50 protein-coding genes, 5 tRNA genes and 1 riboswitch (1 of these 56 running past the window's edge) are annotated in these 57,671 nt (G+C 44.7%); of the genes, 6 read left to right on the plus strand and 49 right to left on the minus strand.

What is annotated here, in order from left to right:
- Positions 1–125: 125 nt before the first annotated feature.
- The 3 genes from ACKVDP_RS04205 to ACKVDP_RS04215 form a co-directional block, all read right to left on the minus strand.
- Positions 126–1,091: an anti-sigma factor domain-containing protein gene (locus ACKVDP_RS04205; RefSeq protein WP_409227560.1), complete on the minus strand. Its 966-nt coding sequence runs from the start codon at positions 1,089–1,091 to the stop codon at positions 126–128.
- A 2-nt stretch (positions 1,092–1,093) separates the two neighbouring features.
- On the minus strand, positions 1,094–1,750 hold the full coding sequence (sigI, locus tag ACKVDP_RS04210; RefSeq protein ID WP_409227561.1) for an RNA polymerase sigma-I factor: 657 nt from the start codon (positions 1,748–1,750) through the stop codon (positions 1,094–1,096).
- Between the two features lie 195 nt (positions 1,751–1,945).
- On the minus strand, positions 1,946–3,091 hold the full coding sequence (locus tag ACKVDP_RS04215; RefSeq protein WP_409227562.1) for a copper amine oxidase N-terminal domain-containing protein: 1,146 nt from the start codon (positions 3,089–3,091) through the stop codon (positions 1,946–1,948).
- Between the two features lie 305 nt (positions 3,092–3,396).
- Between ACKVDP_RS04215 and ACKVDP_RS04220 the strand changes: the two genes are divergently transcribed.
- On the plus strand, positions 3,397–5,796 hold the full coding sequence (locus ACKVDP_RS04220) for a hypothetical protein (protein WP_409227563.1): 2,400 nt from the start codon (positions 3,397–3,399) through the stop codon (positions 5,794–5,796).
- A gap of 106 nt (positions 5,797–5,902) precedes the next feature.
- On the opposite strand, the gene ACKVDP_RS04225 is transcribed toward ACKVDP_RS04220, so the two are convergent.
- From ACKVDP_RS04225 to ACKVDP_RS04305, 17 genes are all read right to left on the minus strand, one after another.
- Complete coding sequence (locus ACKVDP_RS04225) at positions 5,903–6,988, minus strand: Ldh family oxidoreductase (protein ID WP_409227564.1); 1,086 nt, start codon at positions 6,986–6,988, stop codon at positions 5,903–5,905.
- A 54-nt stretch (positions 6,989–7,042) separates the two neighbouring features.
- Positions 7,043–7,834, minus strand: coding sequence for an ABC transporter ATP-binding protein (locus tag ACKVDP_RS04230; RefSeq protein WP_409227565.1), 792 nt, complete (start codon positions 7,832–7,834; stop codon positions 7,043–7,045).
- Positions 7,835–7,845: 11 nt separating this feature from the next.
- Complete coding sequence (locus tag ACKVDP_RS04235) at positions 7,846–8,766, minus strand: ABC transporter permease (RefSeq protein WP_409227566.1); 921 nt, start codon at positions 8,764–8,766, stop codon at positions 7,846–7,848.
- A gap of 21 nt (positions 8,767–8,787) precedes the next feature.
- On the minus strand, positions 8,788–9,765 hold the full coding sequence (locus tag ACKVDP_RS04240) for an ABC transporter substrate-binding protein (protein WP_409227567.1): 978 nt from the start codon (positions 9,763–9,765) through the stop codon (positions 8,788–8,790).
- Positions 9,766–10,112: 347 nt separating this feature from the next.
- Positions 10,113–11,087, minus strand: a complete 975-nt coding sequence (locus ACKVDP_RS04245; protein ID WP_409227568.1) for an ABC transporter substrate-binding protein — start codon at positions 11,085–11,087, stop codon at positions 10,113–10,115.
- Between the two features lie 385 nt (positions 11,088–11,472).
- Positions 11,473–13,752: an RNA polymerase recycling motor HelD gene (gene helD / locus ACKVDP_RS04250; RefSeq protein WP_409227569.1), complete on the minus strand. Its 2,280-nt coding sequence runs from the start codon at positions 13,750–13,752 to the stop codon at positions 11,473–11,475.
- Positions 13,749–15,047, minus strand: coding sequence for an MFS transporter (locus ACKVDP_RS04255; protein WP_409227570.1), 1,299 nt, complete (start codon positions 15,045–15,047; stop codon positions 13,749–13,751). Before ACKVDP_RS04255 ends, helD begins: the two co-directional genes overlap by 4 nt.
- Before the next feature lie 111 nt (positions 15,048–15,158).
- Positions 15,159–16,208, minus strand: a complete 1,050-nt coding sequence (arsB, locus tag ACKVDP_RS04260; RefSeq protein ID WP_409227571.1) for an ACR3 family arsenite efflux transporter — start codon at positions 16,206–16,208, stop codon at positions 15,159–15,161.
- Positions 16,209–16,235: 27 nt separating this feature from the next.
- The gene (locus tag ACKVDP_RS04265; RefSeq protein ID WP_458306236.1) at positions 16,236–16,616 is read right to left on the minus strand and encodes an ArsR/SmtB family transcription factor; all 381 of its coding nucleotides are present in this window, start codon (positions 16,614–16,616) and stop codon (positions 16,236–16,238) included.
- 117 nt (positions 16,617–16,733) lie between these two features.
- The gene (locus ACKVDP_RS04270; protein WP_409227573.1) at positions 16,734–16,961 is read right to left on the minus strand and encodes a thioredoxin family protein; all 228 of its coding nucleotides are present in this window, start codon (positions 16,959–16,961) and stop codon (positions 16,734–16,736) included.
- Between the two features lie 42 nt (positions 16,962–17,003).
- Positions 17,004–17,846 (minus strand): universal stress protein, encoded by an 843-nt coding sequence (locus ACKVDP_RS04275; protein ID WP_409227574.1) that lies wholly within the window; start codon positions 17,844–17,846, stop codon positions 17,004–17,006.
- 124 nt (positions 17,847–17,970) lie between these two features.
- On the minus strand, positions 17,971–18,975 hold the full coding sequence (locus ACKVDP_RS04280; RefSeq protein ID WP_409227575.1) for a permease: 1,005 nt from the start codon (positions 18,973–18,975) through the stop codon (positions 17,971–17,973).
- Between the two features lie 16 nt (positions 18,976–18,991).
- Positions 18,992–19,348, minus strand: coding sequence for an ArsR/SmtB family transcription factor (locus tag ACKVDP_RS04285; RefSeq protein ID WP_409227576.1), 357 nt, complete (start codon positions 19,346–19,348; stop codon positions 18,992–18,994).
- A 149-nt stretch (positions 19,349–19,497) separates the two neighbouring features.
- Entirely contained in the window at positions 19,498–20,418 is a 921-nt protein-coding gene (locus ACKVDP_RS04290; RefSeq protein ID WP_409227577.1) for a ketopantoate reductase family protein, read from the minus strand.
- A gap of 140 nt (positions 20,419–20,558) precedes the next feature.
- On the minus strand, positions 20,559–21,485 hold the full coding sequence (locus tag ACKVDP_RS04295) for a GDSL-type esterase/lipase family protein (RefSeq protein WP_409227578.1): 927 nt from the start codon (positions 21,483–21,485) through the stop codon (positions 20,559–20,561).
- 234 nt (positions 21,486–21,719) lie between these two features.
- Positions 21,720–24,974: an S-layer homology domain-containing protein gene (locus ACKVDP_RS04300; protein ID WP_409227579.1), complete on the minus strand. Its 3,255-nt coding sequence runs from the start codon at positions 24,972–24,974 to the stop codon at positions 21,720–21,722.
- Positions 24,975–25,159: 185 nt separating this feature from the next.
- Positions 25,160–28,153: an HD domain-containing phosphohydrolase gene (locus ACKVDP_RS04305; RefSeq protein WP_409227580.1), complete on the minus strand. Its 2,994-nt coding sequence runs from the start codon at positions 28,151–28,153 to the stop codon at positions 25,160–25,162.
- A gap of 251 nt (positions 28,154–28,404) precedes the next feature.
- Positions 28,405–28,532: riboswitch (molybdenum cofactor riboswitch) on the plus strand.
- A gap of 46 nt (positions 28,533–28,578) precedes the next feature.
- Here ACKVDP_RS04305 and ACKVDP_RS04310 point away from each other — a divergent pair.
- The gene (locus tag ACKVDP_RS04310; RefSeq protein WP_409227581.1) at positions 28,579–30,426 is read left to right on the plus strand and encodes an aldehyde ferredoxin oxidoreductase family protein; all 1,848 of its coding nucleotides are present in this window, start codon (positions 28,579–28,581) and stop codon (positions 30,424–30,426) included.
- A 20-nt stretch (positions 30,427–30,446) separates the two neighbouring features.
- Here ACKVDP_RS04310 and ACKVDP_RS04315 read toward each other — a convergent pair whose 3' ends face one another.
- The 3 genes from ACKVDP_RS04315 to ACKVDP_RS04325 all read right to left on the minus strand — a co-directional run bounded on the left by ACKVDP_RS04315 (position 30,447) and on the right by ACKVDP_RS04325 (position 32,584).
- Entirely contained in the window at positions 30,447–31,349 is a 903-nt protein-coding gene (locus ACKVDP_RS04315; RefSeq protein WP_409227582.1) for a DMT family transporter, read from the minus strand.
- 201 nt (positions 31,350–31,550) lie between these two features.
- Positions 31,551–32,432, minus strand: coding sequence for a DMT family transporter (locus ACKVDP_RS04320; RefSeq protein ID WP_409227583.1), 882 nt, complete (start codon positions 32,430–32,432; stop codon positions 31,551–31,553).
- 75 nt (positions 32,433–32,507) lie between these two features.
- A tRNA-Arg gene (locus tag ACKVDP_RS04325) sits at positions 32,508–32,584 on the minus strand.
- Between the two features lie 155 nt (positions 32,585–32,739).
- On the opposite strand from ACKVDP_RS04325, the gene sdaAB reads away from it, so the two are divergent.
- A complete protein-coding gene (gene sdaAB, locus ACKVDP_RS04330) occupies positions 32,740–33,402 on the plus strand; it encodes an L-serine ammonia-lyase, iron-sulfur-dependent subunit beta (protein WP_409227584.1) in 663 nt (220 codons plus the stop codon).
- A gap of 13 nt (positions 33,403–33,415) precedes the next feature.
- A complete protein-coding gene (gene sdaAA, locus ACKVDP_RS04335) occupies positions 33,416–34,279 on the plus strand; it encodes an L-serine ammonia-lyase, iron-sulfur-dependent, subunit alpha (protein WP_409227585.1) in 864 nt (287 codons plus the stop codon).
- A 72-nt stretch (positions 34,280–34,351) separates the two neighbouring features.
- On the opposite strand, the gene ACKVDP_RS04340 is transcribed toward sdaAA, so the two are convergent.
- From ACKVDP_RS04340 to ACKVDP_RS04410, 15 genes are all read right to left on the minus strand, one after another.
- On the minus strand, positions 34,352–35,323 hold the full coding sequence (locus ACKVDP_RS04340) for a TAXI family TRAP transporter solute-binding subunit (protein WP_409227586.1): 972 nt from the start codon (positions 35,321–35,323) through the stop codon (positions 34,352–34,354).
- A 26-nt stretch (positions 35,324–35,349) separates the two neighbouring features.
- Positions 35,350–37,356: a TRAP transporter permease gene (locus tag ACKVDP_RS04345; protein ID WP_409227587.1), complete on the minus strand. Its 2,007-nt coding sequence runs from the start codon at positions 37,354–37,356 to the stop codon at positions 35,350–35,352.
- 127 nt (positions 37,357–37,483) lie between these two features.
- The gene (locus ACKVDP_RS04350) at positions 37,484–37,669 is read right to left on the minus strand and encodes a 4-oxalocrotonate tautomerase (protein ID WP_409227588.1); all 186 of its coding nucleotides are present in this window, start codon (positions 37,667–37,669) and stop codon (positions 37,484–37,486) included.
- 32 nt (positions 37,670–37,701) lie between these two features.
- Entirely contained in the window at positions 37,702–38,976 is a 1,275-nt protein-coding gene (locus tag ACKVDP_RS04355; RefSeq protein ID WP_409227589.1) for a radical SAM protein, read from the minus strand.
- 28 nt (positions 38,977–39,004) lie between these two features.
- Positions 39,005–39,931, minus strand: coding sequence for an AEC family transporter (locus tag ACKVDP_RS04360; protein WP_409227590.1), 927 nt, complete (start codon positions 39,929–39,931; stop codon positions 39,005–39,007).
- A gap of 55 nt (positions 39,932–39,986) precedes the next feature.
- Positions 39,987–41,009, minus strand: coding sequence for an alpha-hydroxy-acid oxidizing protein (locus ACKVDP_RS04365; RefSeq protein ID WP_409227591.1), 1,023 nt, complete (start codon positions 41,007–41,009; stop codon positions 39,987–39,989).
- A 150-nt stretch (positions 41,010–41,159) separates the two neighbouring features.
- Positions 41,160–42,011 carry a 3-methyl-2-oxobutanoate hydroxymethyltransferase gene (panB, locus tag ACKVDP_RS04370; protein ID WP_409227592.1) on the minus strand — a complete coding sequence of 284 codons (852 nt, stop codon included), beginning with the start codon at positions 42,009–42,011 and terminating at the stop codon, positions 41,160–41,162.
- Between the two features lie 161 nt (positions 42,012–42,172).
- Entirely contained in the window at positions 42,173–43,093 is a 921-nt protein-coding gene (locus tag ACKVDP_RS04375) for a ketopantoate reductase family protein (RefSeq protein ID WP_409227593.1), read from the minus strand.
- A 35-nt stretch (positions 43,094–43,128) separates the two neighbouring features.
- Positions 43,129–43,980, minus strand: a complete 852-nt coding sequence (gene panB / locus ACKVDP_RS04380; RefSeq protein ID WP_409227594.1) for a 3-methyl-2-oxobutanoate hydroxymethyltransferase — start codon at positions 43,978–43,980, stop codon at positions 43,129–43,131.
- 45 nt (positions 43,981–44,025) lie between these two features.
- A complete protein-coding gene (gene panB / locus ACKVDP_RS04385; protein WP_409227595.1) occupies positions 44,026–44,859 on the minus strand; it encodes a 3-methyl-2-oxobutanoate hydroxymethyltransferase in 834 nt (277 codons plus the stop codon).
- A 22-nt stretch (positions 44,860–44,881) separates the two neighbouring features.
- Entirely contained in the window at positions 44,882–46,537 is a 1,656-nt protein-coding gene (gene ilvD, locus ACKVDP_RS04390) for a dihydroxy-acid dehydratase (RefSeq protein WP_409227596.1), read from the minus strand.
- A 44-nt stretch (positions 46,538–46,581) separates the two neighbouring features.
- Entirely contained in the window at positions 46,582–47,859 is a 1,278-nt protein-coding gene (locus tag ACKVDP_RS04395) for a TRAP transporter large permease (RefSeq protein ID WP_409227597.1), read from the minus strand.
- Between the two features lie 12 nt (positions 47,860–47,871).
- Positions 47,872–48,366, minus strand: coding sequence for a TRAP transporter small permease (locus ACKVDP_RS04400; RefSeq protein ID WP_409227598.1), 495 nt, complete (start codon positions 48,364–48,366; stop codon positions 47,872–47,874).
- Positions 48,367–48,439: 73 nt separating this feature from the next.
- Positions 48,440–49,462, minus strand: coding sequence for a TRAP transporter substrate-binding protein (locus ACKVDP_RS04405; protein ID WP_409227599.1), 1,023 nt, complete (start codon positions 49,460–49,462; stop codon positions 48,440–48,442).
- A gap of 102 nt (positions 49,463–49,564) precedes the next feature.
- A complete protein-coding gene (locus tag ACKVDP_RS04410) occupies positions 49,565–50,308 on the minus strand; it encodes a FadR/GntR family transcriptional regulator (protein WP_409227600.1) in 744 nt (247 codons plus the stop codon).
- A gap of 224 nt (positions 50,309–50,532) precedes the next feature.
- Here ACKVDP_RS04410 and ACKVDP_RS04415 point away from each other — a divergent pair, with 224 nt between their 5' ends.
- Entirely contained in the window at positions 50,533–50,874 is a 342-nt protein-coding gene (locus tag ACKVDP_RS04415) for a hypothetical protein (protein ID WP_409227601.1), read from the plus strand.
- A 148-nt stretch (positions 50,875–51,022) separates the two neighbouring features.
- Positions 51,023–52,450 carry a hypothetical protein gene (locus tag ACKVDP_RS04420; protein ID WP_409227602.1) on the plus strand — a complete coding sequence of 476 codons (1,428 nt, stop codon included), beginning with the start codon at positions 51,023–51,025 and terminating at the stop codon, positions 52,448–52,450.
- Positions 52,451–52,515: 65 nt separating this feature from the next.
- Here ACKVDP_RS04420 and ACKVDP_RS04425 read toward each other — a convergent pair whose 3' ends face one another.
- The 11 genes from ACKVDP_RS04425 to ACKVDP_RS04475 all read right to left on the minus strand — a co-directional run.
- Positions 52,516–53,319 carry a metallophosphoesterase gene (locus ACKVDP_RS04425; RefSeq protein WP_409227603.1) on the minus strand — a complete coding sequence of 268 codons (804 nt, stop codon included), beginning with the start codon at positions 53,317–53,319 and terminating at the stop codon, positions 52,516–52,518.
- 39 nt (positions 53,320–53,358) lie between these two features.
- Entirely contained in the window at positions 53,359–53,835 is a 477-nt protein-coding gene (locus tag ACKVDP_RS04430; protein ID WP_409227604.1) for an HAD family hydrolase, read from the minus strand.
- A gap of 124 nt (positions 53,836–53,959) precedes the next feature.
- A tRNA-Leu gene (locus tag ACKVDP_RS04435) sits at positions 53,960–54,043 on the minus strand.
- A gap of 3 nt (positions 54,044–54,046) precedes the next feature.
- Positions 54,047–54,122, minus strand: a tRNA-Lys gene (locus ACKVDP_RS04440).
- Positions 54,123–54,131: 9 nt separating this feature from the next.
- Positions 54,132–54,208 (minus strand) — tRNA-His (locus ACKVDP_RS04445).
- A 12-nt stretch (positions 54,209–54,220) separates the two neighbouring features.
- Positions 54,221–54,294, minus strand: a tRNA-Gly gene (locus tag ACKVDP_RS04450).
- Positions 54,295–54,415: 121 nt separating this feature from the next.
- A complete protein-coding gene (locus tag ACKVDP_RS04455; RefSeq protein WP_409227605.1) occupies positions 54,416–55,480 on the minus strand; it encodes a DNA polymerase IV in 1,065 nt (354 codons plus the stop codon).
- Positions 55,481–55,491: 11 nt separating this feature from the next.
- Complete coding sequence (locus ACKVDP_RS04460) at positions 55,492–55,977, minus strand: YfcE family phosphodiesterase (RefSeq protein WP_409227606.1); 486 nt, start codon at positions 55,975–55,977, stop codon at positions 55,492–55,494.
- Positions 55,970–56,563, minus strand: a complete 594-nt coding sequence (gene rdgB / locus ACKVDP_RS04465; RefSeq protein WP_409227607.1) for an RdgB/HAM1 family non-canonical purine NTP pyrophosphatase — start codon at positions 56,561–56,563, stop codon at positions 55,970–55,972. The genes ACKVDP_RS04460 and rdgB overlap by 8 nt, the downstream gene beginning before the upstream one ends.
- Before the next feature lie 12 nt (positions 56,564–56,575).
- Positions 56,576–57,307, minus strand: coding sequence for a ribonuclease PH (gene rph / locus ACKVDP_RS04470; protein ID WP_409227608.1), 732 nt, complete (start codon positions 57,305–57,307; stop codon positions 56,576–56,578).
- A 99-nt stretch (positions 57,308–57,406) separates the two neighbouring features.
- A protein-coding gene (locus ACKVDP_RS04475) for a DUF2179 domain-containing protein (protein WP_409227609.1) crosses the window boundary here: on the minus strand, positions 57,407–57,671 show its 3' portion. Its footprint extends 257 nt past the window's final position; 265 of the gene's 522 nt are visible here — the last part of the coding sequence; the start codon falls outside the window, past its right edge — the gene reads right to left on this strand; it ends in the stop codon at positions 57,407–57,409.

Consider the following 57,671-nt stretch of genomic DNA (forward strand, 5'->3'; position numbering starts at 1 on the left):
CGGTTCTTTTTGTGTTACTTTTTGCTTTAAAAAACAAGGCCCGCCATTTAGACGGGACCTTGTTTTATTTTGGGTGTGGGGTGGCACACCTTTTGGGTTTTATCGATAATAACCGTTATTTGCTTTTAGTTTCCAGAGTTTCCTTTGGAATTTCCTACTCCATCAGGTTTTCCAACTCCGTCTGGTTTTCCTGCTTCATCAGGTTTTCCTGATCCTTCTTCAAGTTCTTCCATATCTTCAGGATTTCCTACTCCTTCTGGTCTACCTACATTTTCAGGTTTCCCAACATTCTCTGGTTTACCTTTATCTTCAGATCTTCCTTTTTCTTCTAATATATTAGATTCGTCCTCCTGGAACTTGACTCCATTCTTTTCTCCTCTGGATTTGGAGAATTCTTCCATGATAATCTTGGACAATATCTTGTTATCATCTTCATCCTCATCATCCAGATCATACTCGTATCTTAAATCATATAGATAATCTTCTACATCCTCTTCCATAAGGTTCTTAACTATATTGTATCTACCTGGTGTAATCCCAAGGTCTTTGGCTTCTTCAACATCTGCTGTTGTAAGGCCGTTCACTTTTACTTCTTCATTCGCGGCAATTCTAGTTCTTACATTGTTGGTAAGCTCTTCTGTACTATCATCATCCTTGGCTGTTGTGGTAGTAATTATATACCCTGCTTCCCAGTCAATATTATAGTGATCTTTCAGATACTCAAGAACAGACTCTAAATCCATTTTTCCCAAGTCCTTATCAATTGAGACTTCTTCTCTGTTTTCATCTCTAATGAGAACATCAAGAACCTTATCGTACTTATTAACCCTTATAAGGATCTCGTGACCTTCTTCTTCAATCATGCTTATTTCATATTCCGGTGTTGCATATACCCATGTGCCAGTTCCAATCATTGCAAATATCAATAATGCTGCAACAATCGGTGCCCATTTTCTGTGTGAAAAAATACCTTCCTTCATGTAAATCTCATCTCCTACCGAATAGTTTTTATTGCGGATTTTGGATACGGATCCATCCGCCTTCATAACAACCGCTCTTCCTTTTATTATTTCAAGTATTACCGCCTTCATAGCTATTCCTCCTTGACGTATCTCAGGTACTCTGAGAGATAGGGGTAATCCCCTGTCAGTATTTCCATTGCAGCTATTATATATTTACGGTGTCTCTCTATTGTTTTTCGGGGTAGGTTGAGATTTTTTTCAATGTTTTTTATGGGAATTGTTCCCGTACGCTTAATTTCAGACACCATTTCAGTGTTTTCCAGCATATGCCTTAGTATCCTCTTGCAGGCATCTCTCGTCTTTCCAGCCTTGGGTGAGTTCTTTGCTATGTCGGAAAAGTCTATACCGTATTCCTTGAGGGTTTCTCCAAGGGCATGTATCTCCAGTCTAAGGTTATCGTTATATCCCGTGTCTTCCACTTCACCGTACATGTCTTCCGTATGAAGTTCTGCGGCTTGCCTACCGTTGGTTCTGAACCAGTCGATGAGCCTGCTTCTAATGATCATATCTGAGAAGGTCAGGAAGCTTCCCTTGATGGGATCATACTTTTCAATAGCCTCTGAAAAGGCAGACAGGGCCACAGACCATTCATCATCGCTCTTGGTGACAAAGCGTCTTGAAGCCTTGGAGGCTGACTTGAGAATAAAAGCCTCGTGGAGCTTGATGAAATCCTCCAGTGCTCTTTCATTCCCTCTTATTTCTGATACATTTCCCCTATACTCTGCCATTCATGATCCCATCCTCATTTAATGTCCTACTCTTATATTACCACCGAAACGATATTGTAATATTAATTTTGGATTACAAGAGGATTTTAAACAAGAAAAACGGCACCTTTATCTTAACAAGGCGGTGCCGGATCCTTATGTGGCAAAATATTCTTATTCCTGTTTGAGATAGGTGAAAGGTCACCCTGTCTTTTTCTATCTCGTGGTTATAATTACTGATCTCGTGGTTCCATCCCAATCAACCTGCTCACCCAAAGCCTCACCTACAAATCTAAGAGGTATATATGTGCGGTTGTTGATTATGCGGGCAGGTACCTGGATGACAACAACACTGCCATTTACTGTCGGCTGGTTGCTGCCAATAGGGATTCTTACAACAGTTCCTCCCCTTATTCCAGTTGCAGTTTTTGTGGAAGCATCCCAGGATACATCTGCTCCCAATGCTTCGAAGAAGCCGCGCATGGGAACCAAGGTTCGACCATTTTCAATGGTAGGCAAATCCTCCAGTTGAAGAAGCTGGCCATCCAGAAAGATGGTGATCCCACTATCTCCAGCAGGTGGCTCCACAGGAGGCTGCTGGGTTGTCCCTTCGCCATTGGAAGGTCTCAGAGTCACCAGCTGGCTAACCCATTGGGATTCCAGGGACTCTCTTGGGTCATCATACTCCCATGAGTAAGCGATTCGAGAACCGGTTGCCCCTGCAGCCAATCCGACTTCCTCTACAGCTAGGATAGAGTAGTCATTATCTCTATCCCATTGCTGGTATACTCTGTTCATTCCATTGGGTGTCTCTAGGTTTGCCAGCTCCTTTATACCGTAGAAGCCAACAATCATTGCTCCTTCTTCAGCAGTTATACCATTTGCTACCATCTGGTTCTGTCCTGTGGACTCACCATAGCCTCCTTGTCCGCTGGAAGCTATAATGGGACTTTCGGCAACCCCTGAGTAACGTATTATGCCGCCAAGTGCTTCAACGCTTTGTGAAAATCTCCAGGTGTAGCTTGCCGGCTCGTTGCTGTCTGCGGTTTTCCAATAGAGTACCTGCCCGATATCCGTGTAGCCGCCACCTTGGTAGGCATCAGTTGTAACAATATGGTTCCAGCCACCAGGATGTGTAATGGGCCAGGCGTCACGTCCCTTTTCATAGGTTATCTGCGCTATTAGCAGATCTCCAGATTTAACTCCGGAGGGTATGTTGATAGTTAGGGTTTCCCTATCCCCATTAACCGCTGTAGTGTGACTTTCAGCTTTAATTGATGTGTTTTGGGCAATAGCTGCATTAAGTTGTGAAATGGTAAATACCATGACCAAGGCCATTAACAGTGCGATTGATTTTTTCATTTCCTATTCCTCCCTTTGTCCTTTGTAATAGGTTAACTCCTGGTGCCATGTTTTTATTGCATGGATAATATGATTATTTTTGTTTCCCATTGATACCCTTTGGTAGGGATAATCATCCTTGAATAATGGTTTCTTTTAGTGTGAGGCTGGACATAACCGGCACAAATCCCCTTGTTTCAAGGACTCCAGACTTGACATTATTTGTGACAACTCCAATATTTGATAATGATTTTATCTCTTTGCAGGAGTATAATGAAGTTAATATATGCTTGATGGTCGCATCGAAAACCTAAGGAGGTCTTATTATGAAAAACAGGGTAATTGCATCAATACTTGCATTTTCAATGCTCCTTCCCCTTGCAGGATGCGGCGGCGGACAAAAGCAACAATCATTGTCCGAAAAGCTTCTTGCCGAAGCTGTACTTAATGAAGAAAATCTTTTTCTGGAAATCCAGGGGGTTGAGCTTAAACTTCACCCTGCCATTTTGACCAATGATGTAAATGCAAGCATCTACAAGGTTTCAAATGCACCTTACCTGGATCAAGAGGGAGATATTGAACTGGATGTATATGATTTCAGGCTTGATGGAATGAACAAGGTCGAAGGAGTGATCCAGCTTACCGTTCCAATGAGTCTTCCAGAGGGAAACATCCCAGGAGCTGCATACCTTGACGAAGCCACGGGACAGTGGGAACCAGTAGCGTTCCACTATGATAAGGCTACCTCCTCTGTGATCATCAAGACCGATCACCTCTCAAAGTACGGTGTGTTCTCAGTTGCCAACGAAGGGAGCAGACGGGCCAGAATAGAATTCCTCGGCCTATTCGGCGACGACAAGGATGAAGAGTTTGCAGCTGCCATTGAGGAATACTCCATTGGGGGAGTTCCTGGCTCCCAGTGCCTTGAAATTGGTGTCGGTGCCGCTGGAGACGCTCTTCAGATCGGAGGGGACATCCTGGGAGGTATGGTTCAAGGCGCAGGCTATCTTGCCTACGGTGAGGATGTTCTTTCCACTGTAGGTGACCACCTTGGAAGTATCGGGCTCTTGCTCTCAGTGGTTCAGATTGGAAACAGCATATACAACGGAAACATCAATGAAGCTGTTGTAGGGTCCCTTAAGACATCCTTTTCATACGTTTTGGGAAAGGTCACCTCAAAGCTTAGCAGCTCGGTTATGTCAGCCAGCATGGCTTCAGTGGCAATAATTGACTATTCAATCAACAAGTTCGGCACTACAGCCATTGAAGGGCGGGCCGACATATACAGGGAAGCATACTCAATCTACTACCAGAAAGGTCGCCCTGGCTATAAGGGCTCAAACTATTGGTTTGATACCTTCTACCCCATGTTCAACGATCCAGGTATGACCGAGGAAGAGCTAAAGGCCAAGATTGATGAGATTGTAACCTCCCACTGCAATGAGTTTTGGGTCCCGGGAATAAACAAGGATGGTGTTGAGGCCTATATGTCTGAGGCAAGGGAAAACCTCAAGTTCACAGGTGGTGCTGGCTTGAACCAGGGCCTTCAGGATACCATCAGCCAGGAAAGACGGGCCATCCTCTATAATGATGTGCTGCCTGGGGTTTTCAGCTTCATTGCCCAAACCATAAACATGAACAACGAGAACAGGTTGAGGGCTCAATACAAGGAGCTTGCAGACTACCTCAATACGTCGGTCTCCTTTAGCGCCAAGGATCCGAAAAAAACCTACGCCAAACACCTGGTCAGGTTCTCACCCCTTAACGATAAGGCCCTTGTGGATAATTGGACTGGCAAAATCAGGGATGATGGTAGTTTGAATACTTCCTTTACATTGTATGGACACATGTATGCAGGTGCACCAAATGGTATTGATATCTACAAGCCAGAAGCTGACCTGGATAAGGACGCTCCAATCAAGACGGTGAAGTTCATGGTTTCTCCACCTGAGGTTGAGGTTGTACTTAGTGAGGATACTGACAAATTTGCAAGCCTTGTAATTGATCGAACTGCTGAGGAGCTTACATCAACCCTGCTTCAGGTTGATGAGTACAAGTCCGCCTACTACGACGATGTATATCCTGTACCCCTGCAGCATATGTTAACTCAGCAGCCAATCCCAATTTCAGAGGAAGATGGGGTCCAGGCATTTCTCCAGGGAAGCTGGGCAGCTGAAACAGTAAGTGGAGATAGTGATGCTGGTGAATGGAGTACATCATACCGTTATGATATTGAAAAATTTGAACTGGACATAACCAATAATCAGTTTTTGGAACTACCGATTGCTGGAACTGACAGGAAGGCCCTTCTACTGGATGGAATCGGTACCTACAGCTATCAGGTTACGGTAACTACTGTAATTGAAGGGAAACAGGAGGCTCTTGCCTTATTCGAGAAGGCGTGGGTAAGCGCCAGAAAGACAAACACAACCACCTTCACGTCCTCAGGAGAAGTATTGCTGTACTCACTCAGCAATGCAATTGACGGCTCCAAGCCAGTAAACCTTACGGATACAAGTATTGAAAACCTAGAGACCACAAAGATTGTGCTGGAATTTCTGAATCCAACCAGCCAGATACATGGAACGGTGGATCACTACAGTAAAACCGTGTGGGAGGACGAGCAGGAGAAAGAGGAAACCGAGACCTACGATATCCCAAATCTCTATGCAAGTAATATAATCAAAAGCGGGGATAAGATCTATTTCAGATATCCTGCCCAGTAGGAGAACGTACACCTGAACCCTTAGAACCCCGCCCTTTGAATGTAAAAACACCGTCATCTGGTTGCTCAGTTGACGGTGTTTTCTTCTAAATCCTTGATTCCGGACTTCAGCCTTTCAGCGGTAATTTAAAATCAATATCCAGCTCCTTGCAGATATCCCTTATCTCCTCCAGGGTTCCTCCGTTTAGAAGGATCCCCTTCTCCATTCTGTCCTTCAATGCCTCAGCTTCCTTTTCTCCGTGGGTGTAGATCCTCTCTGCTCCCTCTGCCTTTTCACTGCCTCTGATTTCCTCAAGATATGCTGACAGATGCTTTTTTATCTCTTCCCTGTCTCCGAAGATCCCGGGATCAATTGCAAGGAAGCCGTGACTGCAGCCGTCCACACCATCCCTCAGGCAATAGTTGCTGGTCAGTCCCATGGACATGATTGATGAGAAGATTTCCGCCATCATACCGTAGCCATAGCCCTTGTGTCCCCCGCTTGTTTCCTGGGAGCCTCCAATCGGAAGGATTCCTCCTCCCTTTCTTCCTGCTATGTTATCTATGACCTTTGCAGCTTCCACAGTTCCCTCTCCGTTCTCATCGATTGTCCAGCCTTCTGGCATGGGCTTGTCCAGTTTCTTGTATACCTCAAGCTTACCATGGGTCACAACCGTGGTGGATGCATCAAAGAGGAAATCATAGGGGTCTGCAGGCATGGCAAGGGCGATGGGGTTGCTTCCGATCATGGGCATCCTCCCGTAGGTTGGAACCATTATGGCACCGCTGTTGGTGAATGCCAGTCCAAGAAGTCCCTTGTCACTGGCCATCTTGGCATAGTAGCCTGCAATTCCAAAATGGTTTGAGTTCCTTACAACCACCATTCCCATCCCTGACTTCTGGGCCTTCTCAATTGCCAGCTCCATACCCTTGTGGGCAGCAAGCTGACCCATTGCGGACTTTGCATCGATTGTTGCGGATACCGGAGTCTCAAAGACAACCTCAGGCTGGTTCTCCACCTTCATCATGCCGCTTTTTATGCCTCTGTGATACATTGCCATCCTTTGCACACCGTGGCTTTCAATTCCGTAAAGGTCTGAAAGCAATATGACATCAGTGATTATCTCACTTTCCTCCCTTGTGAATCCCGTCCTTAGAAAAGATTCCCGGCAGAGACCCCTTATTTCTTCATAACCGATTCTGTAATAGCTCATATGTTTCCTCCCAAGTTCTATTGTTTTGTCTAATACCATTTGTTAATTGTCAAATCAGGAAAGCAGCATCCTGTCATCAATAAGCATCTTCTTGCTCTTGTCCCTGTAGCTCTCCATCAAGGACTCCAGGGTCATATTCTCCCTTTCCTGACCCTGAATGTCAAGGATCACCCTGCCGTCATCCATCATGATTGTCCTGTTTCCAACTGACAGGGCCATCTTTATGTCATGGGTTATCATCATGGTTGTAATCTTCTTCTCCCTTACTATCCTTTCGGTGATGCCAACAATCTTCTGGGCATTTACGGGATCCAGGGCTGCAGTATGCTCATCCAGGAGCAGGAGCTTTGGTAATCCTATTGTGCACATTAGAAGGGTTACTGCCTGTCTCTGACCTCCCGAGAGATTCCCAACCGGTGTCTTCATCCTGTCCTCCAGGCCCAGGTCAAGGGTTGAAAGCAGGTCTCTGAAATGATCAACATCCCTCTTGTTGGTGGCAAAGATTCCTCCCCTTGATTTTTTCCCATATGCCAGGGCCAGGTTCTCCTGAATGGTAAGTGAAGGTGCCGTTCCCTTTAGGGGGTCCTGCATCAGCCTCCCTATCCCTTGCGCCCTTATATGTTCAGGCAGGTGGGTTATGTCTTCTCCATCAAGCTTTACTGAACCCTCATCCACAGGAAATTTTCCTCCTATGGTGTTGAAGAGGGTGGATTTTCCCGCTCCATTGGAGCCTACGATGGTTACAAAATCCCCTTCCTTCAGGTGCAGGTCAAGTCCCCTTAGGGCCTTCTTTTCACCTATGGTTCCCTTTTCAAAGGTTTTGTGTATATTATCAAGCCTCAACATATCCTTCGGGCCTAGCCCTTGCCCCCTTCCGGTTCAATCCTAAGTCTTCCCTTGCCTCCCGCTTCCGTTCTCCTTTTGTCCCTTCTGGACCTGCCCCCGTAGGTCTTCTTCAGGTAAGGACCGGAAAGGGCAGCCATTACAACAATTGCCGATATTAGCTTAAGGGCGTATGGGGGGAACAGGTCAACCTTAAGTGCAAATGCAATTATGACCCTGTATATTATGGAGCCTCCGATTGCTGTGAAAAGGCCGAAGGTTACTCCTCTTTTACCAAGAAGCACTTCTCCTATTATCACTGATGCCAGGCCTATCACCACGATCCCCGTACCTGAGCCCACATCTGAGAAGAGCTGGTACTGGGTGATCAGTCCTCCAGACAGGGCAACAAGGGCGTTTCCCATTGCAAGGGCAATGCACTTCATCCTGTCTGCATCAAAAGCCGAGGCCCGGATCATTTCCTCATTGTCCCCGGTTCCCCTTATGGCAAGGCCTGTCCTTGTCTTGAAGAAGATGCCTGCAACAAGGGCCATTGAAACGGCGATTGCAAGGGCCAGAAGGGTTCTGTTTCCAAGGATGGAAAAGATGGTTTCATTGCCAAGGATTGAAAGGTTCGCCTTCCCTCCCATAACGCCAAGGTTTACTGTATACAGGCCGGTCATTACGATGATTCCCGAAAGTATGGGATTTATCATAAGCTTCGTCTGCAAGAGTCCAGTGCATATGCCTGCAGCCGCTCCTGCTACCAGGGCTGCCACAAGGCCCAGGACCGGGCTTCCTCCTTGTGTAAACAGGGCGGTGGTTGCCATTCCAAGAACAAAGCTTCCCTCCACCGTCAAATCAGGTATGTTTAATATCCTAAAGGTTATATATACTCCAAGAGCCAGTATTCCGTACAGAAGCCCAAGCTCTATGGATCCTATCAAAAGGGTCATTGCAATCTTCCTTTCTCTTGATTATTTGCCCACTGTCACAAAGTCCTCCTGGAGCTCCTCTGGTATCCTTACTCCAAGCTTGTCTGCAATGCCTACGTTGATTACATTTGCATATTCCGAAACGGTCTCCACAGGATTTTCCCCAATGGACTCACCGTCGATTATCCTAGCTATCATCCTTCCTGTCTGTTCCCCCAGAAGGTTGTAGTCGATTCCCACTGTTGCAAGACCACCATCAGCCACCATGGAGTCCGCTCCCACATAGATGGGGATTCCTGCCTCCGTTGCCACCTGTGAGTATGTAGCCATGGCCGAGGCCACCATATTGTCATTTGGTGTGAACAGTGCGTCCACCTGACCTACAAGGGATGATACAGCCTGCTGGATATCTGCTGTGGAGGTTATTGAAACCTCCCTGTATGGGATTCCTTCCCTGTCGCAGTATTCCTTTGTGTTGTCAATGCTTGCGGCTGAGTTGATCTCACTGCTGTTGTAGAGGAATCCGTAGGTTTTGACATCCGGGGTGAGGACCTTTGAAAGCTCTATTATATCTTCAACGGGTATTGAATTTGAAACCCCGGTCACATTCCCCTCAGGCTTTGAAGGGTCCTTCACAAGGCCCGCCTCCACAGGGTTGCTTACGGCTGCAAAGACTATTGGGATATCGCTTGTTGAGGATAGTGCAGCCTGGGCTGCCGGAGTTGCTATTGCGACTATCATGTCCACCCTTTCACCAATCAGGTTCTGCATGATTGACTGGAGAAGGCTCATGTCTCCATTTGCATTTTGCATGGTTATCTCAACCCTGTCACCCATACCCAGCCTCTCAAGCTCCTCCACCATGGAATCCCTTGACCTGTTCAGTGAGGGATGGTCCACAGGCTGGACTATTCCTATCCTGTACCTTTCATTTTCCTTTGCCTCTCCAGGTGCTGTACATCCTGTAAGTACCACCATTGCCACTACTCCTGCCATGATTGCTGCCAACATCTTTTTCATTTTGACATCTCTCCCTTTATGTTTTTTGTATTGGCATCAGGCAGGTATATATACAAAAAAATCTGCCCTTAAAATAAGGACAGATTATAATCTGCTATACCACCTTATGTTTATGTTAATGCTAGAATGCCAACACATTCCTTGCCGTTAATGCCGGCTTACAGCTTGGATACTCGAACCTGTCTACACAGGTCTTTCGCCTCGCCCTCAGTGGGGAATTTACCGATCAGCATCTCCGCAGGATTTCCACCATCACCTGCTCTCTATTGGCGCTTGTTTCGATTTGACTTCCACTTCATCGGTTTGTTGTATTAGATTATATGGGCTGAAAAATTAAATGTCAACAGCTAATTTGAAATTAAAATAAAATCATCTTTCATTTCCTCAGGAATCACAATGCCAAGTGCAGCTGCAGCATCCATGTTTATCATATTTGCATATTCAGCTATCTGTTCAACGGGATTGTCGGATATTTCCCCGCCATCAGCTATTCTCTTTATCATCCTCCCGGTCTGTTTCCCAAGAAGGGTGTAGTCTATTCCAACAGTTGCAAATCCCCCGTCCTTTACCATGGAATCCGCACCCACATAGATGGGGATTCCCGCCTCCGTTGCAAGCTGAACATAGGTGGGCATGGCTGAGGCCACTGTGTTGTCGTTGGGTGTAAAGAAGGCGTCCACCTCTTCCACAAGGGACGATACAGCCTGGTGAAGGTCCGCGGTTCCTGTGATTGTCACTTCCCTGTAGACAAGGCCCTCCATCTCAAGGTAGTCCTTGGCCCTTTCGATACCAGTTGATGAGTTGATCTCGCTGCTGTTGTAGACCAGTCCGTAGGTCTTGACACCAGGGGTCAGGACCCTTGAAAGGTCCAGTATGTCCTGGACAGGGATGGAGTTTGACACTCCCGTGATGTTTTTGTCCGTCTCTGAAAAGCTCCTTACAAGCCCTGCCTCCACGGGATTGCTGACGGCTGAAAAAACAATCGGAATATCTTTTGTTGAAGCCATTGCCGCCTGGGCCGTAGGTGTTGCGATGGGCACGATCATATCCACCTCATCCCCAACAAGATTTTGCATTATCGTCTGAAGGAGGTTCATGTCCCCGTTTGCGTTGTGGAAGGATATTTCAACCTCATCTCCCATACCAAGCTCATTGAGTTCACCTTCTATTGCATCCCTGATCTGGTTCAGGGATGGGTGGTCCACGTGCTGAACGATTGCTATCTTGTAATTCTCACTTGTTGCAGCTGACCCTCTTGCACACCCTCCCAAAAGTCCAACAACAAGTGTTCCTGCCATAAGTAATGCCAACATCTTTTTCATCCTACATCTCTCCTTTTGTTTTGTTAGATTTTTGTATTGGCACTCAGGCAGGCAACTGCAAAAAACAAAAAATCTGTCCTCAAAAATAAGGACAGAAAAAATCTGCTATGCCACCTTAAGTATTAAAAATCAATCACTCCATTTGTTTGTGGAGAGATTATCATCCTGGAATGCCAACACATCCCTTGCCGTTAATGCCGGCCTACAGCTTGGATACTCGAATTACTCTTTCACCTCGCCCTCAGTGGGCCATTTGCCGAACAGCATTTCCGCAGGATTTCCACCATCACCTGCTCTCTTTTGGCGCTTACTCGGTTTGATTTCCACTTCATCGGTTTGTTGTATTAGATTATATGGCTTGGATATTTTGTTGTCAAGGGCAATTCTAAATGTTTTTTTCAGGAAGGAATTTGATGTTCCCTTCCATCCTGTAAATGTGCAGCCTGTGGAGGGCCCTGGTCATGGCAACATACAGGAGCTTTATGTCCAGGTCATCATCCCCAAAATCCTCCTCCATACTGGCCAGTACCACAACGTCAAACTCAAGACCCTTGGCCAGGTAGGAGGGGACAATCATTATCCCTGCATGGTAATCCTCCTGCTTCTCATCAAGCAGCATCACATCACCCAGGCCGCTTTTATCAAGATGCTTCTTGAAGGCCTTTGCTTCATCCATTGTCTTGCAAACAAGGGCTATGGATTTGAAGCCCTCCTCTTTTGATCTTCGAAGCCTTTTCACAACCTTTTGAACAAGGTCCTTCTTATCCTTGAAGCTTATTATTTCCGGCTCTTCACCATGCCTGATCACCGGCTTTGCAAGAACTGTCATGGTGTCCTTCCTCATGTCAATGACCCTGTTGGCCAGGTCCATAATTTCTATGGTGGTCCTGTAGCTTTGCTCAAGGTGCATAAAGGAAATGTCATCATCAAAGGCATGGTAGATCACCTCTTCCCAGCTGTCAATCCCCCTGTAGGAATGGATTCCTTGTGAAATGTCCCCAAGGAGGGTGAACATCTTGGTGTTTACGACGGATCTCAATGCCAAAAGCTGGAATACGCTGAAGTCCTGAGCCTCGTCAATTACAACGGATTTGATTCCCAGATCCTCCTCAAATCCAAGGAGCCTTTTCTTCATATAAACAAGTGGTGCAAGGTCCTCAAGCTCGATCCTCTTCTTTGCCAGAAGGTCACCTGTTGTATCACAGAGATGTTCAAGACTCTCTGAATCAAGCTCCCTCTTGCTGTACCTTTCCATCACCCTGGGGTCTGTCACCAGGTCTGTGTACAGCTGGAAGAGGTCAAGCTTTGGGAATTTTGACATGTAGGACTTGACCAGGTTTTTTGACTCCTTAGCTAGCTCCTCAAGCCTTTGGTCCCTGATGTCAATGAGCTTTACAACCTTGAGTCTCGACTCCTCAGAGCCGTCGGAGGAATGTCTCATATCCTCGATCCTGTCGTTATAATGGTTCTCAACATCCTCTATGATATTCTTCCTGGACTTCTTGAACCTGGTGCTCAACAGCTTCTTAAGGTGGTCACTTCTCTTCTTCAATGGAAGGTAGTAGAGCTCATCCTCCATAAGGCCTCTGATTTCATCCCTGGACATGATTACATGGTCCGCAAGCACAAAATCCTCATCAGGGGTGTAGCTCCTTTCAACATCCGACAGATAGGCATCCACAATTTCCTTGAAATGGATGCTTCCCTTGAATTTTGAAGCCCATCCCAACAGGTTCCCGCCCTCGTCTTTGGACCTTATTATTTCCTGAATCTTGTTCCCGGAATCAGCAAGCCTATGGCTCTTTCCCAGAATTTGATGCATAAAGTCAATATAGGTGGTCTGCTTGACCCTCTCAACCCCAAGCTCTGGAAGCACCTCAGAAATATAGTTTATGAAAAGCTTGTTGGGAGCTAGTATCATCAGCTCCTCAGGGAAAAATTTATCCTCCAGCCTGTAGAGAAAGTATGCTATCCTGTGCAATGCAATTGTCGTCTTTCCACTTCCGGCAACCCCCTGAACCAAAAGGGGTTTTCCTATGTCCGCCCTGATTACACGGTTTTGCTCAGCCTGTATGGTTGAGGCAATATCTTTAAGCCTATCCTCGGCATTTTCCTCCAAAGCAGCCTGCAGGAAGGCATCATTGGCTGTGATGTCTATGTCCATGATGTCCTTAAGCTGTGCGTTTTCAATTGTGTATTGCCTTTTCAGGGTCATTTCACCCTCCTGGACCCCGTCATCGGTCTGGTATGAGTTTTCGCCAATTCTACCCTCGTAGTAAAGGTTGGCTATGGGAGACCTCCAGTCCACTATTAGGGGCATGGCGTCCTGGGCCTTGAAGAGGGATGTCTTTCCGATATATATCTTGTCCTTCTTCTCGCCGCCCTCTTGCTTGAAGTCAATCCTTGCAAAATAGGGCTTGTCCTTTGTCCTTTGCAGACTTTCATAATTTCTTTCCGCTATCTCCATAAACTTGGTGTTGATCAGGACACTGATGTAGCTTTGGGAGCTGTCAAGATAGTCCAGATTCTCCATTGCCTCCTGGATATTGGCCTTGTAGAGGGTCTTGTATTCCTCGGTTGCCTCCAGAGTCTTCTTGATGTATTCGTTGGTCAGCTCGAGTCTGTCCAGCTCCTCCTTAAGTTCTTCCTTTGATAGGTGCTTCATTTAATTTCCCCTTCCTCTGTTTCCTCAGGCTCCTCCGGTGCCGGTGATGCGAATGATGCCAAGGCCCCAAGTATGGGGAATGCCATCATAAGGATCAGTATCTCGTTGTAGCCTCCAAAAATATCATATGCCATGCCAAAGGGCAGAGGCCCCAGAGCAGATCCAACCACCATGGATGTCATTGTTATGCTACGTATGCTTCCAAGATGTGTGCTTCCAAAGTAGTTTGGCCAGATTACACCAGTACTCACTGAGTCAAAGGCCATAAAAATTCCGTGAAGGACTGCATAGACAATCAGGAGTCCAGGACTGTCCCCAAGGAAGATAGCCAGAACAACTCCCAGATAGAGTATATAGTTGAAGCCCTTCACAAGGTGGACCTTTACATTGTCCACCACAAATCCCGCCACAAAGGTCATGGGAAATTGGCTCAGGGCCATTATGCTGAGGATCGAGGCGGCAAATGCCGATGAAAATCCCTTTTCTCCAATGATTGACACTATGTGAAAGGTTATCCCTGTGTTTATCATGGAGGGAATGGCCATGGTAAGGAGGAGGAGCCAGAAGGCCCTTGTCCTTACGGCCTCCTCCAGTCTCCACGGGTAGCTGCTCACTCTGATTTTCTTTGCCGGCCTGAACCTGTTCTGGTCCAGGTCATGGTCCGTATCCCCATCCGGCTTCAGTCCCTTGTCTTCTGGCCGGTTTCTTATGAGAGTCCAACCTACAGGTACCATTACTGCAAGCAGAAGTATTGTCCATGTTCTCCAGGCAATAGCCGCCCCGAAATGAACAAGCATAAAGTTGTTTAAGGGAGGTATGGCAGCTGAACCCACAACTCCACCCAACGCCATAAGGCTAAGAGCCTTTCCCCTGTTTCGCTGGAACCATGCAGGTACAAGGGTGTTGGGCAAAAGTGTCATTGATCCCTGCCCCAAGAGCCTAAGTAAAAAGAAGCCCACTACAAGCATAAGGGGCGTCCTTACAAAGCTCATCCAAAGGGCAGCCATTCCAAGTGCAAATGAAATTGCAACAAGCATCCATCTCTGGCCCTTTTTGTCTATGGCCCTTCCTATCACAGGCAGGGTGAAGCCTGCAACAAGTGTCGCCATGGAGTAGTAGCTTGAGACCTGTGTCCTTCCCCAGCCAAAGGTCTCAACATAGTGGTCGATGAATATTGACACGGAATAGGTCTGTCCGGGACCCGAGAAAAACAGGGTCAGGGCCGCCACAGCTACAATCATCCAGCCGTAGAAGGGTTTTTTTGATTCATTTATCTCAATCTTTGATTTGTTCATTTTATGCCTCAATTCTTTGATGGTTTCTTGATTCAAAGGTTAAGTATATCAAAAATCGGCTACATAATCCAGCAAACATGGAAAAAGGTCCTCCAGAGGAAGGACCTTTCATTAGGCTGTCTTAAACCAGCCTCTTGTGTTATTCGCTATCTTAACCAAAAGCAACATTACAGGGACCTCCACAAGCACCCCTACAACCGTCGCCACTGCAGCCCCTGAAGTCAGGCCGAACACTGAAATCGACACTGCAACCGCCAATTCAAAGAAGTTTGACGCTCCGATCATTCCGGCAGGTGCAGCCACATTGTGGGGCAGCTTCCAAGCCTTTGCCCACATGTAGGCTATGAAGAAGATCAGGAAGGTCTGGATTATCAATGGTATTGCAATCAGCAAGATGTTTATTGGATTTTCAATTATGATCTGACCCTGGAATGAGAAAATGATGATCAGGGTAAGAAGCAGTCCTCCGATTGTAACATTGTTGAACTTTGGAATATAAACCTTTTCAAAGTATTCAAGCCCTTTGTTTCGTGTGATTACCGTCCTTGATACAACCCCTGCAACAAGGGGGATCACTACAAACAATACCACTGAAAGGAAGAGGGTTCCCCACGGTACGATTATATCACTTACCCCAAGTAAAAGTGCAACTATGGGTACAAAGGCAACCAGGATAATCAGGTCGTTAGTGGCAACCTGGACCAAGGTGTATGCTGGGTTTCCCTTTGTAAGGTGACTCCACACAAATACCATGGCCGTACATGGCGCCGCTCCAAGGAGCACAGCTCCTGCCAGGTACTGCTTTGCCATCTCCCCGTCGATAAGATTGCTGTAGAATACATTAAAGAAAAGGTAGGCTATGGCAAACATTGAAAAGGGCTTTATCAGCCAGTTTGTTACCCATGTTACAATAAGTCCCTTGGGGTTCTCCCCAACCTGCTTTACGCTCTTGAAGTCAACCTTTAGCATCATCGGGTAGATCATCAGCCAGATAAGTATGGCCACTGGAATTGATACACTGTAGTATTCGAATCTGCTTAGGAATTCCGGTATCCCTGGCAGGTATACACCGATTGCCACACCGACTGCCATACAAAGGGCTACCCATACTGTAAGGTATTTCTCAAAAAAACTGATGCCGGACAGGTCTTGTTTTGTCATTTCATCGCCTCCATAAGAATATATTGATTATTGCAGTTCAAACAGTGAAAGGACAAGTTCCCTTTCATTGTTTATGGTCTGACATGTATATGGACTTTCCACATACGCACTACATTTTTTAAGGTCTTCAATGAAAACTCCCTCGGAACCAAACTTGTTCTGGAGGTATTCCATAAGCATCCTGTTTTCCTTCTTGAACTGGTCGCTGATCCTGTAGTGAATCCACTGGGCATCCTTGTAGCCGGTTATGATCCCCACATTCTTGAGCTTTCCAAGATGCCTTGATACATTGGACTGGGTCAGGTCAAGAATCACCTCGAATTCACATACGCAAAGCTCATAGTTGAAAAGCAGATTAAGGATCCTCAGCCTGTTCTCATCCCCGAGAGCCTTGAAAATATTATCCAAATCAATCACCTCTTATATGCGTATATTTGATTTCACTCATATACTACAACAAAAAAATAACAATGTCAACATGAACTTTTCATCTGCCAGATGAATTCATCATCTGGCAGATTTTCATTAAAGCATTGCCTTTATCTCTTCAACCGTTGGAACCTTGCCCTTTACCTTTACCTGCTCGTCAATTACAAGGGCAGGAGTTGCCATTACCCCGTAGGACATGATTCCCTGAACGTCCTCCACCTTCTCGATTGTTGCATCGATTCCAAGAGCCTTTACTGCCTCTCTTGCGTTCTCCTCAGTTTTCTGGCACTTTTTGCAGCCTGTTCCCAAAACCTTGATTATCATAAAATATTCCTCCTTGAATTTATTTATATTATTTAATACGATTTATCTTTCAGCTGGAACCAGCAGCACTGAAACCGGTGATTTCCGGACCATGTCATGGCTTACGCTACCGATGAATATCTCCTGGAGAAAGCCTCTTCCCTGGGTTCCCATGACCACTAGTGTTGTGTCTGACTCCTTGGCATAGCTTATGATTTCATCCGATGGCTCCCCGAAGAGTATTTCCACCTGGACCTTTTCCACTCCAGCCTTAACAAGCTCTGCTTCCAGTTCCTGAAGCCTGTCCATAATATCTCCTGTGACTTCATCCCCTGTATTCTTTTCTGCCACATGTAGGATGCTGACATTTTTAACTCCTGCCTTTACCATTTCAAGGATAAGGTCAAAGGCCCTCATGGAGTTCTTTGAAAAGTCCGTTGGGAAGAGGATGCGGTCTGTTATGTCGCACTTCTCCACCAGGTGCTCATCATCGTGTAATTCCGTTATCCTGACAACAAGGGTTGGTATTTTGGAATGACGTATTATCTTGTACTCCATGCCACCCAGGAATTTCTCCCACAGGATGGAATGTGTAGTTCCGCCAACTGCAGCCAGGGAATAGCCCTTATCCCTTGCAAGCCTGTTTACCTCATCGTCAGGCTCTCCAATCTCAACCTTCGTCTCCACCTTATATCCCAGACCTTCAAGTATTACCGTCTGTTTTTCGGAATATTTCTCCAGGGTCTTCTGATAGAATGAAGAAACCTTGGCTCCTCCTTCATAAGGGTCAAGACAGTACAAAAGCAGGCATTTCTTTGCCCCAAGTCTTCTAAATCCCTTCATGCATTCAGTTAGATCATTCTTCTCAGAGGATGGCTCCGAGGATATGATTATCTTCTCAAACATTTTAACCCCTCCCCATAAAGGCTTTTAAGTAACAGGATCTACTTTTATTCATGCTGTTCTACTTGATTTATACCCCTGATTTATTGGGCTTCATAGCTAATTGTTGAGAATTGTGGATACAATTCTAAATAAACAAGTGCCCCAGGGCGTTGAAGCCGTATCCTATTATGAGTATTCCAAGAGTTACTATGCCTGCAAATATGACCAGCAGCTTAGTTTTTACAACCTTCTTAAGCAAAATCATGGAAGGAAGTGAAAGTGCTGTAACAGCCATCATAAATGAAAGTGCCGTTCCGATGCCAACTCCCTTTGTGACAAGAGCCTCTGCTATGGGAAGTGTTCCGAATATGTCAGCATACATTGGCACTCCCACAAAAGTTGCAAGTACAACGGAATACCACTTGTCCTGGCCAAGTATGGCTGAAATGACGCTCTCAGGTATCCAGTTGTGGATAAGGGCACCTATTCCAACTCCTATAAGGATGTAGAGCCAAACCTTGTTGATGATGTCTAGGACCTGGTCCTTTGCAAATACAAGTCTGTCCCTGGTTGTTAGCTCATCCTGCTCTCCGTTGGCCATCTGATTTCCAAATACAAAGGGTTCAACATACTTTTCAAGCTTTGCTATGCTTATGATGGAGCCACCGATAACTGCAAGTATCAGTCCCACCACAACATATGCTATGGCTATTCTCCAGTTGAATATACTTGCAAGGAGCAGTACCGATGCAAGGTCAACAAGCGGGGATGATATAAGGAATGAGAAGGTGACTCCTATGGGAAGTCCAGCGCTGGTAAATCCGATGAACAATGGGATCGATGAACAGGAGCAAAATGGCGTCACTGTTCCTAAAAGTGCTCCAAGGATGTTTGCAGTGATTCCCTTGTACCTTCCAAGGATTTTTCTGGTCCTTTCGGGTGGAAAGAAGCTTTGGATATATGAAATTGTGAAAATAAGAAATGATAGCAAGATAAATATCTTTACCACATCGTAGATGAAGAAATGTACACTTCCACCTATTCTTTCGTTTATGTCCATTCCGAACACATTCTCTACAAGCAGTTCTACAAGGTTGTACAGCCACTCCATTTTCAACAACTGGCTGTTAAGCCAACTGAAAATTGCCATTTTATCACTCCTCTGTCTATTCTAGTATTGATATGGGATTACACTGATCCAGGTACTTTTCCTTTTCGGAAAGTCTTTTAATATCCTCCTGCACCTGGGGATAGTCATGAACATTTTCCAGAATCCCTTCAATTATCCCATTGAGTATTTCATTGTCCTTCTTCAGACTGTAAAAGACAAACTTTTCCTTTCGTTCGTCCTGGACCAGATTCAGGTCCCTTAATTTGGAAAGGCTTTTTGATATCTTGGGCTGGGACATGTCAAGAACCCCAACAAGCTCGCATACACAAAGCTCTTCCTTGTGAAGAAGAACAACAACTCTAAGTCTTGTCCCGTCTGACAGGACCTTAAAAAGGTTGGTAAGTTGATCCATAATTGTCTCCTTTCAAGAGTCATATTCTCATATGCACTTATGAGTATATGTATATGTTACTCCCTTGTCTCATACTTGTCAATCCTTTTGGGTAAAATTCTTCAAAGAAAAACGCCAATGATTTTCCCATTGACGTTTTTCTCAAAATCTTAATATTTAGATTCAATTTCCCTTATCCTGTTGTAGATTTCCTCATTGATTGGAGTGGGAACACCATGCTTTTTCCCCAGCTCCAGAACCATTCCGGAAAACAGCTCAACCTCTGATTTTATCCTGTTCAGCCCGTCAAACCTCATTGAAGGCATCCCCTCAGGGTTCAGGGAATCAATCAGGGATACGTAATAATTGATGTCCTCTTCCGTGATTCTAATGCTCTCCTTTTCTGCTAGCTGGACAACCTCCCTCATGGCAGCGATCATCATTTCTCTTGCCGGTCCGGGTTTCTGGATTGTATCGTAGTTTCCCTCATGGATCATAAGCACCTGGTTTACACCTACATTGAGCATGAACTTGCTCCATAGTCTCTGCATAACATCATCTTCAAGGATATAGGGGAATCCCGTCCTATCAAAAATCTCAAGAACCTCCTTAAGCTTTCTCTTTTTCCCTTCCGTCTCCTGGTCTATTCCTATCCGGACCAAACCCATTTTTGTGTAGTCAAGATTATGTCCGCTTCTGATGGGGTCCATCCCCTCTGCTATGGTGTAAAGCACCTTTTCCTCACCAAAGGCTTCACCTATGATCTTTTCGCTTGTAATACCGTTTAGAAGCGAAATGATTATTGTATCCCCGGATACCCTGTTCCTTACTGTCTGGATTGCCTCCTCAAGGCCTGTTGACTTAACTGCGAATATGAGAAGGTCGGCAGGCTCACCTTCCTCATTTCCAGAAGCCAGATTAAAGTCATACCTCTTTCCGTTGATGAGCCTCTCCACTCCTGAGTACCTCTTGAGCCTCTTTTCATCCATTACAAATTGAACATTTTCCCTTCCTAGCCTATCCATAAGAAGGCTGCCAAATATCAGTCCAAGGGACCCCATTCCCACAATTGAAACCTTTTCTATAGCCAAATTTCTACACTCCTTTCGAGAATCTCAGTAAATATTAAATATGATTATACCACTTTATCTGCATAAATATAATACGCCAACCAAATTTTGGCTGACGCATTAAAGTTAAATGACAAGGGGTTTAAATATCAATATCATAGCTAGAATGATCTTGGATTTCTGGTTTTCATTAGTGCATCAAAGATTATTCCGTGACCCAGTGTTGTTGGATGTGGGTCAATCAATACTGGTGGCATTTGATTGGTCCATGTGAGCTTAAAGGCCACAGCATCAGCTTCCTTGGAAGACGCCTTCTCTACCCTGGCCAGGGTTACCCTGTTCTGGGTTCTCATCATTGCCATGTTCATTGGTCTGACAAGCTCTTCATATCTGTCATAGAGTGCCTTGTTGTCATCCTTTTCGATTGGGTTGTAAAGGGTCATGGCTATAATCTGGGCATCCGGGTTTATATTTTCAATTTCATCCAGAATATCTGGCCAGTCTGATAGGAATTGGGCGGTTCTTGCTTCAAGCATCCAGCCCAGACTTCCCGGTTCAGAGCTTAAGGCTGATTCTGTGAATGCTGCAAGCTTAATATTCCATGACATCTCGCCTTGATAACCAATTGTATATAGAAGAGCCTGCATAAACTCCTCTGATGTATCATAATCTAATGGATCAACATCATACAACTCAGCCACTGCACCAATAACTGGTGTCAGCATGTTATTGCCTCCGATGCTTATGGTAATAACATCGGCCTGCATTACAAGACCTTTAAGCTGAGGACTATCCTGCAATCCCTTCAGCAGCTCCATGCTGTCCAGTCCTTCAACGCCTGCATTATATGCTCCGCCAGCTCCTGGATATGGCCAGTTTCCGTCAAGTCCAAAGCTATCCTCAAGATAGGCTGCATAAAGTTCGAAGTAACTCATTCCAGGGTCTGCACTAAGTCCAACTGCTATTGAATCTCCTATATTCAAGTATTTAAGTCCTTCATCCATATCCGGTCTCGCCGCCAATGCCTGAACTGGCAACCCTATAAGTAATACCAATATCATTATGATAGGTAAAAATTTTCTCTTCATATACTCATCGCCTCCATAATACAAAACAACAAAAAACCGACCTTAGATGGTCGGTTACGCCCCGGTTCCCTTAAGAGCATAGGCGTCCAGCTTACTCTTAAGATCATTGCCCCCTTGTCTTTTAACTATGTATTTTCGTTAGACTTATACCCATCTGATATATGCCGCAAACCAGAGGCAAGGAGAAGATTGAGTGACTGCCCCTTGCCTTGGTCCATTCTTGCTTCCTTGGAACTATTTCTTCCAATCCACACTGACAGGCTTCTGAAGCCTTTCGCTTGTCTTGGGTGCCTTGCTTTCATTGAAGTACACGTATTGTGTCTCAGGGTCAAGGTAGAAAATACCTTCCCCCTTCAGATATAACTCTTCAGCTGTTGGGAACACGCCCCTTATGTTGAAATAGGTGAGTTTCTTGTTTCCATTATTGAAGTACATGTTTTCAAAATCAACATATGATACTCCCTCAGCTCCAGGATATCTGGTAAATCCTCCATCCTTGAATGGCTCAAGATAGACCCTCATCTTTGTTGAGTCTCCTTTTCTTAGACTTGGAACCTTTACTTCCTTCATTGGAATGAATACATCATAAACTGCCTTATAGCCCTGGACGTAGTTGACGGTGTATCCGTTCAGGCCCTTTTCAAAGTGATTTACATAGGTTGTCCGGTTTTGCCAGGCTGCATCTGAGCTGTAGGCATAATGTGAAGGAAACTCCAGGTATAGTCCAGTAGCTGGATTGACTATGTCATAGTAGCCAAACTCAAAGGTGACATTCGTCTCGATCATTCCAGGAACAGTGGGCTTTTCTGTGGGGTTGCTTATCTCAAGGTCAACATAGGCTGGTCTGTACATATAGTCCGGGTCAAGCTTTAGGAATGGCGCATCTATGGGGTTCTTGTCCGCATAGTTGGCAGCCTGATCAAGCTGCTTGCCCATTTCAACTGTAATGTCCTCAACCAATTGTTCAGTCCAGTCATTCTGTGGAATTCCAGTTTCAGTGAGAACCACCTGGACATAGTAATCCATGCTCATTTCAGCCAGCTGGTCGAAGTTTGGAAGTGTCGGTGGAATTCCCAGCCACATGAGTCCGTAATTGGCCCAGGCCTCCAGAGTGGCCTTAAAGTAGGCCTTGAATGGCTCTCCCAGAGGAAAGATGTTTACTATGGACATTATAAGCTTGTTCTTCAGCCTTGCATATGCATCGCTTACCTGGTTTACGATTGTCTTTATGACACCTGCAAGATCCTTGAAGAAGTTTACCACTCCCGCAAATAGCTGCTGGTACCAGGCTTCGTCCTTATCTTCCGGTTTGGGAATGTGGACCTTTGTATTAAGTGCCAGTACCCTTGGAATCATTTCCTTTTCGTATTCCTCTGGAGTATCTATTCCCTTGTCCTTGTAGTATGCTATATGGGTCATATATGGGTAGAGGATCTCCCCGGTCTGGGAATTCTTGAATTTCGACTGGATCTCATTCCATTTGGGAGCCCTGTATACATAATAGTGCTCCATGTAGTTCTTATCAGGCCATCTTGGCTTTACATACTCCTTGATGCTTATGTCGGGCAGGGAGTATGGAAGCTTGGTCACGTACTTGTATGGATTGTCGCTGTAGTAGGTTACGGGCTTTCCAAACTCGTATTCCATAGTCAATGGAGATGAGTATTTTACCTGGTACTCCCCGGGAATGATTGAAGGTTTAAGCGTTACGCCCCTTACATAGTATTTGATGGCGTCCCCTTCCTTCATTTCATTTACAGGCTTGGCAAACTTGGCTATATCCACCATCACTGTATTTGGATAGTTGCTGTGAACAAAGGGAACAGGAAGGTCATACTCCACCTCATGGATGATATTTGGTGTATTTGGCCACGCTCCTCCTGTGGTTGGGAACTTTTCAGTGGAGAATTGGAGTACTATCCTTTCAACTGACGGGTCGATCCCATTGAAGTGGAACAGCCTGTTGTTCTCTAGTCTAGGTTCAACTCTGAAAATCGGTCTAAACTCAGGATAGTTGGGATACTCTCCACCAACTATCCCCCCTGATGCCACAGGTGTCCACAGCTGAAAGTCAGCGCTGATTTTACCGTCAAAATTGACCTCAGGAATCCTTTCTCCATAGATGACAGCTATGCCCTTTCCAGGGTCTCCTATTGGCTTGCCCAAACTGTCAATGGGGATTGCCCTTACGTAGTAGACGGACCTGTTTGATGTTATGGGCTTGTATCCGGTCTTAAGCTTTAGGGCATCCAGATTTATTGTTGTAGGCTTAATAAGGTCCGTATTGATTGTATCTGTCTTTATGATGTCGGTGTTTATCAAGTTGGTATTTATTAGGCTTGTGTTTACGGTAACCTTAATAATATCGTCTGTTGAGGCCAGCTTAATGCTTGAAAAGTCAATCTGAAACTCTTTTGTCCCTGCCCCCACTTCACCGGAGGCCAGTAGTCCAACAGGACTTTTCCAGTTTGTCTCAAAGCCATTGAACTGAACCTGAGAAACCTGCCAAACTACCTTGGTGGCAGCTGCTGCATCATTCAGGTTAAAGTAGAACCACCTCTTCGATTCCCCTTCCCTGTCCACAAATGCCGTCATGGTGGAATCTGTGTAGACATTCTTCTGCACTTCAGTTGCCATTAAGTTGATGTTGATGGGCTGCAGAATCAAGGATCCGGTGCTTGGCTTGCCAAGTGGCTTTGCTTCGCCGGTGGCAACGTAAAGGTCGATCCTGTCATCATATTGGGGAAAGAATAGATTTCCACCCTCCATGGCTCTGAAGTTCTCCAAGGGATTGGTCAGGTTTAGGATATTGCTGTAGGTTGAGATGATCCCCGAATTGTCCTCAGGCAACAGAATTCCAGGGTTTTGCAGTATCGGTCCCTGGGGCTCCCCATCCTTGAAGCTTACATAGGTCCTTTTCATAAGTACGATTGCCTGTTCCCTGGTTGTGTTCTGGAGGGGTCCAATGAGGTTGCTTCCTATCCCCTTCATTATGCCGTTTCCATATGCGAACCTTACTGAGTCCATTGCCCAGGATGCTATCTGGTTCTGATCGGAAAATGGAAACTCCCCTGTGTAGCTCTCCTGTATCCCAGTTAAGGCAACCTTTAAGGTCCTGTGTATCATTACACAGATCTCCTGTCTTGTTATGTCCTTGTATGGGGCAAATTCTGTTGCGCTCACACCCTTCACAATTCCCAGATGAAATGCCTTTACAATATCCTCATTCTTTGTGTCCTGGAAGGGATTAACTCCTCCCATTGCCTGGTTCCCTGACAGGGCTTCATAGAGCCTGACGGCAAGGATGCAGAACTCCTCTCGTGTGATATTCTTCCTGTAGCTATTCATTACACCAGGATATGTCAGATCAAGGTTGTATGCTTCAATAAGCTCCTCCTCTGCCCAGCCGCTCTGGGTTCCATCAAAGATTGATGATTGCGTTTCCGCCACAAGGCTTGAGGAGCTTCCAAAGAGTATAGCAAAGACCAACAGGAAGCTTACGGCTTTTTTAATCTTATTTTCATCTCACTCATTCCTTTCCTTTTCTGATTGTGCTCTTCTCAGTGGATTTATACCCACAATCGTTCATCGCATTAAAGTTTTAAAGTCATCGGCTTGAAATTTACAAAAAAACTGCAAACACAGTGATGATTGTTTGCAGTCCTTGCTTAATTCTATAGCTTTGGTATCACTTTCTCTATGAAGATTTCAACAAGCCCGGGATCAAACTGGCTTCCGGCATTTTCCCTCAGCTCCTTGACAGCATCCTCAAGGCTCATGGGATTTCTGTAGGGTCTGTGGGATACCATTGACTGGTAGGCATCCGCTATTGCAATTACCCTTGACTCCAATGGAATCTCCTCACCCTCAAGTCCTTCGGGATAGCCCTTTCCATCAAAGCGTTCGTGATGATAACGAATGGCCTTGGCATACTTTTCATGGTGTCCTAGAATTCTGAGTATTTCATAGCCTGCCTGAGAGTGCCTCTTGATGATTATCATCTCTTCATTGGTCAAAGGATCCCTCTTGTTCAATATCTCCTGGGAAACGATAATCTTTCCGATGTCGTGAAGCTCAACAGCCTTCCTGAAATCCTCAGCCTCTTCCTTCGACTTCCCAGTCTCCCTGTACAGGCTGGCTGCCATCTGGCTGGTTTCTTCATTGTGCTGCTTTTCATCCTCAAATTTTTTCCTGTTCTCCTCCAGGAAATCCAGAATGATTTTCTTCTTCACATCCTTGTTGTTCAAGTGTTTGTTTTCATACATATAGGAGTCCGCATACCTTAGATTGTCATCAATTGCTTCCCCTTCACTTGTCTTTGTTGAGAATCCAACAGCAAGTGAAAGCCTGAGTGATTCAACCCTGTGATCATGACCATTCCTTTGGATCCGCTCCTTGATCTCCCTGGCTTCCTCTGCCGAGGTCTTGGGAAGGAGGATTAGGAACTCATCCCCGCCTGTTCTGGCAATGATGTCATCGGCTCTGAAGGTCTCCCTAAGGAGATTTGCAGCCTCCCTGATGATGCGGTCTCCCATTTCATGTCCAAAAATATCATTGGTCAGCTTCAGGTTGTTCATGTCAACTATCATGACTGTGAAGGGAAGATTCCTTACGGTATCCAATCGCTTGATGGCATCCTCTACATATCTTCTGTTGTAGAGTCCGGTCAGTTCGTCATGGAAGCTAAGGTATTCAATCTTTTTCTGCTTCCTGACTGATTCGGTAATATCCCTAAAGACTATAACATATCCCTTGGTCTCTCCACTTTGGAGTCTTACGGTGGCAATGCTGTTATTGAGGATCACTTCCTCCCCGGACTTGGTGATCATAAGACCCCGCCTATGATTCCCGTTTCCGGTCTGTCGAGCCACCATAAGGATATCCTCAGGTTTTCTGGTCTCTGGATGATGCAATAGAAATACATCCTTCAGCAGCTTTCCCTGTGCTTCCTTGAAGGCCCATCCGGTCATTTCCTCAGCTGCCGGGTTGAGTACTGTAATCCTGCCTTCTACATCGGTTGATATGATTCCATCCTCAACTGACAGTAGGGTTGACTGGAATATCTCCTTTTCCAGGAACAGCTCCTGCTCAGCCTTTTTCTGGGCAGTGATGTCAGCCATGCTCCCTAGCATCCTTACGGGCTTTCCGTTCTCGTCCCTAAGGAGCGTTCCCCTGTCCCTGATCCAGATGGTCCTTCCATCAGGAAGGGTCATGCGATGTTCACTGTATAGGTTTTCCTGACCACTTATGGCCCTGGCTATGTTATCTCTTAGCTTCTCCTCATCCTCCGGATGGACCTGAGCCACAAACTGGTCTATTTTGTGATAGTCCGTATCGTAGGGAACTCCCATGATTTCACACCACTTCTTGTTGTGCCTTACTACTCCCTCTTCAAAGTGCCAGTCCCACAAGCCCTCACCAGCTACATCAAGTGTTATGCTCATGGTTTTTTCCCTCTCCTTGAGCTTTAGCTCCATGTGCTTCTTTTCAGTGATGTCATCAAGAACTATTGCAAGATATGCTTCCCTAGGCCGATATACAGACAGGTTCCACCATCTTCCAAGCTCTTCTACATGGTATTCAAATTGCCTTGACTCACCTGTTTCAAGAACCTGGTCTATTTGTCCCGTGTCCACCCTGTTGCTTATGGATACAAGTTGGAAAAGGGATTTGCTTAGAATTTCATCCTTGGGCATTGATGACATGACCTCAAAGGTATTGTTTGCATCCACAATTTCATAGTCCTGAAAATCCTCATATCCCCTGTTGGTTGCTTTTACAAGAAGAAAGCCTTGATTCATTTCATCTATAAGGGTTCTCTTTTCCTTTTCATTTTCCTCGGCAGCATTTTTAAGCCTTTGCTGCTCCCTGATGAACTGCTGGATGTACCTTACACCCAGAAACTGGATTATAAGAAACACAACCGCCAATACAATGATATACCTTAGGTAAATGTTTTTCCTAAACTCTATCAATGGTCCCAGAACCTCATCCTCAGACAAGCTTATGGCTACTGTCTTTCCCATAGAGTCACTGTGGATGTAGGAGGTCACCCTTCCATCCTCTCTGGTAACGGAATCCTCATACTGAGCAATGAGAAACTCAATTTTGTAGCCGTCTGCTTCCATCTCTCTAATAATCGGACTGATATCCGTCAAGACCACATCAAATCCAAGTATATCCTCACCATCCATTATTGGCGACTGGACCACAACAACCCCATGGGAGAAGTGGTTCAGCACAACCTCCGTCTCATCCCAGTTTATATAGTTCTTGATGTTTTTGTCAGGGCCAACCACATGGACAATGCGCCCATCCACTGTGACCCTTCCGGCAGTCCTTGACCTGTCAAAGGCTGCAATGCCCTCCTCATATCTTGGCACTGTGTATTCCCTTAGCTCCTCAAAGTCCATATCTCCATTGAGGTAATTCCTTATGGCGTTTTTTATGTTGGTCCTGCTTGATAGTGACCTGGTACTGTTGCTTATGTTTATCAGCCTTTCGTTCAGTACCTGGTACTTGTTGTATGTTGTCAGCTGAAAGTCCCTTAAAACTCCCTCTTCAAGGCTAGAGGATATGGGTTCGTTTATTCCAATATATATGGACAGGAAGACCACAGCGACTATTATTAAGATTAACATTCTAATTCTCTTATGGATCTGCTTCAAGTCTTCCCCTCCCCTTTTCTAATTGATAATGTAATGATTGCAAATTGTGTATAATTGTCTGATAATAAGTAAAAATACAAATTTTCATACCTTACAATTTTATCATATATTTATCAATTAGTCATTATGAATATTATTTTGTCAATCATCAGGACTGTTGTCTTTGTCCTTAAAGGATGAAGCAGCATATGCGCTTTACCGTAATATTGTATTGAAATTATGTTCACAATCTGTTACTATTAAGTTGAAAAGATTCATATGGACTCCGATTCTGTCTTTCCCACATCATGATTGACGCAAATCGGAAACTCAGAACACTGGGCCAGAAAAGAGATTTTCTGACCTGCCATGCTTGCAAAGGGGTTGTTCACTTACGGTGGATAGCCCCTTTATTGTGTTTTTGATAATTTGAAGGAGGGATTTAAATGAGTACACTGACGGGAAAAATCCTTAGGATCAACTTAAGTGACAGAAGTACGGAAACTGTACAAATCAATGAGGAATGGAAGGATCTCTATGTAGGCGGCGAGGGCTATGCGGCAAGGATTCTTTTCGACCATCTTGAGCCTGGCATGGACCCAATGGATGAAAGGAACATGCTTGTTTTTACCACAGGTCCCTTGACCGGAACTAAGGCACCCTCGGCCGGCAGACTTTGCATCGGCTACAAGTCTCCCCTTACAGGTACCATCGGCATGACAAATGTTGGCGGGCACCTTGCACCAATGATAAAGAGGGCAGGCTATGATGTAATCATAATCACTGGCAGGAGTGAAACCCCGGTATATGTCTACATCAAGGACGAAGGGGTTCATTTCAAGGACGCCGCTGCTCTTTGGGGCAAGAATACTGAGGAAACCGAGGATGCAATCCGCCAGGAGCTTGGGGAGTCCAAGGTGAGGATTGCAGAGATCGGTCCGGCAGGTGAAAGGCTTTCCCTTATATCCTCAATAATGATCGACAAGCACAGGGCGGCTGGCCGTGGAGGTCCTGGAGCCATAATGGGGGGTAAAAACCTTAAGGCCCTGGCAGTATACGGGACCGGAAAGCTTGAGGTGGACAACCCTGACATGATGGACCAATTCTCCAAGAGGGCTCGGGAGGAGCTTGACGCAGAAGCCTTTGTACGGGAGGAGCTCAAGCCCTTTGGCACCCCTTCCTTTACTGATTCCATAAATGCCCTTGGTCTTCTGCCCACCAAGAACTGGCAGCTGACAACCTTTGATTCCGCCATGGACAAGATTGGTCACAAGGCATACCACGATACCCTGAACGTAAAGGCATGGGCCTGCTTTGGATGCCCCATCGCCTGCGGCAGACACACTGAAATCATGGAGGGACAATACAAGGGCGAAACCGGAGGAGGCCCAGAGTACGAGACAGTTGGCGCCTTCGGCTCCAAGTGCTTTGTTGATGATCTTAATGCAATAACAAAGGCCGGCTATATATGCAACCGCATGGGCCTTGATACCATATCCACCGGGCAGACCATAGCCTCTGCAATGGAATGGTTTGAGAAGGGTTTGATTGACCTGGAGACCACAGGTGGAATCGACCTGTCCTTTGGAAATGCCGAGTCAATGGTTAAAATGACAGAGATGATCGCAAACAGGGAAGGCTTTGGGGACGTATTGGCTGAAGGTTCCCTGAGGGCGGCGAGAAAAATAGGTCCAGAGGCTGAGAAGTACGTATTCCAGGTCAAGGGAATGGAGCTTGCATCCTGTGGAGTAAGGGCCAGCAAGGGAGAATCCCTGTCACACCTTATCTCCCCAAGAGGCGCGGACCACCTTAGACCATATGCTTCAGTAATCGATGCCTTTGGGTATCTTGAGCCGGAGCTGGGGATAAATGAAAAGGTATCCCCATTTGAGGATGAGAAGAAGTGGTGGGTCAAGCCCTTTATGGAGCTTTCAATGATGACCAACCTCCTTGGGGTTTGCCTCTTCGCAAGTATAACCCTTGCGGTGAAGGGCAGCACCTGGACAGGGCTCTACAATGCTGCCACAGGGGATGAAAAGACCCTTAAGGAGATGATGGGAGCCTCTGAAAGGGTAATAAACCTTGAGAGATTGTTCAACGCCAGAGAGGGCTTTGGACGCAAGGATGAAAAGCTTCCTGTTAGACTTGCCCAGGAGCCAGCACCTGATGGCCTTGGAAAGGGCCAGGTGGCAAATGCCGAGGTCATGCTGGATGAGTTCTACGAAAGCATGGGCTGGGACAAGGAGACAGGACAGCCCACAGAGGAGACCTTGAAGAGATTGAAGCTGATGTAGCAAAATACTGGGGATGATTTTTATTCTATCATCCCCAGTGTTTTATTTTTTTTCTTAGCTGGTCTTGATATGGAAAGTATCAAAAGACCTGTAAATACCAGACCCATACCAAGACCTGAAAGAACTGACAAGCCTTCCTTAAGGAAAAACACTCCTAAAAGAGCTGCTGTAACAGGCTCAGCCAGATTCAGTGTCGCTGCCTTGTGCAATTTTATCCCTGATAGTCCGTATGAAAAAATTATGTATGCAAATGCACTGGTGACCAAGCCCAGATGAAGGGCTACACCAATTCCTTGTGGAGTCTTAAGCCAATCCAGGCTATAAATCAGCAAAAAAGGTGATAGGATTAATGCTCCTATTGTAAATATTACCCCCGTAACCATCTCAGGGGAATAATCTCCCAGCAGGTTCTTTGTGGCTGCAGTGTATACTGCATAAAAAAAGCCTGATCCCAGTGCCAGAAGTATTCCATTCATATCAATTAACAGGGCTCCCCTGCCCATAACCAATAGGATGCATCCAATTACTGAAACCATTGTTGAAGCTAGCCATTTAAACCCCGGAACTTCCTTGTTTACAATTATTGATATCAGACCAGCGAATATTGGTGCACTTCCAATGGCAACAACCGTTCCCATTGCCACCCCAGTCAATTTAACAGCTACAAAGAAAGTAAGCTGAGCCGAAGCCATGCTTACCGCTCCAATATATGTACTGACTTTTGAAAACATCTCCCGTCCTACAAGTTTCCCTCTCAGGAATGCATACAGCATGATTGCTCCCCCGCCTATGGCCAGTCTCACTGCACCAATTGATAGAGGCGTGGCTTCTTCAGGTGCAAAATGTTGTGCCGTTCCAATTGTTCCCCAAAGAATCGCTCCTAACAATGCCATTAAGCTGTACCTTAACTCTTTATGGTCCAAAAGATATCCACCCCTCATTTATGCAGAAGGACGAATATCAATGTTTGCAAACAAAAGACTCGTCCCGGCTTTTTTTGTATTCTCTTTAATACACTAATTTAAGCATAATATTAAAGCTCTGTCAATTATGTTCAGAGAAACATCTGGCAGTAACCATGCATGTAAAAGACATACCATTATCCTCAATGGTCCTTAATTTGATTATGCTCTTTTCTCTTTGGGTCTGGTTATTGACAGTATCAAAAGACCTGCAAAAACAAGTCCCATACCCACTCCTGACAGTGTAGATAGGCTTTCCTTAAGGAGAAACACTCCCAGCAGTGCTGCAGTTACAGGCTCTGCAAGAGTGAGGGTCACAGCCTTGTGCAGCTTTGTCCCCGAAAGTCCATAAGAGAAGATTACATATGCAAATGCAGTTGTGATCAGCCCAAGATGCAAGGCAACAGCAATCCCCCTCGCCGTAAGGAGCCAATCCAGGCTATAGATCAGAAGAAATGGGGATGTTATAATTGCTCCCATGGTAAATACAATTCCCGTTACAGCCTCAGGTGAGAACTCATCCAGGAGGTTCTTTGTGGATGCGGTGTAGGTGGCATAGGACAGTCCCGCTCCAAGAGCCAACAATATTCCATATACGTTGACGGAAAGTTCATCTCCTCCCACCACAAGAAGAATACAACCAAACACAGATACAAGTGTTGATATCAGCCATTTACGTCCAGGATTCTCTCTGTTTACAGCAAATGATATCAGTCCAGCGAATATGGGTGCACTACCTATTGCAACAACAGTGCCCATGGCAACTCCTGTAAGAAGAACAGCTGCAAAGAAGGTAAGCTGGAAGGATGCCATGCTTGCCGCTCCAATATATGTACTCTTTCTTGAGAAAATATCCCTTCCCTTTAGCTTACCCCTTAAGAAGGCATAGAGAAGCAGAACTCCGCCGCCCAATGCCAGTCTGACGGCTCCTATTGACATTGGTGTAGCACCCTCAGGTGCAAAATGCTGAGCTGTTCCAATTGTTCCCCAAAGAACTGCTCCCAGCATAACCATCATTGAATTTATAAATTCATTTTGCTTCAACAGCTATCACCCCTATTAAACAAAAGGACGAATCTTAATGTTAATACAAAAAGATACGCCCTAAATATTTCTGATTGGTACGCCCAGAGGGATTCGAACCCCCGACCAACTGGTTCGAAGCCAGCTACTCTATCCAGCTGAGCTATGGGCGCACAGTTGATTTGATACTATAATAGTATAACCCTTGGCAAATCCAATGTCAATAATGAACAACCCTCCCTCGCTTCAATAAACAATAGTGAAAAAGCGGCCTGTATCTGATATAATATGTAATTAATACAATACTTGGAATGTGAGGTGTATAAGGATGAAATATAGAAGCGTGTTTGATATTATCGGACCGGTGATGGTTGGCCCCTCCAGCTCCCATACTGCAGGTCCTGTAAGAATTGGACAGATTGCAAGAAGGCTATTTGATGCCCAGCCGGAAAAGGTTGTTGTAAGGCTTTACGGTTCATTTGCCGAGACCTACAAGGGGCATGCCTCCGATGTTGCTGTAATTGGAGGCATCCTAAACTATGAGACGGATGACCCAAGGATCCCAGAGTCCCTGGTCACAGCCATGGATTTGGGAATTGATGTTACATTCTTAAAGGAGGAGGCTATCCCTGAGCATCCCAACACAATGAAGATATCCATGACAAAGGGTGATGACAAGCTTGATATAGCTGCCATATCAATCGGTGGTGGAGTGGTTAGAATCACAGAGCTCAACGGGTTCCCACTTAAATTATCCGGCGAGAATCCTGCAATCCTTGTTTTCCACAAGGATGTATATGGTGTCATAGCAGGGGTTGCATCTAATCTTGCCATGAACAAGATAAATATCAGCGGAATGAATGTTTCGAGAATTGAAAAGGGTGATGTCGCACTTATGACAATTGAGACTGACCAACCAGTCTCCCATAATCTTATAAATGCAATCACTAAAATGGAAAATATCATCAGGGTAATCACCCTGAACGAATAGAGAGGTGAATTGGATGTTTAAGAATGTTCAGGAGCTTGTCCAGCAAGCGGAAAGCCAAAAAAAGAAGCTATACGAAATCATGATAGACCAGGAGACTGAATTGACGGAAAGGAGTCGCAAGGAAGTCATTTCAGCCATGGATAGACAATTCCAGGTTATGAAAAGCTCTGCAATGAAGGGGATTGAGGGGGTCACCTCCTATTCAGGAATGACCGGTGGAGATGCCAAGAAGGTGGATGAATACATAAGAAATGGAAAATACCTTACGGATCCGATCTTGCTAAAGGCTGTATCCTATGCAATTTCCATAAATGAGGTGAATGCATCAATGGGTCTTATCTGTGCAAGTCCAACTGCAGGATCTTCAGGTGTTCTGCCAGCTGTCGTCCTTGCAGTACAGGAGAAGCTTGGTATGGATGATGAGCAGGCAATGCTGCATCTGTTTACGGCTGGTGCCTTTGGATTTGTAATAGCCAACAACGCCTTTATTTCCGGGGCAGCCGGCGGATGCCAGGCAGAGATTGGCTCTGCAAGCGCCATGGCTGCAGCTGCTGCAGTGGAAATGGCGGGAGGTACTCCTAATCAGGCCGCACATGCAATGGCAATGGCACTAAAGAATATGCTTGGTCTAACCTGTGACCCTCTTGCTGGTCTTGTGGAGGTTCCATGTATAAAGAGAAATGCCGCTGGAGCATCAAATGCTATAATTGCAGCGGAAATGGCCCTGGCTGGAGTGGAGTCCAAGGTACCGTGGGACGAGGTTATAAGTGCCATGTACAATATCGGACTTCTGATGCCTGTTACACTTAGGGAAACCTCCCTGGCAGGTCTTGCAGCAACAGAAACCGGCAAGATGTGGAAGGAAAAATTGCTTTAGGAATCTAGTCAATTTAAAAAGAGCTGGCCTTGTTTAAAATCCAAGGTTCAGCTCTTTTAATCTTATGTTGACCTATTCCATTATTCCCATTTCCCTGTAGTACTTGGCGGAGCCTTCGTGTAGTGGTAGCCCTGCCAGATTCTGGACCGCCTGTTCAAGCTCAAGTCCCTTTATGGCGTTATGGGTACTCCCCAGGGATTCAACATTCTCCCAGAAAACCTTTGTCATCTGGTAGACAGTCTCCTCCGGAAGGCTTTCATCGACAAATATTGTTATTACAATGCTTGTTGTCACCACATCATAATCCTGATTCTCATAGGTTCCTGCTGGGATAATCGCCCTGTTGTACCATGGGTACTCCTCTGTCAGCTGAGCTATGACATCCTCATCGATTGAAACCAGTCTCCCACCTGCTGTTGACAGGATCTCAGACACTGCTGAGGTTGGAATTCCAGCCTGGAGCCATGCTCCGTCCAGCTGCTTGTTTCTTATAAGGTCGATTGACTCAGTAAAGCCTACAAACTGTGGGCTGAAATCATCTGGGTATTTAAGGCCTGCAGCTGTCAGGTGGATGTTTGTCTCAACCTCAGGGGTGCTCCCCGGTGCTCCAGGAGCAAACACCTTGCCCTTTATGTCCCTTAGGGTCTCAATTCCAGAGTCCTTGCCTACGACCACCTGGTTGTAGTTTGAGTAAAGTGCTGTAAGAACCCTTATTCCATCATATTGCTGACCCTCAAAAACTCCTGTACCATTCTTTTGCTCAGTCATGATGTTTGTTACTGCAACTCCTATCTGTGCCTCTCCCTGAGCCACCAGCCCCAGATTCTGGACTCCTCCGTTTGATGCCTCAACGGATACATTCAGTCCCTCTATGTTTTCATTCCACAGATTTGATATTGCCGCACCAATTGGATAGATGGCTCCTGTGGTGGATGCCGTTGGAAACTTAAGGTAGGTAACCTCTCCATCTCCTCCGTTCCCGCAGCCTGCCAGAACCCCTGCCACAAGTACAAGCACCAGTGCTATTGATATTATTCTTTTCATCCTTATCTCCCCTCGTATAATATGTTTCAGGCATTGATTTCCTTTGCCTTGTCACCCTTGTTTTTGTGTAGTTGATACACAGTAAGAAGTGCCGCAATCCCAACTCCCGCTGCATCCGTACCTCCAGCAGGATGAATAAGCAGAAGCCCGATCAGTATCGCCGCAGTCCTTTCCATGATTCCACTCCTTCTAATATACCATCCTCCTGTTCCGGATGCCAGGAAGTATATTCCAAATGCAGCACCTAAAATTGCAATCGCCGTTGCCATAATACCCGTTCCCTCTGGAGCCGCTCCAAGTAGGAGTATTGGGTTCACCAGAAAGAAGAAGGGTAGGATAAATCCCGACAAACCCACCATCACTGCCTGTATTCCAGTTTTTCTGAAATCCGAATCCGCAATTCCCGAAGCTACATAAACTGACATTGCCACAGGAGGGGTTATATTTGAAAGTGATGCATATATCAGGCAGAACAGGTGGGCTGCTATTGGAAGTGCTCCAACCTGAACCATGACCGGCACTGCAACAGCAGTCACTATAACATAGGCAGCAATACCAGGAACGCCCATTCCAAGGATTATGCTCATGATGGCAACCATGACTCCAGCCTTTATCAACTCACCAGGTCCGACCAACTTAAGCATCAGGTATCCGAATTTAAGTCCAAGTCCCGTAAGTGATACTGTCCCTACAATGATTCCAATTATAACACAGCTTACTCCTACGCTGATGACTCCCCTTACTCCGTCCTCACATGCCTGTATAATGGTCCTAAAGCCCATTCTTGTATGCTTTCTCATCCAGCTTGAAGCTATCACCACAAATATTGAAACCACACAGGCATAAAGGGGTGTATAGCCCAAAGCCATAAGTCCAAGTAGGGAAAGAAGTGGTGCAATAAGGTGCCCTTCCCTTTTCAGCACTTTCAGGGCATCGGGGATGTTTTCCCTGTCCAGTCCCTTGAGTCCCAGTCTTTTCGCTTCAAAATGCACTGACATTAGGAGCCCAAAATAGTATAGGACTGCAGGTACGGCTGCGGCAAGGGCAACCACTGCATAGGACTTTCCGATGTATTCCGCCATAAGGAAGGCCACCGCTCCCATTACCGGGGGCAGGAACTGTCCCCCTGTTGAGGCTGCCGCCTCAACTCCAGCTGCAAACTCCTTCTTATATCCTGTTTCCTTCATCATGGGTATGGTTATTATTCCCGTTGTGGCAACATTTGCAACAGCAGACCCATTTATCATACCAAGGAATCCCGAAACAACTACGGAAACCTTGGCGGGTCCCCCTGCTGTCCTTCCCACAAGGGATAGGGACAGGTTATTGACCAGCTTGCTGAAGCCGCTCAGGTTAAGAAATGCTCCGAAAAGGATAAATACAAAGATATATGTTGCAGAAACCCCGATTCCACTTCCAAAAATACCCTGACTTCCCCAGAACATGTGACCGATTATCCTTGAGGCTGAAAATCCTCCATGTCCAAGGGTACCTGGGATCATTCTGCCAGCGAAATTATACAGAAGGAATATGGAAGATAGCCACACAAGCCCACCTGAAGCCCTTCTGGCAGCTATGAAAACAAGTGCTATCGCAAGAAGCCCAACCAGATTCTCAAAATCCGTGACAAAGCCTCCCGTCATGGCAATCCTGTTATAGTTAAGGACAAAGTATGAAAACACAGCTATATTGATCACTATTAGGACATAATCTATCAAGGGAGGGCTCTTCCTGTCCCTGTTTTCGTTTTTCCAGGCGGGATAGAGCAGAAATGCAAACAAGACCAATACAGATGCATGTATTGCCCTAAAGGTAATTGCTTCCATGGTTCCAATGGTTGTGAAATACAGCTGGAAAATAACCCATATGACAGAAAGTACAGTAATTATCCTGGACCATGGACCCTTGTAGGTTCTGATCCTGCTGCTTCTGTCCACTTTCTCCACAATGTGGTGGGCTTCCTCCTCCAGCTCCTCAAGCTGTTCACTGGTCAAGTATGAAATTAAGTCTATACCGCTAGTTTCCTTGTTCATCCCTCACACCTGCTCACCTGTTATTACAACCTTTATTCTATTTCACCAAGGGTCATAAATCAATTGAAATTTAATTGCCTGTGGAAAAAGCAAGACTACTGTGCATATGCCACAGTAGCCTTTTGCGTTACATGTCTGATTTTAGGACTCCGCCTATGGCGAAGTTTTCATCCTCCATCTCCCTGATGATGATTCTTACAGCATCCCTCTTGCAGTTTACAGTCTCCACAAGAGCATCTGTGACCTTTTCAACCATCGCCCTCTTTTGCTCTTCTGTTCTTCCCTTAAGCATTTCAACCTGAAGTATTGGCATTAATAACCCTCCTTGATAAATTTAGTTTTATTCTAAGGACACTGGATTACTCCCTGTGCCCAGAGACATCCTCCACAGGCCGGGAATGAGTTTGACAGACAATCCTTGTCATTACTGTCCACATCCTCACATCCCCCGCACAGGACACACGGTGAAAAGTCAAAGTCGTAGACCTTTTGCCTGAAATCCCTGTAGTCCTCCTGGTCCCATATCTCCTTTAATGTTTTATCCTTGATGTTACCAAAGGTGTGCTCCTTCATGTGTCTTTCATTTCCGTTAAGGAAGGTGGTGTAGGAATGTATCAGTCCCATGCATGGGGCTACCTCACCATCCCATCTCACAAATACATTACCCTCGTTTATGAATCGGCAGTAGTCGTTGTGCTCCTTGAACTCCTCGTGGAGGGTTTTTGTCTTCATCATGGATGCATGTATGTCATGGAGTCCTTCCTTTGTGTATTTGTTGTAATCAATTCTTGGCAGGCTGATTTCAGGTATCATAACCTCCTTGGTTCCCTTCCTGATGATATCCTGTTTCCTGTATGCAAGAGGCTTGAACAGGGTTTTCTTGCAAAGCATCTTGTCTTCCATCTCCTGATCGTATGGAATCACATTGCTAACGGAAATCTTTTCAGCCCACACCTTGGTGGCAAAGCTCCTTAGCTTTGACAGGTCCTCGGCATTGTCCTTTGTCACAACAAACGCTATTCCAAGGGTCAGCTTCTTGTTTTTGCCCTTGTTCATCCTTTTCAGGGTCATGAGATTTTCAAATACTTCTCCAAAGTCAGCACCCTCACGTATTTCATTGAACTTTCCCACATCCATACTGTCAACTGAGACCCAAAGGTTCTTGAGGCCAGCATCCATAAGCTTCCTAATATTTTCCTCGGTTAGGTTGGTACCGTTTGTTGTGATTTCAGTCCTTATTCCAAGGTCGCTGATACTCTTGATCATATAATAGATATCAGGATGGTGTGTTGGCTCACCGAAGCCTCCAAACATCACAGAGTCGATGGTCTTGATTTCCTTTATACCCTTAAGGAGCCTGTCGAACTCCTCCCGCTCCATAAAGCCCATGGTCTCCTTCCAGGTCTTTCTTATGCAGGTAACGCAATTGAGATTGCAGGCTGCCGTTGGCTCAATATAGAGCCTCTGTACGGAATGGATTGAGGGAGCAAGTACGAGCTTACCGTTATCCTCATAGAATATGTACTCCTGGTGCCTTCCCTGATGCTCCTTTTCCAGTGCCTCTTTGGGTATCTGGAGAGAACCGTTCTCATTCTTTTCAATAAATATATGCTTCTTCATTTGATCACCTTTCTAAATTTACTTTTGCCTAGATGGGTACTGCCAGCTGGGCCAGCATTATCACCACTGTCAAGGTGACAGCACTGAGTACAGTGGATGTCAACACTGCCTGTGATGCAAATTCAGGATTGTTGTCAAATTCCATGGATGTAAGGGCAACATTGACTGCTGTTGGCGCTCCCATTGCAATTATCAGGACCTGGGCAGTTATCCCCTCAAGTCCCATAAAGATCACAACGGCAAAGCCTATCAGCGGAGCAATCAATAGCCTTAGAATGTTTGAAAGATATATTCTAAGGTTCCCAAGCCTGAAGCTTGTCTCCCTAAGCTGTGCCCCCAGTGTAATAAGGGCAACCCCTGCATAGGTTGTGCTCATTAGGCTTAAGGATTGCCAAAGGGGATCCCAAATTGACATATTGATTCTTCTTAATATTATACCTGTAATCATTACATAAATAAAGGGCATCCTGAAAACATATCCCATGGCCTTTCTGGCATTTCCTCTGCTGCTGCCTATTGTGAACATACCCACTGTAAAGAAGAATACATTGTGAACCAGCATTATTATTGCCTGGATTGAAACCGCAATGGGGTTTGTGTAAAGAAGCTGCATAAGTGGAAGGCTCAAATTCCCGGCATTGTAGAAGGTTGTTGAATTAACAAATACGCTTGTATCCTCTGGAGAATAACCCCTAAGCCTTGCAATTACAAATGAAATCACATACATGGCTGTCATTACAAATGCGGTTGCAAGGGATACGGATAATACGATCTCACCACTTAGCTCACTTTCATAGACCTTGACGAAAAGTACAACCGGCAGCAGAAGGTACAGCTGCAGCTTGACAAGACTCCTGACATCAATTGGCAAAATGGACCTGATTCCATAGCCTGCAAAAATTGTGATAAAGAGTGGAAATATTATATTGAAAAATGTATAGATAAAATAGCTCATAGGGTCTCTCCATTATGTATTTGGGGCACAGATGGACTGCGCCCCATTTTTATTTTCACTTGGGTAATACTATCTTGTCCATTGTTATATCCTTGATGCTGCTACAGCCTGTCATAAGCATGGTGTCCTTCAATTCTGCAATAAGCTTCTCTGCATGAAGCTGGACCCCTTCCTCTCCTCCGCCGATAGCCATGATTGTAAAGGTTCTTCCTATAAGAACAGCATCTGCTCCCAGGGCAATTGCCTTAAACACATCTGCACCTGTTCGGATTCCTCCGTCTACAAATATCTTCATCCTGTCACCAACAGCCGCCCTTATTTCAGGCAGAACCTCAGTTGTTGCAGGGGTGTTGTCAAGAACCCTTCCTCCGTGGTTTGAAACCACTATTCCATAGGCTCCTGAGTCAGCGGCCTTTCTGGCCCCTTCTGCAGACATCACACCCTTTATTATGAAAGGAAGCCTTGTCCCCTTCACAATTTCCCTTAGATCCTCAACGGTCTTTGTAAATACAGGCTTGCCTGATTTGGCCAGGTGTACAAGTCCGGCAGAATCTATGTCCATAGCCAGGGCTAGAACATCAATTTCTTCAACAATCTTTATTTTCTCCATTACCATCTCCTGTGACCAGGGCTTTAGGGTTGGTACCCCCCAGCCTTCCACAGCCTCAAGATGCTGGAGTGGCTCATCAAAATATGTAGGGTTTGCTCCGTCCCCTGTAAATGCCGCTATTCCAGCATTCTTTGCTCCAATAAGGGTTCTTCTGTGATATTCTCCCTCGGCGATCCTTCCACCGTAATTTATGTCCATACCACCTATTGGCGCTACAAATATTGGTGCGGTAAATTCCTTGTCAAAAAGGTTGATGCTGGTATCCTGTCCCTTTCCTTCATAGATCATATCCATTACTACCTTTACCTGTTGGAGATAATTGTAATTCCTGATGAAGCTGTTGCCTGTGCCTTTGGCACCAACTCCTGGAACCCAGCCTCTACAGGCGACCCCATTGCACTCCTTGCATACCAGACACAACGGTGCCAGAATTTCTTTTGCATTTTCCCTGATTTCATTATAGTCCATGGTCATCCTCCTTAAGCATTTGATCAATAAAGAATCAAATATTTTTCTATATACCATTATAACACTAATGCAGTAAAAACTCACTGCCATCTATTCAATTTCGACAGATGACAGTGAGCTTTTATCTATATATAGGGGATAAACAACAAGCTATTCTACTTCGAATCCTTCTACCTTTGCATTGAATGAATACTCAGCTGACGGGAATTCTCCCTCAACACTTTCCTTGTGGAATTGGTTTAACCCATCAACCATTGCCTTTCTGATGTCGGCAAATTGCTTTACAAATTTAGGCTTGAACTCACCATACATATTCAAAAGATCCTGTGTGACCAAAACCTGACAATCTACATATGGACCAGCTCCAATACCTAACACAGGAATGCTTACTGATGCCGTAAGAGCTTTTGCAACTCCTTTAGGCACACACTCCAGCACTATTGAAAATGCACCTGCTTCTTCAAGTTTCTTTGCATCTTCGATAAGCTGTTTCGCACTTTCCGGTGTTCCTCCCTGAACCTTGAATCCTCCCAGCATTCCAGCTGTCTGAGGTGTCAAACCTATGTGTCCCATAACAGGTATCCCAGCCTTAACTATGGCTCTTATTGTATCAGCCATCTCTGCGCCACCTTCAAGCTTGACGCAATCGCAGCCGGTTTCCTTATATATTCTGTTTGCAGTCTGAATCGCCTGCTCTATGCTCACATTGTAAGTTCCAAAAGGCATATCTCCAACGATAAATGTGTCTGGAGCCCCCTTGACCACTGGTTTGATGTGATGCAGCATATCTTCAAGTGTCACTGCAGTTGTTCCATCATATCCAAGCATAATCATTCCCAATGAATCTCCCACAAGGATTATGTCTACATCACTTTCGTTGACAATCGATGCAGTGGTAAAATCATATGCAGTTACATATGTAAACTTTCTGCCTTCCTCTTTATACTTCTTGAAATCTCCAATCGTCATCTTTTTCTTGTTTAATTCCTTATGAACTGACATTATATTCACTCCTTTTATATCTCCGTTTAACCTACTTGCAATGCTATTTGAAGAACTTTTTTCCATACAGGTGCTTGACTATGTAATGATCAAGTAGTCTAACAGATTTACTTTAGTATGAGCTTTCCATCAGCTGTTACTTAATCATTTCTTGGTCTCTCCTAGTATTGCTCTTCCTTCAGCTTAACAAGCCTTGTCAAAAGGGCATTAACTGGCGTCTTGATATTGTGCTTTTCACCTTCTCTTACTATTGCTCCATTGATATTGTCAATCTCAGTCCTTCTCTTGTTAATTACATCCGATAGCATAGAGGAAACATTCTCTCCAGTTACCCTGCTGATCTCTTTGAAATGGGTTACCGCATCTGGTGTCTCCAATGTAATTCCGGAGGCATCGGCCACTAACATTGCTTCATTGACTGCTTCTTCAGCCAATGATTCAAGCTCAGGGTAATCCAGGATTTCTCCATTCTTTAATCCTGTTATCGCAGTCATTGGGTTGATTCCTACATTAACCAAAAGCTTATCCCAAATCAAGCCCATTACATTGTCTGATACTGAAACCGGTTCCAACTTAGCATCTCTGAATACATCAGCTATTTTCTTGATTCTGTCGGTTGTCTCTCCGTTAAGTTCTCCTATTACTGTTGCACCATGGCCTGCATGCTTTACCCTACCTGGCCCTAAGAGGTTAGCTCCATGAGATGTGGTTCCTGAAATGATTTGTCCTTCCTTCACTACGGTTTTTATCTTCTCTATATTTCCAAGACCATTCTGCAATGTAAGAACAACAGTATTTTCCCCTATTACAGCCTGGTTAGACTTTATTGCTAGGTCTGTTATGGTTGATTTTACAAACACTATCGCCAGGTCAACAACCCCAACTTCCGAAGGATCTGAGGTTGCCCTGATATTCTTTATGTATCTGTCACCACTTGTCCCTTCAATCCATAATCCGTCCTTGTTTATATTGTCGATATGCTCCTGGAATACATCTAGAAAATATACCTCATTGCCAGCTTCTGCAAGAAAGCCACCATAAATGCTTCCCATGGCCCCGGCACCAATTATTACAACTTTCATTGTCCCAGCCTCCTGATATCATTCATCTTATTGGATTACTCGTATTTGTTAAACAACTTTTGAAAGTCCTCAAGACTGTCCTTGATGTGATATACATGCTTATCTTCAGGGAAATTCTCTCCCTTGACATCATCAACGTACTCCTTGAAGGCATTTGTGATCACTTCAGCTACGTTTGCGTATTTCTTAACAAATTTCGGTGTAAAGGCCTGGAACATGCCAAGCATGTCACCACAGATTATCAGCTGGCCGTCGCATGGCAATCCTGCTCCGATTGAATATACTGGAATAGACAATTTGCTCGCTATAAATTCAGTAAGCTCAGGTGGTACAGCTTCAAGAAGCAATGCAAGTGCTCCTGCCTCTTCAATTGCGATGGCATCCTTAATAAGGTCCTCAGCACTGTCTACATAAAGTCCTTGAGCCTTGAATCCTCCCAACTGGCCTGCACTTTGAGGTGTCAATCCGATATGTCCGATAGCAACAATACCTGCATCAGCAATGGCTTTGATTCTGCTTGCAATTCGAACTCCACCTTCAAGCTTTATTGCATCAACATCTGCTTCCTTAAGGAATCTGACTGCATTCTCAACAGCATCCTCATCACTTTTATGGTATGATCCAAATGGCATATCTCCAACAACAAATGTGTTAGGGGCGCCTCTTCTAACTGCCTGACAATGCGATATGCAATCGTCCATTGTTACAGGAACTGTTCCCTGATAACCTAGAACTACCATCCCGAGAGAGTCTCCCACCAGTATCATATCCATTCCAGCTTGCTCTGCAAATGAAGCTGTAGGAAAATCATAAGCTGTTATCCATGCAACCTTTTCTTTATTTGATTTCATTTTGTGTAAATCAAGAATGCTCTTCTTTTTTGCCATTATGTCCCTCCTAAATAATTGTATAACTCAACTTTTACTCCAAATTTAGTCTATCTTTGGAATGTCTTCCTCTGACATGTGGAAGGCTTCCTCAGGTGCTGGATAGGATCCACTCTTGACATCCTTGTCCCAAGCGCTGAATGCATCTATCATATCTTGTCTCATCTTTGCATACTGTCTTACAAATCTTGGTTTGAAATCACTGAATATCCCAAGCATGTCATATGCATTCAAGTTGAATCCAACAGCAGATGGTCCTGAACCTGTACTCATTACAGGAACTGTCAACTTAGAATTGATATAGTCATTAAGTTCTGATGGAATAAGTTCAATCAGTACACAGAACGCTCCTGCTTCTTCAGCAGCAAGTGCTTCCTTGATTAACCTCTCAGCTGTATCCTTGTTCTTACCCTGGAGCTTAAATCCACCGATCGCCGCTGCAGTCTGTGGAGTAAGTCCGATATGAGCCATTACAGGTATGCCAACCTCTGATACTGCTTTGATCTTGTCCATTATTCCAAGACCGCCTTCCATCTTGACACAATCAGCTCCTAGCTTCATTAGTTTTCCTGCATTTCTGATTGCCTCTTCCTTGCTTGCCTGATATGACATAAATGACATGTCTGCTACAATGAAGGTGTTTGGTGCACCCTTTCTTACAGCCTTTAGGTGGTATTCCATATCTTCAATATTAACGTGGGTAGTACCTTCATAACCTTGCACTATCATTCCAAGCGAATCGCCCACAAGTATCATCTCACAGCTTGACTCATCAACCAATGTTGCCATCTGATAGTCATATACTGTGACCATACCGAATTTTTCACCTTCATGCTTTTTGTCCATGATTTCTTTAATCGTTAGCTTCTTCTTTGTCATTCCCATACACTCCCTTTAAGTATTATTTGAATATTGCCCCTGACATCGCTGACCCTACCTGTCTTGAATACCTGTCCAGGTAGCTTCCCTTCTTGACCGGTGGTACTGGCGGTGTCCAGTCCTTCCTTCTTTCTGCAAGAACCTCTTCTGCAACTTCAAGATCTATTACACCGTTTTCTATGTCAAGATTAATGATGTCTCCTTCACGTACAAATGCCAAGGGTCCTCCATCTGCTGCCTCAGGTGATATGTGGCCTATTGCAGCCCCCCTGGTAGCCCCTGAAAATCTGCCGTCGGTAACCAATGCTACCTTGTCACCTAAATCCATTCCAATTATAGCTGAAGTCGGTGTCAGCATTTCTCTCATACCTGGTCCGCCTTTTGGTCCTTCATATCTTACTACTACAACATCCCCAGGATTTATGACTCCTGCAAAGATTGCCTTAACGGCCTCTTCTTCCTTTTCAAAAACTCTTGCAGGCCCTGAGTGTTTAAGCATCTTATCAACAACTCCCGCTTTCTTACATACAGCACCTTCCGGTGCCAATGAACCGTACAGTATCTTAAGTCCGCCTGTTCTCGAATAGGCAGTTTCCATATCCCTTATGACATCCCTATTGATAACCTTGGCATCTTCAACATTCTCAAAGACGGTTTTTCCTGTTACAGTCATGGTATCCTTAAGCAGACCCAGCAGCTTAAGCTCCTTAAGTACCGCTTCCACTCCTCCTGCTCTGTCAAGATCTGCAGGGAAATGATCCCCAGCTGGCTTTAGCTTAACCAAATGTGGTGTCTTGGCAACAATTTCCTCAACTAGGTCCATGTTAAATTCTATTCCTGCTTCATTTGCTATCGATGCAAGATGAAGTATTGTATTGGAGGATCCACCGATTGCCATGTCAAGTAGAAGAGCATTATAGAATGCATCAGGTTTAAATATGTCACTTGGCTTAATATCTTTTTCATAAAGCTCCATTATCTTCTTGCCTGTTTCCTTTGCAAGTGCCAGCCTTTTTCCTGATGTTGAGGGATAGGTACTTCCAGGCAAGGCCATTCCTATTCCTTCGGTCAGGAAGTTCATTGAGTTTGCGGTTCCAAGAAGGTTACATGCCCCACAACCAGGAAGAGCAACCTTTTCAAGCTGAACAAGCTCTTCAGGTGTCATGGCTCCTCTAGCCACTGCGCCTGAAGCCTCCATCAGATCCGTATATCCAACTTCCCTTCCTTCATTGAAGCCAGTGGCCATTGGCCCACCGCTGATCATGATAGCAGGGACATCAAGTCTTGCTGCTGCCATAAGCATCCCAGGAGTGATCTTGTCGCAATTTGTTATAAGAACCATTGCATCAAAAGAGTGACCGTTCATCATGCATTCAACGGAATCTGCTATAAGCTCCCTGCTTGCCAGAGGGTAATGCATACCATAGTTTCCTTGTGCTATGCCATCACATATCCCTATGGTCGGAAACTCGATGGGAGTTCCTCCTGCTTGAAGGACTCCTTCCTTCACTGCCTTTGCTATTGTGTCTAGGTGTACATGTCCTGGTACTGCTTCATTTTGTGAATTAACTATACCTATCAAGGGCTTATCCAGATCTTCCGGCAAGAAGCCCATTGAATAATAAAGAGCTCTATGCGTTGCTCTTTCTAAACCTTTAGTTGTTCCATGGCTTTTCATATGTTTCCTCCTGTTCTATATTACCTGTTCTATATTAAAAGGTACTAACTCAGTAAGCTTGGCAGCCACATAATTATTGCTGGGAAATATGTGATCAAGAGAAGTATAGCTATCTCTGCCAAAAGGAAAGGCATTATTCTCCTACTTATCTGGCCTATGGATATGTCTGCCAGGTTACCTGCAACAAACAGGTTTATGGCCATAGGTGGTGTTATCATTCCTATTGAGGTGTTTATTACCATTATTATCCCCAGTGCTACCGGATCTAGACCCAATATCTGAGCCAATGGCAACAGCATCGGAGTCATCAGTAATATGATTGATTGTGTCTCAAGGAACATTCCAAGGAACAACAATATTACGTTAATAAGCAATAAGACAACGTACTTGCTGCTGAAGGCCCCCAAAATCGCTCCAGCTATTGTAGTTGGTATATTTGCACTTGTCATCAGCCATGAGAATGGTGCTGACATCGCAACTGTAAACAAAACGATAGCAGTGCTAACTGCAGATTTGGATAAAATCCCAGGTAGGTCCTTCATTTTAAGTTCTCTGTAAATAAATTTTGATACAATAAAAGCGTACACTACAGCTACTGCAGAAGCTTCTGTGGGAGTAAATATTCCACCATAAATTCCGCCGAGAATTATCACTGGCATCAGGAGTGCCCATATTGCATTAAAGAAGGACTTTATTACTATTCCAACAGTTATCTTCTCGTGCTGCTTGATTTCAAATCTACCTACAGTCACTATACTTATGAATATGATAGCCCCTGCCAGCATAAGTCCTGGAATTACGCCTGCAATAAACATGGTACCTATTGATACTGAGGCAATTATTGCATATGTAACCATCGATATACTTGGTGGTATAACCACTCCCAGTGTACCAGAAGATGCGGCAATAGCCGCTGCTCTATCCTTGGGATAACCGGCCTTTTCCATATTAGGAATCATGATACCGCCAATTGCCGCTACTGTTGCTGGATTTGAGCCAGATATTGCACCAAAAAATGCCGAAGAAATTGTTGTGATTATACTAAGACTTGCAGGGAGTTTTCCCAATATTACCTGGGCAAATCTAATTAACCTCTTCGATATACCACCCTTTTCCATCAAATCTCCCGATAAAATGAAGAAAGGTACTGCCATAAATGGAAAACTGTCTATTGCAGTAAACATACGTTGAACTACCACTACTATATTGGTGTTCATGTCACCTGTAAGCAGAGCAACCACTGATGCTATCCCTAGTGAAATGGCTATGGGGATATTCAGCAAAAGCATAAATGCCAACATTCCAAAAAGTGTAATTGCCAAATTATCCACCTCCTAATCAATATTTGATTTAATTTCTTTTTCCCTTCTTATCTGACCAATTGCGTACTGGAGAGATCTGATAATCAATAGAAACAGTCCCACAGGTACAGCTGAGTAAACCATCCATGTTGGTATATGAAGAGCGGGAGTTGTCTGTCCCATCTTTTGAAGTCTCATGATCAGATTTCCAGCATTTACAAGCATAAAACCAGAAAAACCGACTATTATTGTGGTTCTAAGTATAAAGAAATACTTGTGGGTTGATGCAGGCATTGCACTAACAAAATTATCAACCGTAAAATGTTGATTTCGTTTGGCACCTACGCCAATTCCTAAAAATACTATCCAAATCATTAGATACCTTGCCAATTCCTCAGCCCATGGGAAATTAGCTAACCCGGTATATCTGAAAAAAGTGGCCATAAATACGACAATAACCATTAGCGGCAGAATTATCGTGATTATCTTCTCTTCAAAATTATCCAGAAAATCTATGATTTTCTTCATTATTAACCTCCTTAATTGCTATGGTTAAACATATTAGGATAGGGTGCAGCATCGCACCCCATTCCCTTATAATTTATTTTCCTAGTAATGCATCAATATATTCTGGATTGATCTGATCTGAGAATTTCTCGTAAATTGGCGCGAATGCATCCTGCCACAATTGCTTGTCTACCTCTGAAACGGTTACTCCATTTGCCTCAATAACCTCGACAAGCTCCTCATCCATTTGCTTGCTGTATGCTCTTTCCCAATCTCTTGCTTCCTTCTCAGCTCTTACAATTGCATCTTGAACATCTGCTGGATAACTGTTGAAAGCATCAAGGCTTATCATCATAACTGCTGGTGAGTAGAAATGTCCTGTAAGTGAAAGATAGTCTTGAGCTTCGTGCAGCTTGTTAGTATCGAAAATTACCAGTGGATTTTCCTGACCATCAATTGTTCCCTGTTGTAGTGATGTGAAAACCTCTCCCCATGCCATCGGCGTAGGTGTTGCTCCAAGAAGTTCAAAAGAAGCTATGTGAACTGGATTCTCCATTGTTCTTATCTTAAGTCCTTTAACATCTTCAGGAGTCAAGACTTCTCTCTTGCTGTTTGATAGGTTTCTAAAACCATTCTCCCAGAAACCTAGACCTTTGATTCCTATTGGCTCCAATGATGCAAGTATTTCCTGTCCAACTTCACCATCCATAACCTCATATGCAGCCTCTCTATCAGTTACAATAAAAGGTAGGTCAAATAGCATAAAGTCTTTTGAGAAGTTTGGCAGTGGACCTGTTGAACTTACTGTCATTTCAAGAGTTCCAAGGCTAAGACCCTCAATAAGGTCTCTTTCATTTCCAAGCTGGCTGCTTGGGAAAATCTGAACGTCTACTTTACCTTCAGTGTATTCTTCTACTTTTTCTTCGAACATCTTTGCTCCAAGTACATAGTGACCATCAGGCTCAGTTGCAGTACCAAGTCTAATTACTATTACATCGTCGCCTGCTGCTGGCTGTTCTGATCCGCCGTTACCAGCAGGAGCCTCTGATCCTCCACCACATGCAACCAAAGAAAGCATCATTACAACTAATAAAGAAATAGCTAATATTTTTTTCATTTTACCCTCCTGTTTTCATAAGTATTTTCCCCTCTTGCTTGCTGCCTATGAACTGATTATGTATTTTCACCTCCCACTTTTAGTAACTAAATAAACATCCAGTTATTTCTGGAGTCTTTCAGATTGTTCCTTCCAAATTTCCATCGAATATTTAATGGCCTTTTCACCTGCTTCAACATCTCTGTTCCTTATTGCATCTATAATCGGTCTGTGGCTCATGAGAGCCTCATGTCCAAATCTTTCATCTCCCTTTTTCTTGTATATCTGAGGGATGTACAGATCCATTATATAATTGTAAATGGTAATTATTAGCTTATTGTGAGTTGCATTGCCCAAGGATGTGTGGAACTCATGCTCAGCCTCTGCTATTATCTCATTTTCATATCGGTTTTCTTCAACCATTCTTTTCGTGTACTTGAATGCATTTTCAATGAGTTCCAGATCTTCTTCGGTTGCATTTTGTACAGCTAACCTTACAATTCCGACTTCAAGCATTTCACGCAATTCCCTAAGTTCATTAAAGCTATCCTGATTTATTATTAGTTTAAATAAAAGTGGGTCAAACCTAGAGCCCTCAGTGCTGTCATTGATGTACGTCCCGTCTCCTCTTCTTACAGATACAATCCCATAAGCACTCAGGATTTTCATAGCTTCTCTTACAGATCCCCGACTAACGTTTAGACTATCTGCCATCTCAGTTTCACTTGGAAGCTTGTCACCAGGCTTGAGTTTCTTCTTCACCAGCAAGTTTTTAATCGTGTCCAGTACCACATCTGTTGCTGACAGACGCTTACCAACCCCTCTAAAGAGATCCTTGCTCTTATCTTGATTATTGTTCTCTGGCAAACGATAACACCTCCTCGCTAAACATCATATGTCCGATGTTTGATGTTTTGCTTTATGTCTCCCATATTACCACTTCTATTCGCTAAAAGTCAATAGCATTATTTGTACATTTCTAAATTTTCAGATTTATTTGTTTTTAATTTAACAAATATTTTGTCATTAAACTGTAACTTGAAAAATGAACATTTCAGAGTAAATTGGGTATAACTAAATAGGTGATATAAATGAAAGGTAAATATTTTATTACAACGGGTATTGTTTTGATTCTTATATTTGGAGCTATCCTTATTCCTCAGCTGATGGAGAATAACAATTCAGATGATTTTATTTTTGTTGCTGAAGACTCTCTGGGACCATGGTACTTCGACAAATCCTCCATTGAGGAGAGATATGACCAAGTGGAGGGTATCAGTGTCATTGACGTATGGGTGAAGCATGATATCGACCAAGAAGGGAACATTTGCGTAAGGGACGAGCTCCTTTGGCATATCGACCCTGCTCAGATGAGATACAAGTTTTCTGATGCCTTTGCCTTCGATGAGGCAGGTTATCTCATTGAAGCCTGATATCTCAATTATGAGGAGGTCTCGTGGAGACCTGTAGAGCCAGGCAGTGTTGTGGAGGAAATTATTTTAAAGGTATTGGAATACCATCAAAAATAAGAAATATTGATTTATATTTGACAAACTTTTTTTTGCATAGGGAGGATATTGCATGGGTAAAAACAGATTTATTTGTGATTTAAGGTCCCCGCTTTTGGTTTTTATTTTGTCATTGACTGTGATTTTTGGTTTTAACTCAGTGGCATCTGCTGCCGGACTTAATGAGCACTACCAGGAGGTTAATGACCAGGTCTCATATATACAGACAAACAACAGCATCCCAGACAAGGGGAATTTTTTCATAAGGAAAATCGTATCAAAGGCAGACCACACCTACTGGACCAGCTTTCGGATTCCAGGGGATGCAGGGTTTCTAAGATATTTTGATGATGATAAGGATCTTGTGGAGCTTCCAATGGTGGAGGGCTCCCTCCCCCAGGGAAGGATTCTATTTCTTTCCACAGACAGCTATCATTATATACTTGGTCAGCCCTATACCTACAGGGACTTGGGAGCGGGAACCAAGGATGCAATCTCAAGCCATCCAATCCAGCTAAAAAGAGATCAGGACGGTTGGATAGTGACCTTCCGCTATGGCTTAAGTCCTGGCGTTCAAGGAATTCTTTGGGGTGCAGGGTCTACTCAGGAGCTGGTTGACTTTAATAGCATCGATCAGCTTAGAATGTGGTCATACTATGACCTGGACAAAAATGCTAGACTTCTTTATGATGGTTACCATTATAAGAGCCCTTCCACATACTATCCGACAACTTCAACCTCCTATTGGAGGATACCCAGCGACTATCTGACAAATTCCATGGTGCGTTCAGGTGGAAGTAGGGCTTCTGAGATAATTGGGACCTCGCTTCTTAAAATCGCACACAGGAATATCAGTGATGAGGGATATCTACCAACATTACCGAGGAGCATCTGGCTCTTTAAGGATTATGGAATAGAAGCAGGATTCTTTGATACAAGATTCAATGCGGATACAATAGAGACCAACATAGTAGCCTATGGAAGATATGGAGATCCTGTGTATAGGGATATGGCCGTAAGGCTGGCTGAATACTATCTTGAACATGGAAGGAACAATAAGTATGTTCTGCATGATCCTGGAATGGGAGAAGGATGGCTGGTTGAGGATTATTACCATGATTCAGGAAGAAAGAATCATACATCCCTAAATCACCAGCTTCAGGCGATACATTCATTCCTTTTGCTGTACGAATCGGAAAAGAATCCGGATTATCTGGATTTTGCACAGAAGATGATTACTGGAATTAAAATCACCCGGGACAAGTGGATAATGCCAGACGGAAACCTGGAATATGCCTATATGCCAGATGGAACAATGGGTCTTGTGGATTATGATTACCTGACCTACAACGACCTGCTCAATGTTCAGGAGGCTCTTGTAAGGATTAGGGGTGAAGGAGACCAGGACCTGCAGATTCTATTGGAATCCAAGAAATTATGGATGGATAGGAACAATGTTTCCGGCTACAGAAGAACTGAAGACATAAAAGATCCCAGCTGATACTCAGCTGGGATTAATTTTGGCAAAATGAGTCAGAAGAACCGTCCCGGTGACTCACCGGTGACTCAAGGAGATATTCTGATTTGGGTATATTGCACGGGATTCATTATCCTTATTGGCAGTACGCTGTTACCAATGCCGCTGTCAATATGGAGCATTGTCCCTCCGGGAAGCTCCATTAGTCCCTTGTCATAGTGGGGAAAGAAGCCCTGTCCCGGTGAAACTACACCCCCCACAAGAGGCAGCCTCACCTGTCCTCCGTGGGTATGCCCTGATAGGATCAGATCCGCCTTACCATCAGCATACCAGGATGCCCGGACCGGAGAATGTGAAAGCAGTATGTTTAGCCTGTCTCTTTCAAGCTCTGAAAGCATAACTTCATAGTCATGCTCCTCCACATAGAATTCTGCTCCGTAAACATGGACCGTCTTGCCTTCTATGTCCACTTCTGCCCTGTCGTTGTTCAGTATGATAACTCCCCGACTTGAAAGCTCCTCCAGAAGGTCCTTCCTGTGCCTGTTGGCTATCTCATGGTTGCCCTCAACAAAATATATGGGCACCCCGGTTGTCTTCAGGGAATCAACCAGGCTCAGGGAAACGGTCAGGTCCTCCGTATTATGGTCCACCAGATCACCTGTCAAGGCTATCATATGTGGATTGAATTCCTTAATCTGTTCCTTAAGCCTACTTATGTTTATCCTGTGATTGGAATGAAAGTCAGTGACCTGAACTATTCTTATTTCATTTTCCACCTTGCTTGACTGAATCTGTATGCTTTCAGTCCTAAAGTGAGATATCTGATTTCTGTTGTATAAAAACATCCCAAGAGCAATGATTGCAATTGCCATAAGTATTATCTTCATCTTCATATATTCTCCCGCCTTCGCAGTGTTACTGCCTATAGGATACTATCTTCTAAGTGTTGCTTCAATCCGTTTGGGGTTAAGGAAGAGCCCTATTGCATCTTCAATGGATGTAACAGCGATATGGGCTGACTGGAGCAGTCCTGTAAATGCTCCCTCCTGGCCGATTATTGCAATCCCTATCCTGGCTTCACCCAGCATGGCCATATCATTTCTTCCATTACCAATTGCGGCGGTTCTACCTGATTCCAGCTGGGAAACAATCCGTCTTTTGCTTTCCTCGGCATTTCCCTTGTCAAACACTCTAACCTCCACCGGCAAACCTGAGCATTCATCCTTTACCGTTCCAAAGGTGTCTGCGGTCAGAACAGTAAGATTAAATCCTGCGGATCCCAGCCTACTTATGCCTTCTCTTGTCTCCCTTGACATCCTTCCATCCACTGCAAGGGTTCCGTTGTAGTCAAACACAATATTTTCAATTTCAAGGGGATCTTCATATCCCTGTATTTCAAGCTTTAGCATGGTATCCCACCTAAGTATCATTTTTTGATCAGGCAAACAAAAAGAACCGTCCCGGATGTTTGTGTTTGTAAAGCAAAAATGCCCCGACTGCCTTTTAAGTAAAGCATCCGAAGCACTTTTTAAATGGTGCGGGAAAGAGGACTTGAACCCCCACGTCAATGACACTAGATCCTAAGTCTAGCGCGTCTGCCAATTCCGCCATTCCCGCAAATGGTGACCCATCCGCGACTCGAACGCGGGACACCCTGATTAAAAGTCAGGTGCTCTGCCAACTGAGCTAATGGGTCAAAATAAAATGGGGTGGATAATGGGATTCGAACCCACGACCTCCAGAGCCACAATCTGGCGCCCTAACCAACTAGGCCATATCCACCATGTTTTTTCTTGGAGCGGGTGAAGGGAATCGAACCCTCGCAGCTGGCTTGGGAAGCCAGTGCTCTACCACTGAGCTACACCCGCAGCAACACTTTAAGTACTGCTGAAGACACTCAAATTTACTCCGCACTCCGTAAGCGGATTAACCGCTGACTTATATGATTATAACAGTTCTAAAATATCATGTCAATAATTTAGTTGAAGATTATTGGATTTTTTCCTCCCCTAGAAAGGATAGCTGCTCCATGCTCCTATCCATAAGGTTGCTTAGGGATACACCAAGTAGTCTTAGGCTCTTTTCCCATTCCATCTCATTAAAGAGGATGCCTGCAAGATTGAATATTTCCTCACCATGGGATATGTAGTGGTTGAAGGTCCTGCTCCTAGTGTGGCTATGAAAGTCCTCATCCTTGATCTTCACCGTCAGGGTTCTTCCGTGGATATTTCTGCTTTCAAGGTCCTTTTCAAGCTCCATGGAATACTCTCTAAGCCTTTCCATAAGAAGCTTTTTGTCCCTTGTCTCCCTGAAGGTCCTTTCCACACCCATGGATTTCCTTTCCCTGGTTGTGGTTACAATCCTCCTGTCAACTCCCCTTATCCTGTCGTAAATTTCCTTGCCGCCTCTTCCAAACATGTCCATAAGGAAGTCCTCCGGCAGTCTGTAAAGCTCTTCCACTGTGTATATTCCAATGTCATTGAGGCGCTTTCTCGACTTGCTTCCTATTCCATACACCTTGCTGACAGGAAGGGGAAACAGGATTTCAGGCATCATTTCCTGGGTTATCTTCATGAATCCATCAGGCTTGTTCCAGTCCGAGGCAAGCTTTGCCAGAAACTTGTTGAAGGATACCCCAATTGACAGGGTGAGTCCCGTTTCCGTCATAACCCTTGCCTTTATTAGAGCAGCAATCTCCTCGGGGGATTTTTCCATCCCGGATATGTCCATATAGGCCTCATCGATTGAAAGGGGCTCGATCCTGTCTGTTATGCCCCTTAAAACCTGAAACACCTGTTTTGATATCTCCTGATACCTTTTCATTCTCCCTGGGACATAAATCCCATGGGGGCATCTTTCCTTGGCCATAAAAATTGGCATGGCTGAATGTATTCCATACTTTCTTGCTTCGTAATTACAGGTGGTCACAATGCCCCTGTCGCTTCTTCCGCCTACAATGACAGGATGTCCCTTAAGCTTTGGGTTGTCCTTTTCCTCAACGGCTGCAAAGAAGGCATCCATATCAAGATGTAGAAAGTCCAGTGATGTTTCCATTAATACCTCTCCTACCTGATTCTCTTAATCTCCCCGGTTATCTTTTCACCTATGTGAAGGATTCCATAGGTTCCCTGGGTATGTCCTCCCCTTGGAAAGGAAGGACTTCCAGGATTCATCATAAAAAGGTCTCCTTCCCTCTTCATTTCGGGTATGTGGGTATGACCGAAGAGGACTGCATCGGCCCTGTTCTCCAGGGCATGATAGTAAAGCCTTTGAAGGCCGTTCTTGACACCCTGCTTGTGACCGTGGATAAGAAGTATCCTCTTGCCTCCCAAATTCAACACCATTTCCCTCTTGTAGTAGGTGGACCAGTCACCATTTCCCCCGATGATATATGAAGGGAGCCTAAGAGAGTCCTTGATCTTTTCTCCATCCTCCACATGGTCTCCCAGAAACACAAAGCCTCCCGCATCCCTTTCATTCTTTAAAGCCTGGATTATTGGCTGCGTGACATGATGAGTATCAGCAACTACAATCAACTTAATGCTACTCACTTAAAATCTCCTCCAGTTTTTCCCTTAATGCATCTATTGCCCTTCTCCTATGGCTTATTGAATTCTTGATTTCTGACGGCAGCTGGGCAAAGGTCTCCGAATATCCACTTGGAACAAAGAGTGGGTCATAGCCAAAGCCATTCTCCCCCCTTGGCTCCTCAAGTATTTCCCCCCTGCATTCACCCTGGACAGTCATTTCCCTGCCATCCTCCGTTATCAGTGCTATTACGGTCCTGAAGGCTGCAGTTCTTTCCTTGCCCTGAAGATTCTTAAGAAGGGTCTTGTTGTTGAGGGAATCATTTCCGTCTTCTCCGCCATACCTTGATGAATACACCCCAGGTGCACCGTCAAGTGCGTCCACAAAGAGTCCGGAGTCATCTGCCATTACCATATGGTCAACCAGCTCAGCAAGCTCCCTTGCCTTCTTAAGGCTGTTGTGCTCCAGGGTGTCTCCATCCTCCACAACCTGTAGATTCTCCACACCGGCTTCCTTCTTGGTGAGTATCTCCAGGGGAAGATCCTTGAGTATCTCCCTCAATTCCTTTGCCTTGTTCTTATTATCCGTTGAAAGTATAAGTTTTCTCATGTTTCTACCTCACTAAATAAGCTCTGTTATTGGACCAAGAAGCTCCTTCTGAAGCTTTATAAGCTCACCTGTACCCTTCTCTGCCAGATTCAGAAGCTGATCCAGCTCCTGTCTTGAGAAGGTTGCATTTTCTCCTGTACCCTGAACCTCTACATATTGTCCTTCATCCCCCATCACCACATTCATGTCCACCTTGGCTTTGTGGTCCTCCTGGTAGCAAAGGTCAAGAATTGGCCCTTCTTCTCCAACCCCGACGCTTATTGCGGAAAGGTATCCTGTAATCGGAAACTCCTTCATTTCCTCCTGGCTGTACAGCTTATGAAGCGCGTCCACAAGGGCGATGTAGGCTCCTGTTATGGATGCTGTCCTGGTTCCCCCGTCTGCCTGAATCACATCACAGTCTATCCATACAGTCCTCTCACCAAGCTTTTTCAGATCAACAACAGACCTTAGGCTTCTTCCTATTAGCCTCTGAATCTCCTGGTTTCTCCCGTCTATCCTTCCCTTGGTTGAATCCCTCATCTTCCTTGTCATTGTGCTTCCAGGAAGCATTGAATACTCTGCTGTCACCCAGCCTGTCCCGGTATTCTTAAGAAAGTGTGGAACCTTGTCCTCTACCATTGCCGTGCATATGACCTTGGTATCACCCATCTGTATAAGAACTGATCCATAGGGGTGAAGAAGGTAATCTCTTTCTATGTTCACAGGTCTCATCTCATCGTGCTTCCTATTGTCTATTCTCATCTAAACAACTCCTCTATATTATTCATACTTCCATTCTATCAAACATTGACCCTTATTCATACAACAAGGCAACAAAAAACCCCTTTGCAGGGGTAAAAATCATTTTTTCATCTTTGTGAAGTATCCTCCACGGATTGGGCTGATGCTGTTGACTGTTATAAATGCATTTGGGTCTATTGAGTCCACTATTTTCTTTAGCCTGGCCATGTCCTTTCTGTTTAAGGCAACTGTCAGCATTTCCCTTGGCCCTTCTATTCCCTGGCCTTCATAGCTTGTGACCCCGAACTTCTCTTTTCTTAGGGTATCTATTAGAATATCGTTGTTGGCTGTCTTCAAGATTATCTGAGCTGAGAGATTCCCAAGT

Origin of the sequence: Gudongella ferriphila (genome assembly GCF_046224405.1) — a bacterium.
Taxonomy (GTDB): domain Bacteria; phylum Bacillota; class Clostridia; order Tissierellales; family Tissierellaceae; genus Gudongella.

What these genes read in the sequence shown, in the direction of transcription:
- ACKVDP_RS04205 (WP_409227560.1), bottom strand. Translation starts at nt 1,091, where the DNA reads ATGAAGGCGGTAATACTTGAAATAATAAAAGGAAGAGCGGTTGTTATG.
- sigI (WP_409227561.1), bottom strand. Translation starts at nt 1,750, where the DNA reads ATGGCAGAGTATAGGGGAAATGTATCAGAAATAAGAGGGAATGAAAGA.
- ACKVDP_RS04215 (WP_409227562.1), bottom strand. Translation starts at nt 3,091, where the DNA reads ATGAAAAAATCAATCGCACTGTTAATGGCCTTGGTCATGGTATTTACC.
- ACKVDP_RS04220 (WP_409227563.1), top strand. Translation starts at nt 3,397, where the DNA reads ATGAAAAACAGGGTAATTGCATCAATACTTGCATTTTCAATGCTCCTT.
- ACKVDP_RS04225 (WP_409227564.1), bottom strand. Translation starts at nt 6,988, where the DNA reads ATGAGCTATTACAGAATCGGTTATGAAGAAATAAGGGGTCTCTGCCGG.
- ACKVDP_RS04230 (WP_409227565.1), bottom strand. Translation starts at nt 7,834, where the DNA reads ATGTTGAGGCTTGATAATATACACAAAACCTTTGAAAAGGGAACCATA.
- ACKVDP_RS04235 (WP_409227566.1), bottom strand. Translation starts at nt 8,766, where the DNA reads ATGACCCTTTTGATAGGATCCATAGAGCTTGGGCTTCTGTACGGAATA.
- ACKVDP_RS04240 (WP_409227567.1), bottom strand. Translation starts at nt 9,765, where the DNA reads ATGAAAAAGATGTTGGCAGCAATCATGGCAGGAGTAGTGGCAATGGTG.
- ACKVDP_RS04245 (WP_409227568.1), bottom strand. Translation starts at nt 11,087, where the DNA reads ATGAAAAAGATGTTGGCATTACTTATGGCAGGAACACTTGTTGTTGGA.
- helD (WP_409227569.1), bottom strand. Translation starts at nt 13,752, where the DNA reads ATGAAGCACCTATCAAAGGAAGAACTTAAGGAGGAGCTGGACAGACTC.
- ACKVDP_RS04255 (WP_409227570.1), bottom strand. Translation starts at nt 15,047, where the DNA reads ATGAACAAATCAAAGATTGAGATAAATGAATCAAAAAAACCCTTCTAC.
- arsB (WP_409227571.1), bottom strand. Translation starts at nt 16,208, where the DNA reads ATGACAAAACAAGACCTGTCCGGCATCAGTTTTTTTGAGAAATACCTT.
- ACKVDP_RS04270 (WP_409227573.1), bottom strand. Translation starts at nt 16,961, where the DNA reads ATGATAATCAAGGTTTTGGGAACAGGCTGCAAAAAGTGCCAGAAAACT.
- ACKVDP_RS04275 (WP_409227574.1), bottom strand. Translation starts at nt 17,846, where the DNA reads ATGTTTGAGAAGATAATCATATCCTCGGAGCCATCCTCTGAGAAGAAT.
- ACKVDP_RS04280 (WP_409227575.1), bottom strand. Translation starts at nt 18,975, where the DNA reads ATGGCAATTTTCAGTTGGCTTAACAGCCAGTTGTTGAAAATGGAGTGG.
- ACKVDP_RS04285 (WP_409227576.1), bottom strand. Translation starts at nt 19,348, where the DNA reads ATGGATCAACTTACCAACCTTTTTAAGGTCCTGTCAGACGGGACAAGA.
- ACKVDP_RS04295 (WP_409227578.1), bottom strand. Translation starts at nt 21,485, where the DNA reads ATGAAGAGAAAATTTTTACCTATCATAATGATATTGGTATTACTTATA.
- ACKVDP_RS04310 (WP_409227581.1), top strand. Translation starts at nt 28,579, where the DNA reads ATGAGTACACTGACGGGAAAAATCCTTAGGATCAACTTAAGTGACAGA.
- sdaAB (WP_409227584.1), top strand. Translation starts at nt 32,740, where the DNA reads ATGAAATATAGAAGCGTGTTTGATATTATCGGACCGGTGATGGTTGGC.
- sdaAA (WP_409227585.1), top strand. Translation starts at nt 33,416, where the DNA reads ATGTTTAAGAATGTTCAGGAGCTTGTCCAGCAAGCGGAAAGCCAAAAA.
- ACKVDP_RS04340 (WP_409227586.1), bottom strand. Translation starts at nt 35,323, where the DNA reads ATGAAAAGAATAATATCAATAGCACTGGTGCTTGTACTTGTGGCAGGG.
- ACKVDP_RS04345 (WP_409227587.1), bottom strand. Translation starts at nt 37,356, where the DNA reads ATGAACAAGGAAACTAGCGGTATAGACTTAATTTCATACTTGACCAGT.
- ACKVDP_RS04350 (WP_409227588.1), bottom strand. Translation starts at nt 37,669, where the DNA reads ATGCCAATACTTCAGGTTGAAATGCTTAAGGGAAGAACAGAAGAGCAA.
- ACKVDP_RS04355 (WP_409227589.1), bottom strand. Translation starts at nt 38,976, where the DNA reads ATGAAGAAGCATATATTTATTGAAAAGAATGAGAACGGTTCTCTCCAG.
- ACKVDP_RS04360 (WP_409227590.1), bottom strand. Translation starts at nt 39,931, where the DNA reads ATGAGCTATTTTATCTATACATTTTTCAATATAATATTTCCACTCTTT.
- ACKVDP_RS04365 (WP_409227591.1), bottom strand. Translation starts at nt 41,009, where the DNA reads ATGGACTATAATGAAATCAGGGAAAATGCAAAAGAAATTCTGGCACCG.
- panB (WP_409227592.1), bottom strand. Translation starts at nt 42,011, where the DNA reads ATGTCAGTTCATAAGGAATTAAACAAGAAAAAGATGACGATTGGAGAT.
- ACKVDP_RS04375 (WP_409227593.1), bottom strand. Translation starts at nt 43,093, where the DNA reads ATGAAAGTTGTAATAATTGGTGCCGGGGCCATGGGAAGCATTTATGGT.
- panB (WP_409227594.1), bottom strand. Translation starts at nt 43,980, where the DNA reads ATGGCAAAAAAGAAGAGCATTCTTGATTTACACAAAATGAAATCAAAT.
- panB (WP_409227595.1), bottom strand. Translation starts at nt 44,859, where the DNA reads ATGACAAAGAAGAAGCTAACGATTAAAGAAATCATGGACAAAAAGCAT.
- ilvD (WP_409227596.1), bottom strand. Translation starts at nt 46,537, where the DNA reads ATGAAAAGCCATGGAACAACTAAAGGTTTAGAAAGAGCAACGCATAGA.
- ACKVDP_RS04400 (WP_409227598.1), bottom strand. Translation starts at nt 48,366, where the DNA reads ATGAAGAAAATCATAGATTTTCTGGATAATTTTGAAGAGAAGATAATC.
- ACKVDP_RS04405 (WP_409227599.1), bottom strand. Translation starts at nt 49,462, where the DNA reads ATGAAAAAAATATTAGCTATTTCTTTATTAGTTGTAATGATGCTTTCT.
- ACKVDP_RS04415 (WP_409227601.1), top strand. Translation starts at nt 50,533, where the DNA reads ATGAAAGGTAAATATTTTATTACAACGGGTATTGTTTTGATTCTTATA.
- ACKVDP_RS04420 (WP_409227602.1), top strand. Translation starts at nt 51,023, where the DNA reads ATGGGTAAAAACAGATTTATTTGTGATTTAAGGTCCCCGCTTTTGGTT.
- ACKVDP_RS04425 (WP_409227603.1), bottom strand. Translation starts at nt 53,319, where the DNA reads ATGAAGATGAAGATAATACTTATGGCAATTGCAATCATTGCTCTTGGG.
- ACKVDP_RS04430 (WP_409227604.1), bottom strand. Translation starts at nt 53,835, where the DNA reads ATGCTAAAGCTTGAAATACAGGGATATGAAGATCCCCTTGAAATTGAA.
- ACKVDP_RS04455 (WP_409227605.1), bottom strand. Translation starts at nt 55,480, where the DNA reads ATGGAAACATCACTGGACTTTCTACATCTTGATATGGATGCCTTCTTT.
- rdgB (WP_409227607.1), bottom strand. Translation starts at nt 56,563, where the DNA reads ATGAGAAAACTTATACTTTCAACGGATAATAAGAACAAGGCAAAGGAA.
- rph (WP_409227608.1), bottom strand. Translation starts at nt 57,307, where the DNA reads ATGAGAATAGACAATAGGAAGCACGATGAGATGAGACCTGTGAACATA.